Below are 55676 nucleotides of genomic sequence, written 5' to 3' on the forward strand. Positions count from 1 at the left end.
GCCCTGGACCCGCCCGCCGATTATCAGCAGCCCGCCCCCTTTGCCGACCATCTCCTCCAGCCCGGCCACCTGCTGCACGCTCAGCCCGTTGGGGTCCACGTCCATCAGCACCGCCACGTCGTATCGCCGCCAGTCCGCCTCGGTCTGCGGGGGCTTCTCGATATTCGTGTTGCCCTGGTGGATGTAGTCGATGTCGGCCGACTGAAGGTAGCACGACAGGTTGATCACCGGGTCGCGCAGCAGGGCCGGCACCAGGTAGAGGTATTCGCGGTTCGGCTCGCAGGCGATCAGCAATCTCGTCGCCGGCGGCGTCACGGAGGCGGTGTTCGACTGGACCACGCTGGGCCTCGCCGCGGGCGACCACGGCCTGCTGGCCTACACGGTGGTCGGCGGCGTCACGAACATGGCCGGCGCTCTCTCCTCTTCCACCTATTTCAGCGGGACGGGGTTCGGGCTGAACGCCGTCAATGCCACCGGCTCGATCGGCGGGCGCTGCACGGCCGTCGCGGCCTCGGGCGGCCTGCTGCTCGTCGGCGCGGGGGCCACCCTCGAGGTCTGGGACCGCTCCGCGCCGCTCGAGCCGGCGCGCCTCGGCGCCGTGCGGCTGCCGGGCCTCGTGCGCTCGCTCGCGGTGAACGGGACGACGGCCTACGCCGCCTGCGGGCCGGCCGGCGTGCAGTTCGTGGACGTTTCCGTCCCCGCGCATCCTGTCCACGTGAACACGTTCGACACCTCCGGCGAGGCGCATGCCGTGGCGGCGGCGGGAAGCTACCTGTACGTCGCCGACGGCATTGCGGGCGTGCGGATCATCAACGCGGCCGACCCGCTGTCCCCGACGCTGGCCGGCGCGTGGCACACGACGGGCCCGGCCCGCGCGATCGCGGTCAGCGCAGGACGGGCGTACGTCCTGGACGAATACGAGGGCCTGGTCATCCTCGACGTCTCCGCGCCCGCCGCGCCGGCGCGGCTGGGCGGATACGCGGACGTCACCTCGGCCCGCGGCCTGGCGGTGGCCGGCACGACGGTCCTGGTGTCCGACGACAACGGCGTGTTCTCCGTGATCAACGCGGCCGTCCCGAACTCGCCGGCGAGGACCGGGAGCGTGCGCCTGAACGCCTTCGGCGAGGCCATGGCGGCCGCGGGCTCGATCGCCTATGTCGCCGCCGGCCCGGCCGGCGTGCTCACCATCAACACCGCCGGGCCCTCCGTGGTCTTCACCAATCCCACACCGGACGCCGCCGCGTCGGTCAGCCTGGACGGGTCCGCGCTCTCGGCGGCCTCGGGCTACGGCGGCGTCCAGACGTTCGATTGCTCGACGCCGCAGGCGCCCGCTCTCCACGGCACCTATCCGGCGGGCGCCCGCGCGTCGGAGGCCGTGTCCGACGGCCTGCACGCCTACGTCGCCGCCGGCGAGCGCGGGCTGGAAATCTTCAGCCTGGCGAATCCCGCCTCGCCGGTGCGCGTCGGCGCGGAGACGAACATCGGCAACGCCCGCTGCGTGGCGCTGGCGGGCCCCCTCGCGGTGGTCGGGGACGGCACGACCGGCGCGCGCGTGGTGGACGTGTCCAGCCCGGCCGCGCCCGTTCTCCTCGGGACCTTCGGCAGCACGAACCTGTCCTTCGTCCGCGCCGCGGCCGCCGCGGGTTCGATGGCCGCCGTGACGGACGGGCGGCGCGTGCTCCTGCTCGACCTCGGCGCGCCCGCATCGCCAGCGCAGTCGGCCGTGTACACGTCCGACGGGTTCGTGTTCGACCTGGCCATGGATACCGGCCACGTCTACGCGGCGGCCGGCGGCGACGGCCTCAAGATCCTCTCTCTTCCCGGTTTCGCCGAAGTCGGGTCGTATGACACGCCCGGCATGGCCGTGGCCGTGACCCTGGACGGCGACCGGGCCTACGTGGCGGACGGGGCCGGCGGCTGGATGCTCCTGGATGTCAGCAATCCCGCCGCGCCGTCCGTGGTCCACGCCTCAATGGACGAGGGCGCGGCGGAAGACGTCGCCGTGGCCGGCTTACTGGCCGCCGTCGGCGGGCCTTCCAATAGGGTATCCGTCCTCGACATGTCGAATCCCCTGACACCCGTTCCGCAGGCTTCGCTGGGGCGCGTGGTCCGGGCGCTGCGGTTGTCCGCCGCGGGCGGCGCGTATGTGCTGACGGCGGAGGACGAGGCCGGGCTGGGCGTCTTCGCCGTGGCGTCCGACGACGCGGACGGCGACGGCCTGCCCGATGCGTGGGAACAGCAGATCGCCGACGCCGATCCGGACGACGGGATCCACGGGCCGGCCGACGTGCAGCCCGGCGACGATTTCGACGGCGATCGGCACACGAACCTGGAGGAACTCGTCGCGGGAACCGACGCCCGGGACGAGCGGTCCGTCTTCGCCCTGTCCGCCTCGGCTTCCGGCGGCGGGCAGCAGGTCATCCACTGGTACAGCGAGCCCGGGAAGCGGTACGACGTGCACCGTTCCACGAACCTGCTCTCGGGTTTCAGCGTGATCCGGTCCGGCGTGGCGGCCGTGCCGCCCGTCAACGCGTACACGGACTCGGTTGTCGGTGTGCACTCTCCGCTGTTCTACATGATCAGCGTTCAGAAATAGCCCGACTCTGGCGCGAGCGTTATGCGCTGTATGCCATAAACCTGCCGCCGCGCCGGATGCGGCAGGGGCGGGCGAGGCTGGAGGGCTTGAAGAAGGCCCGCGGTCGGTTACGTTAAGGTTACAAGATGCGACATCGGTGCCCCAGAACCGGGAGGCGTGTTTCCGCCCGGAAACGGTCTCGAGCCTGGCTGCCATTCTATTTCGTGACCGGAGTGGCGGCGGTGGTGTGGTATCTCGTCCGCGTGTTGCCCCGCCCCAGCCGGGCGAACTATCCCTGCCAGCGTGTCGCGGCGCCGATCGCGTGGGGTTTCGTGGCCTCGCTGCTGGCCTGGCCCGCCGCCCTGTTGGCCTCGCGTCGCGCGCGGAGTTTTCTGCGCGAGCGGCGATTCATCCTGGCCGCGGGGGCCGTGATCCTGGCGGCCGGCGCGGGCCTGGCCGGGCTCGTGGCCTCCGCCGCGAAGTCATCGGCGCTCGCCGCGGCGGAGGCGAAGAACAGTCCGATCGGCTCCGCGCGCGGCACGTTTCCCGGACGCGTGGTCTGGAGCTACGATCCGGCCGCCGCGCAGTGGGACGGCAGCACGGGCTACTGGTGGGAGGACCGGTGGAACAGCCAGGCCGCCGCGGACGCCATGCTGTCGCGCGGCCTGCTCGACCTGACCGGCGCGGCGGACGAGGCCGCGGCGTGGGACACGCTTTTCCGCTACTCGAACAGCTCCCGCGGGCGCGGCGATCGAGGCTACCAGGCCGGCGAAACGATCGCCGTGAAGATCAACCTGAACAACCAGTACTCGGGGTACACGACCACCGACAACCAGCTCGACGCGTCTCCGCACATGGTGCTGGCCCTGCTGCGCCAGCTCGTAAACGAGGCGGGCGTGCCCCAGTCGGCGATCACGGTCTATGACGCCGTAAGGTATATTCCCGACAAGATTTACAACAAGTGTCACGCCGAGTTTCCGCAGGTGGTCTTCATGGACGCCGGCGGAACGGGCGGACGGACGCTGGTGCAGTGGAGTTCGGCCGTCATCCGCTACGCCGTCACGGACTGGCCGGACGGCAGCCCGTGCGGCCAGCGGATTCCCAAGGCCGTCTACCAGGCCGCGTACTCGATCAACATGGCGCTCTTGAAATGCCACGGCACGGCCGGCGTCACGCTGACCGCCAAGAATCACTACGGCACGATTGACGGCCGCGAGCACTGGTACATCAAGGCCCGCTCGCGCACCCTGCCGCTGTACAATCCGCTCGTGGACCTGATGGGCCAGAAGAACGTCGGCGGCAAAACGATGCTGTTTCTCGTCGACGCGCTCTACGGGACCAGCGGCGTGGACCAGCCTCCCCAGCGCTTTCAGCTCGCGCCGTTCAACAACCGGTGGTCGTCGAGCCTCTTCCTGTCACAGGACCCGGTGGCCATCGACTCTGTCGGGCTGGAGTTCCTCAACGCGGAGTTTCCGTCCTCGTACATGCTCAACGCCGATAATTACCTGCACGAGGCCGCCTTGGCGAACAACCCGCCGTCCGGCACGGTGTACGATCCCGAGGGCGACGGCATCCGCCTCGCAAGCCAGGGCGCCCACGAGCACTGGAACGACAACGTGAAGCGGCAGTACTCGCGCAACCTGGGGACCGGCTCCGGGATCGAACTGCGGTTCCTCGCGCCGGCGGACCTGTCCACCGACAGCGACGGCGACGGGCTGACCGACGGCTGGGAATCGCAGTACTTCCGGACGCTGACGGGGGCCGCGGCCGATGGGGATCCGGACGGCGATTCGTATTCCAATCTGGACGAAGCCACGGCGGGAACCGATGCCGCCAGCGCGGACTCGTATTGGAAGGCGGCAGGTATTGTCGATTCAGGCCGCGAAATTGTTCTAAAATGGAACAGTCATACGGGGCGGTCCTATCGCGTCAGCCGCTCGGGGTCCGTGTTGGGGCCTTTTGAGGACTTGCCCGATGAATTGCAGGCCACGCCACCGCTGAATGTCTGGACCGATTCCGCGCCGGCCGCCAGCGGATTCTACCGGGTCAGCGTGCGCTGACCGCCGGAACTTAAAGGTTTTACCTGCGGCGTGCTTCCGGGTATCTCTAGTCCAAGCAAGGGGGATACCATGACCGGCAAAGCGATGCGGCCAATCTGCCTGCTCTGTGCATGGGCGATCTTTCCGCGCGGCGCCGAATCAAAGCCCAAGGTCGATGACCAAGTCGCGCCCCCGCGCGTCACGGAAATCAGCGCGACCGGATTCCGCGTGCAATTCGAAACCGCGGAGCCGACCGCAACCAGTCTTTTGATGCGGGAATCGCCCTTTCCTCTCAAAACACCCGAAGTCCATGCCAAGGGCCGGTGGGGCAAGCCGCGCGAAGTGAAAGGGCCTCCCGAGCCCCGCCTGCGGCACGAGTTGCGGGTCGGCGGACTGCACCCGGCCACCCGCTACTACTATCGCGTGCCGCAACCCGGCGCGACAAACGAGCCGCCGGGCTGGAGCGAGGAGTATGCCGTCAACACGCGGGCCCCGGCGGGGAAGACCGAGTTCATCCGCGTCCCCGTGAGGGTGCTGCTCGTGCCCAACCTCTTCGGCGCGGAGTCGTTGGAGCGCACCCTGGCGTGGCCCGAGCCCATGCCGCCGGAGGACCTGCGCCTGTACGCGGACGCCTTCCAGGAGGTGTCGCTCTTTTTCTGGGCGAATTCCCGGATGAAATACTGGGTGGATTTCGACCTGTACGCCGACCCCCGGTTTTTCCGGCGCGAGGAGGTCCCGTCCAACGCCCCGTCGTGGTACGCCGTGCTGCCGGTGTTCGACGAGGAGGAATCCTGGCGCGCGGCGCTGTCGAAGCAGAAGGCCACGAACCGCCTGTACTACGGCGCGGTCGTCTGCGAGGCCGAACGCCGCTGGGATGCCCGCGACAGGAACTGGGTCTACATCGGCAGCGGGGGCTATGCCTACGGCATGGACCTCTGGCCGAAACCCGGATGCAGTTACTTCAAGGGCGGCGACGACACATGCTGGATGGCCTCCCACGAGTTCAAGCACCAGATCGAGAGCCAGTACCACCTGTCCGGCTTGACCCGCGAGGACGACCGCATGTGGTTCTGCCACTACGCGACGAAACACAACGACCCCTCCGGCGAACGCTGGGAATGGGACACGGCGGCGGACCATGGGCGGGACTACGACGGGCTGGCCTGGCAGCTGCGGCACATGACCGACGAGCAGTACCTGCGCAATCGCTTCGGCGAGCTCGTGACGGCCGTGGACCGCGATGGCGACGGCATCCCGGACGACGCCCCGCGGCTGCCGCTGGATGAAAAACGCCTCGGATCGAACCCCGCGCAGAAGGACTCCGACGGGGACGGGCTCGCCGACCTCGACGAGGTGCTGGCGTCGTTGTGGATGTCTGCTCCGCGCCTTAGCCCTCTGCGGCGGCGCGCCCGGGTGCCCTATATCCGCCCCGGGCTCAACAACCCGGACAGCGACGGCGACGGCCTGACCGACGATCGGGACCCGTACCCGCTCTATCCCTTCACGAACCGGATTCCCCGGGCGACGATTCGCGTGGACGGGAGTCTCGACGACTGGGCCCGCTTCCAGCGCATCGCGTTCCGCCACGACCGGCTTGGTCCGAAGAAGGCATCCGCGAACCTCGAGATCCGCGCCTGCTACGACGACGAGTGGCTGTACTACGCCTTCATCAGCCGCGTCCCGCACGGGGGCCTGTACATGGTGACGGATCAGGACGCCGACGGGTACTACGTCGGGAACGACAATGTCATCGTGGAGCTGGACGCCGACGGCGAACTGTCCGGGGTCCGCGTTCACCTGGGCGCGGCGAACCGCTGGCCGTACGAGGCGGACGATGTCCTCTTTCGGACCAACCTGCAGCACGCCGTGTCGTCCGGGCCCGACGCGGAACAGATCGTCGAGCTGGCCATCCCGAAGCGGCCGGACCTGGGGCTGGACCTCGAGCCCGGCGAGGAAGTCGGGCTGTCGTTCAAGCTGCGGCTGGGCGGGGCCGAGTCCTGGGTCTCGGTGTTCGAGCCGGGCGACATCTTCGACTCCGTCCTGGACCCGGGCTCCGCCGCGCCGGCGAAGCAGCAGGAACGGGCGCGGGCCTCGTCGCCGGCCGTGCCGGGCAGTCTCCTGACGCTCGTCGATTGGGATTCCATGGCCGTGTTTCCTCCGGGCCGACGGGCCGGGATGTTCTCCAGCACCGATCCCAAGGGAGAGGGAAGGGACTGCGGCAACTTCCTGCGCATCGAGGGAACCCGGTACGTGCTGGCGGAAATGGAGGGGCCCGGCGTGATCACGCGCCTGTGGTCCGCGAATCCGCAGGGGCAACTGCGCATCGAGCTCGACGGCCGGCCCGAGCCGGCCGTGGATGGCCTGTTCAAGGATATGTTCGAAGACCGATGCCCGCCGTTCCGGTCGCCCATCGCGGCGCCGTCCAGCGGCGGCTTCTATTCCTACTGGCCGATCGGCTTCGAGCGTTCGTGCCGGATCACGGTCGGCGAGGCGCCCGGGATCGCGGAGCGGCGCGCGGGGCTCCGGGCCCCGCGCCCCGTCCGGGTGCCGCTGCGCGGCGTCAGGGAACTCAAGCTCGTGGTCACCGACGGCGGCGACGGCTTCGGCTGCGATCACGCGGACTGGGGCGACGCCCGGCTCGTTTCCGCCAACGGGAAGGCCCTGTTCTTGAGCGACGTGACCGAGCGCGGCGAGCCGGCCGTGCTGGTTTCCTCCGGGCAGGGCTGGGGCCTCCTGCCCGGCGGCAAGCCGGGCCCGAATGGCGCAGTAGGCCTCGACACGAGCTGCGAAGGCCGCCCGCTCTCGATCAACGGCAAACGCTACGGAAAGGGCCTGGGCAGCCACGCCCCGGCCGAGCATACCTTCGCGCTGCGCGCGCCCTTTGAATGGTTCGAGGCCGAGGTCGGCGTGGACGATGAGACGCTCATGGACCCCGCCCGGAGCTGGAGCCCGTCCGTGACCTTCGAGGTCTACGCCGACGGCCGGAAGGTCTACGACAGCGGCCTCGTGGGCGATCCCAAGCTGGAAGGCTCCTTCGATCCCAGGATGTTCTTCTATCAAATCAATTACGTGAAACTGCCGCCGGGCTCACCGGTCGAAACGTTCCGCCGGGACCTGACGCTCGGGCAGCAGAAGGAGCTGAATGAAGTGCTCCGCGCGTGGCGCGAACCCGGCAAGCCGCCGGCCGGCGCCGCGGACGCGCACGTCGTGAAACGATCCCTGGTCATTCCGCCCTACGGCACGAATATCTTCCTGCAATTACCCGGCGCCGGGACGGTGCGCGTCCTGAAGATGAGTGTTCGCTCCCTCGACCGGCATGCCCTCCGTCGCGCGGTCCTGTCCGTCCAGTACGACGGCGACCGGCGGCCCGCGGTGTGGTGTCCGCTCGGCGATTTCTTCGGCTGCGGGTTCGGGACCGGCGACTACCGGACCCTCCTGATGGGCGCCACGGACGACGGGGGCTTCTACTCGTATTTTCCCATGCCCTTCGCGCGCGGGCTGCGAATGACCCTCGAAAACGGAAGCCCCGCGCCGCTGGAAATCGAAGGGGAGGCCGGCTGGCAGCCCGACAAGCCGGAGCGGATTCCCGAGGGCCGCTTCTGCGCCGCCTGGCGCGAGGAACCCGGCACGCCCGACTGGCACCGGGTGGCCGACCTGTCGGGCCGCGGGAATTTCGTCGGGCTCGGTCTCGCCGCCGTTTCCTACGGGGGCACGCTCGGCTACCTCGAGGGAAATGACCGGTTCATCGTGGATGGCGCGGCGGGCCGGGCCCTGACGGGCACCGGCATGGAGGACTGTTTCAACAGCGGCTGGTACTACGAGCAGGGGCTCGTCAGCCGGCCGCTGCATGCGTTGTCCCTGAAGTCGGAGAAAAGCGAATTCGGCTCGGCCGCCGGGATCACCAGCCAGATTCGCTTCCTGCTGCCGGACCGCCTCCCGTTCGAGTCGAGCCTGGCGGCGGCGTTGCAGCACGGGGTCAACAACAACTTCCCGGCGGTCCGCTACGCGACGGTGGCCTACTGGTACCAGGCCCTGCCGCTGGGCCGGGAACTGGAGCGGCGGCCGGCGCGCGCGTTGACTTTGCCGCGCAAGATGCTCGTGCGCCCGGCCGAGCCTCCGGACCGCGGCGGGGACGGCAACGAGATTGCCGGCATCAAATCCCTCGAGGGCGCCGTGTTCGCGGACCAGTTGAAGGCGAAGGTCGCGGGCGCCGAGGCCTCGCTGGTTTACTGGAAGGACATTTCCACGGATTTCGAGGGCACGCCCAGCGCCCTGTTCTACGGGTGGCCGCAGTCCAGGCTGCTGGATGACGGGGCAAAAAGCCGGGGCGACGTGCTGTCCTGCCGCGCCGCCGTGCCGGGCGCGCAGGTCAGCGTGCCCCTCTCGCCGGCGCTGGATCGGGGCGCGGAGATGGCGATCACGCTGGTCCTGCTGGAAGGGCCCGATTGCGGCGTGGTGGAGGTCGCGTTGGGGGCCACGGTGCTGGGCCGGCATGACGCATACCATGAAACGGTCCGCCCCAGCCCCATCCTGACCTTCCGCGCGCGCGCGCCGATCACGCGGCCGCCCTGGCCGCTGGTCCTGCGCGTCGTAGGCAGGAACGCCTCGGCCCGCCGCAGCGACCTGGGGATCTACTGCGTAAAGGCCGGAGTGGAATAGGCCCACGCAATCGGCGACTGAACAGCAGGCTCGTAGCGCCTGCTGTACAGCGGGGGCTACGAACCCGCTGCAACCCTGGCGTCGAAAGCGGAAAAAACCGAACTGCTTTACCGCCGCACCGCGATTCCTCGCCCGGCGAGGTATTCCTTCACCTGCTGAATTGTAAATGTTCCAAAATGGAACACCGATGCGGCGAGGACGGCGCTGGCCTTGCCCTGGGTGACGGCCTCATTGAAATGTTCGAGTTTTCCCGCGCCGCCGCTGGCGATGACCGGCCGGCCGGTAGCCTCGGCGACGGCCCGGGTCAGGACCAGGTCGTAGCCGTCTGTCGTCCCGTCCGCGCCCTTGCTCGTCGGCAGGAACCAGCCCGCCCCCAGGTCGGCCAGTTCCCGCGCGAACGCCGCGGCGTCGCGCCCGGTCTTCGTCCGGCCGCCGTCGATGTAGACCTCGCGCTTCGACGGCAGGGCCTCGTTGACGTCGGCGTCGAGCGCGATGACGATCCGGTCCGCGCCGAACAGCCGGACGGCTTCGCGCACCAGGCCCGGATCGCGGAACGCGGCGGACGAAATGCTCACGCGCGAGGCCCCGGACTCCAGCGCCTCCTCGATGTCCGCGCATCTCCTGATTCCGCCGCCCACGGTCAGCGGCACGTCCACCACGGCGGCCACCTTGCGGGCCACGTCGAACATCGTGCACCGGCCCTCGATCGTCGCGGTGATGTCGAGGAACGCGATCTCGTCCGCGCCGCCTTCGGAATACGCCCGCGCGGCCTCGACGGGATCCGCCGCGTCGCGGAGTTCGACGAAATGCACGCCCTTGACCACGCGGCCGTCCTTCATGTCCAGGCAGGGGATCACTCGTATAGGCTCCATGACGATTCCTTCCTTTGTCGCGGCCGGCACGCGACCGGCCCTCCCTTGTAACAAGACACCCCGGCGATGCCCGGCTTGAGGGCATCGCGTCTCCAGTATCCTCCGGGTTTCGTTAATTCTCAATAGACAAGGAGCAGGGGTCTCTTTTAAAATTTGCGCCATAAGGAGGATCGCTGCCAGGCTTTCATTGCGGCCGGCCTTCCCGATTTCATTCACGCCGAACACACAGTCCTGACGCGAAGGTGGAAATCGTTACGCCGTAAAGACATTCATGGCCGAAACGCGGGAGGCCGGTTATGAGAACGGGTCGCGCGCTGGTTATCCTGGTGTGCCTTTTTGCCGCTGACGGGCACGCCGGCGAAATCTACGGGTTCGGATCGGGGGTGGTTCCGGATACCGGGGCCGTCACCGGCGGCGAATTCGTGGTGATCAGCGGGACCGGGCTGTGCGCGGGCGGGGACGCCACGAACGTGACCCTGTGCGGCGTGCCCGCCGCGTCCATCGAGAGCGCAACGGACACCCAGGTGGTGGTCCGGGCCGGCGTGTCGGGCGCGCCGGGGCTGGGCGACGTGGCGGTCTGGTCGGAAAGCCTCGGCGTCACCGTCAGCTCCAACGCCTTCTGCTACCGGCTCGACGCGGCCATCCCCCGGGAGGACCTGGTCCTGTGGCTGCGCGCGGACGTGGGCGTGCTGGAGGAGGCCGGCGCGGTGAGCCGGTGGTACGACCAGTCCGGGAGCGGATTCCACGCCCTGCAGGCCAGCGGCAGCGCGCGCCCGACGGTGAGCACGAATACCGTGTCGCCCACGCTGCCGGCCGTGCAGTTCGACGGCAGCGACGATTACCTGTGGCGCGCGGACGGACTCGGCGTTGCCAACAGCAACGTCGGGTTCACCCTGTGCATCGTCTTCCGCTACCCCGCGTCCACGGTGAACAACACGGGCGTCTTCAGCCTGCGGTCCGCCTACGCCGCGGACTGGTCCAGCGCCGACGGCATGGCGCTGACGCAGAAGAACGACTGGTACCTGGGCTGGTACCGCGGGCTGGAATGGCTGCAGGGCGTGGCCTACGGCGGGAGCAATCCCGGGACCAACAGCCTGGGGCTCTCGGTGCCCTGGGCCGCGGTACCCAGCCCGCGCGCCGTGTTCCTGGCGGCCACCAAGAGCGGGACCGACGCGGAGATCTCGGTAAACGACGCTTCGATGGGTTCGGACCCCTACGACCTGCCCGGCGGGCCCGCCGACCCGACGTGGAATACCAACGGCTACGTGCTGGGCGCCCGGGGCGATCTGATGGGATGCGGCCGCGTGGATATCTGCGAACTCCTGGTCTATAACCGCCTCCTGTCCACCGGGGAAATGGCCGAGGTCAAGGCGTACATGACCGCCCCGGCCATGCAGGTGATCGGCATCAACGGCACGGCGATCGCCGACGGCCTGGCCCCCAACTGGGACAAGGGCACGCTCTTCCCGGCCACGGGGGCCGGCTCGTTCCGGGAGCACACCTTCAGCATCACGAACGGCGGCACGGCCGCGTTGCACATTCCCGGCTGGGCCACGAACGGCGCGGACGCGGCGGCGTTCCAGGTCGTGGACATGCCGTCGTCCGTTTCGACAACCAGCCGGTCGAACCTGGTCGTGCGGTTCGTCCCGGCCGCCGCGGGCGCGTTCACCGCGGCGCTGGTCATCAGCAACGACACCGTGGCCTCGCCCTACACGGTCAACCTGGAGGGTTCGGCCTTCGCGATCTCGACCAACAACGGGCCGTGCGCGGGCGGAAACGTCATCACGATCAGCAACGGCTACTTCGGCACGATCACCAACGTGCTGGTCGGCACTGCGGCGGCCGCCATCCAGGCGTCCGGCGAGAACTGGTGCACGATCGTTCTCCCGGCCGCCGGCTCGGCGGGCGTGAAGGACATCGTCATCCAGACGTCCGACAACGACGACACGATCCTGGAGGGCGCCTATACCTACAACCCGGCGGGACTCATCGGGGTGTACCACAACTTCTTGAGCGAGGGGTTCAACGCGGAATTCTACGGCGCGCCCGTCGGATGGAGCTACGAGTACGACACGGGCGCCGCCGACTGGCAGCACGGCTACGGCAACTACTCCATGCCGGACAGCCCGCATTCCGGCGACTGGAATGCGCTGTTCTGGGGCATGGAGGGGGACATCACCCGGCTGATCTCGCCGTCCATGGACTTGAGCGGGGCCGATGCGCCCCTCCTGACGTTTTGGCACGCCCAGGCGGAGTACGAGGAGGATGAAGTGGTCTACCAGGATACCCTTCGCGTGCTGTACCGGACCAATGCCTCCGCCGAATGGGTGCAACTGGCCTTCTACGATGGGAGCATCGAGGCCTGGACCGGGCGCGTCATCAGCCTGCCGAATCCGTCCAGCGACTACCAGGTCGCCTTCGAGGGAGAGAGCCATTACGGAGACGGCTTGACGCTGGACGATGTGTCCGTGGACAACACGCCGGGCCCGGGCGTCGTGCCCGACAGCGGGTCGTGGACCGGCGGCTACGCCATCGCCATCCGGGGCCTGAACCTCGGCGACGGAACGGACATCACCAACGTGACGCTGTGCGGGGTCGGCGCGGCCTCCATCACGAGCCAGTCCTCCACGCAGGTCGTCGTGACGGCGGGGTTCTCGCTCGTCACGGGCCCGGGCGACGTGCGCGTGTATTCCACCAGCTACGGGGAATCCGGCGCCGCGGATGCGTTCACCTACGCGGCGGGCTCGGGCGGCGCGATCGGCGCGCCGGCCTCGCTGGGCTTCCTCGCCACCTTCGGCGCGGATCCCGCGCCGCAAGCCTTCGTCCTGACCAACTCCGATTCGACGGCATACCTCTTCACCAATCAAATCACCTATGCGCCGGAGGCTTCCGGGTGGTTGGCCCTCTCGCCGCTTGCCGGGTTCGTGGCGGGCGACGGGTCGCGGGTCTGCACCGCCGCCGTATCCGTGGCGGGACTCGCGCCGGGCGCGTACTACGCCACCAACGCCGTGGTCTCCGCGAGCGCGACCAACAGCCCGCAACTCATGACGGTGCGCCTGGTCGTGCACCCGGCCGGCGCCGTCACGCTCTACGTCGCCACGGACGGCGGCGCCTCGCCGCCGTATACCAACTGGAGCCAGGCCGCGTCGGAGATCCAGTCCGCCGTGGACCTTGCGCGGGCCGGCGACGCAATTATCGTTACTAATGGAAGTTATGACTCCGGCGCCGTAGTCACGCCGGGGGCCGGCCTGGCCTGCCGGCTGGTGATCACGCAGGAACTGACCGTGAGCAGTGTCAACGGCCCGCAGGCCACGTTCATCGGGGGCGCGTCCGACGGAGGCACGAACGGCCCGGCCGCCGTGCGGTGCGCGTACGTGAGCGGGGGCGGTGTGCTCGAGGGATTCACGCTGACCAACGGGCACACGCGGGCCGACGGCGACTACGTGTACGACCGGAGCGGCGGCGGGGTGCTGATCGTCAGCAGCGGCACCGTGGCCAACTGCCGGATCGCGGCGTGCTCCGCGTCGGGCGACGGCGGCGGGATCTACTTCCAGCAGGGCGGCGTGGCCGACCGCGTGGTGCTGGACGGCGGCGACGCGCGGTACGGCGGCGGGGCCTGCTTCAATGCCGGCGGACAGTTGGTGAACTCGCTGGTGCTGCGCAACACCTCGGCCCTCGAGGGCGGCGGGCTGTTCCTGTGGTGGGCGGGCAGCGAGGCCCGCAACTGCACGGTGGTGTCGAACACGGCGGCCGGCGTCGGCGACGGCGTGTTCATCTACCAGGGCGGCGCCGTGTATAACTCGGTGGTATACGGGAACACCGAGGACGATTTCTACGTCAATCCGCCGGCCACGGTGCGCTACACGTGCAGCCGATCCTTCCCTGTCGCCGACGGCAACATCACCGACGATCCGCTCTTCGAAGACCCGGGCGCCGATGACTTCCGCCTGCAGCGGACCTCGCCGTGCATCAACGCGGGCGACAACGTCTACGCGCCGACCAACCAGTCGCCGTACGACCTGGCCGGCCACGCCCGCATCCATGCCGTCACGGTGGACATGGGCGCCTACGAGGCGTTGTATGACTGGCACACGCTGACGGTCAACTCCAGCTACGGCACGCCGAACCCGGGCCCGGGCATCCATACCAATGTCGAGCAATCCGTTCTGAATGCATGGGTGACGGGCCCCGCGGACGCGGGCGGAACCCAGTTCGCGTGCACGGGCTGGGCCCTGGCCGGGCACGATCCGGAGACCGGTTCGGGCACGGGCCTCGTCATGACCGTGACCAACGACGCCGTCCTGACGTGGCAATGGACGACCAACTACTGGCTGGACACGGAAGCCGGGGCACACGGCTCGGTGAACGTGGGCGACGGGTGGCAGGCGGCCGGCGCGATCACGCAGCTCACGGCCACGGCGGAGTCGTACTATCACTTCACGAACTGGACCGGCGACGTGTCCGCCTTCGTCAATCCCCTGGAGCTGCTGATGGCGGGCCCCCGGCAGGTTCAGGCCGTATTCGAGGAGAATCTCGCGGCCCACGACACACCGGAATGGTGGCTGGCCGCCCACGGGTGGACCAACAACTTCGACGACGCCGCGAACGGCGATCCGGACGGGGACCTGTTCCTGACATGGAAGGAATACGTGGCCGATACCGACCCGACCAACGGCGCCTCGTTCTTCCTTGCCGCGAGCGGCGAACGGGTCTACGGGACCAACTGCACGGAAACCATCTGGACCAACGGCGAGGAAGTCGTCACGACGCGGATCTGCGAGGTGGTCGGCCACGTGTACCAATGGCCGAGCGCCGCGGGCCGGGTCTACGACGTGTACGCGGCCTCCAACGTGTCCGGCCCCTACCTGCCGCTGACCGGCGCCACGAACATTCCGGCCACGCCGTCCGTGAACACCTACACCAACCTCCTGCCGGAGACCGTTTCAGGCTACTACCGGATCCGCGTGCGACAGGAGTAGGCTCGGATTCTGAAGCATGTTGGAGGGCGGCGGGCCTCCGCCGCCGTGCCGGTTCTCCCCTCCTCTGGAGGGGTCGGGGGTGGGTGCGAATCGTGCGCGTTCAGCCAGAAAACGGCGCTACTCCTGCTCGGCCGCGGCCCGGCCGAGGTCGAAGGCCATCAGGTTCTGCTCCACGATGGTCGCGCCCTTGTAGTCGAAGAATTGCGCCACGGCGTCCCGGATGACTTCCGCGGGAATCATCAGGAACGGCGAGGCGGCCCCGAGCAGCACGCTGTTGACCGCGCGCACGGTGCCCGCCTTTTTCGCCAGGGCCTCGGCGTCGAGGAGCCGCCGCTTCTGCAGCCGGTCGATGTGGGCGATCAGGGCCTCCGTGGCCGGGTAGGTCTTGAGATTGCGGACCGGCACGCGGTTGGCCACGAGCACGCCGCCGTCGTGTTTCAGCCACGGCAGGTGGCGCAGGCCCTCCATCGGTTCCATCGCCAGCAGCAGGTCCGCCTTGCCGCGCCCGATCAGGTCGGAGGCGATGGGTTTCTCCGAGAGCCGCAGGTGCGAGACCACGGCCCCGCCGCGCTGGGCCATGCCGTGCACCTCGGACTGCTTCACGTGCAGCCCGCGCTCGATGGCCGCGGTCCCGATGATCCCCGCGATGGTCAGGATGCCCTGGCCGCCGACGCCCGCGATGAGTATGTCCTGGTGGGTCATGGGAAAGGGTTCAGGGTTCGGGGTTCAGGGGTCAGTGGGGCCGTCGGCCCAAGGGGCCGGATGGAAGCAGAAAAGAGACCTCAACGTCCAACAACCAACATCCAACTTCCAACGTCCAATTGAAGCATTTCCGCGCCTTGGAAGTTGGGCGTTGGGCGTTGGGCGTTGGACGTTGAAACAAATCATGTTGAGAGCAAGTTCCATATCCAGTGCCTAAGATCAGGGGTCAGGTTTTTCGGGCCTTGGCGGTCACCACGCATTCGCGCCGGGAGATGATGACCGACGGGCCCTTGTAATCCATTTCCCGGCGCAGGGTTTCGACGTTGGCCTTGTGGTTGCCCGGCAGGGGCACGAGCACGTGGACATGGTCCGGGGCGACGCCGAGGCCCTTGACGATCTCCTCCAGCCGGCCCGCGGCGGGCACGGGCTGTCCGCCGGTCATGCCCGTGGTCAGGTTGTCCGCGATGATCAGGGTCATCGGCGTCTTGTCCTCCACGATGTCCAGCAGGCCGGTCAGCCCGGAGTGCATGAAGGTCGAGTCGCCGATCACCGCGACGGAGGGATGCACGCCGGCCTCGGCCGCGCCCTTGGCCATCGTCACCGAGGCGCCCATGTCCACGCACGAGTTGATCGCCTCGTACGGCGGCAGCGCGCCGAGCGTGTAGCAGCCGATATCCGAGAACACCCGGCCGCCCGGGTGGTCCGCCATGGCCTCGCGCAGGAAATCGTAGGTGTTCGCGTGCGGGCAGCCCGCGCAGAGGGAGGGCGGCCGCGGCACGACGTCGGCCGGGACCTCGTGCGTGTGCGGCGCGGCGTGTCCGAGCGCGTGCGCCACGATGTCCGGGTCCAACTCGCCCGCGCGCGGCAGGGTGCCGTCCAGCCGTCCGCGGATCGAGCCCTCCCGGGCGTTCACACCGCGCATCAGGTCTTCGACGAGGGGGTAACCATCCTCGAGAACCAGGACGGACTCGCAGCGCTCCAGCATGCGCGCCAGCGCTTTGCGCGGAGCCGGATACTGCGAGAGCTTCAGCACGGGATGGGGGCAGGCCTCGCCGCCGTAGGCCTCCCGGAGATAATTCACCGCGATGCCGCAGGCGACGATGCCGAGGGAGCGGTCGGAGCCTTCCTCCAGGGTGTTGTACGGCGACTTTTCCGCGGCGCCCTCGAAAGCGCCGATCTTCTTCAGCAGTTCATTGTAGTTGCGCCGCGCGATCGCGGGCAGCAGGACGAACCGGCGCGGGTCGTCGTGGAACGCCAGCGGGTTTTGCGCGCGGGGCTGCTCCACCCGGCGCTGCACGTTCGCGCGGGAGTGGGCCAGGCGCGTCGTGAGGCGGACCAGCACGGGCACGCCCCAGCGCTCGGAAAGGTCGAAGGCCTCGCGGACCTGGTCGTAGGCTTCCTGCTGGTTCGCGGGCTCGAAGAAGGGGATCTGCGCGAAGACGCCGAAGTAGCGGCTGTCCTGCTCGTTCTGGCTCGAGTGCATCGAGGGGTCGTCGGCGACGACCACGACCAGCCCGCCGTGCGCGCCGGTGATGGCCGCGTTCATGAACGGGTCGGCGGCGACGTTGAGCCCGACGTGTTTCATGCAGGCCATCGCGCGCTTGCCGGCGAACGACATGCCGAGCGCCTCCTCCATGGCCGTCTTCTCGTTGCAGCTCCAGGCGGAGCGGATGCCCAGCGCGCGGGCCTCGGCGGATTTCTGGATATACTCCGTGATCTCGGTTGAGGGCGTGCCGGGGTAGGCGTACACCCCGGAGATCCCGGCGTCGATCGCCGCCTGCGCCACCGCCTCGTCGCCTAACCAGAGGTGCATGCTGCCCTTGCGCGTACTCATGTCCGAAGACCGGGTATTAACGATGGATTACCCGCCGTGCGCAAGTTTTTTCCGTCGCACGGGCGCCTTGCCGCCGCCCGGGAAAGCTGGTAAACAGGATGCGTGGGACGGCGGGCCCTGGGGCATGGCTAAAGAAACAATACTGCTGGTGGACGATTCCGAGGCGACGCGGAAGGTGCTTGCCGCGAACCTGTCACGGCAGGGATACGAGATTCAGGCCGCGGCCTCGCTGGCGGAGGCGCGCGAGGCGGTGAGCCGGAGTGTTTTCGACGGGATCCTGCTCGACCTGGAACTGCCGGACGGCAACGGTTTGAATTGGCTGCCCGAACTCCGGGAGAGTCAGCCCCATGCGGCGATCGTTATCATCACGGGTACCGGCGACATCCCGTCCGCCGTTCAAGCCATGCAGCAGGGTGCGGACCATTTCCTGACCAAGCCGGCAAACCTGGATGAACTGATTGTATTTCTGCGCAAGGGACGTGAGTTCAGGGACTTGCGTCGCAGAAACCAGTACTTCAGCGGCGTGGCAAGTCGACAGTCAATGTGCTATTTTGGAGCAAATTCAATCGTCAGAAACATGCTTCGGTTGGCGGAAACGGCGGCACGGAACGGTTCGGTGGTCCTGCTTTTCGGGGAGACGGGCTCCGGCAAGGGGATCCTGGCGCGGTGGATTCACGCGCACAGCGCCCGCGCGGATAAGCCCTTCGTGGATATCAACTGCTCGAGCTTGAAAGGCGACCTGCTGGCCAGCGAGATGTTCGGCCACGCGCGCGGCGCCTTCACGTCCGCCGTCGACGCCAAGCAGGGCCTGCTGGAGGCGGCGGACGGCAGCACGCTGTTCCTCGATGAGATCGGCGACATGGACCCCGGCGTGCAGGCCTCGTTCCTGAAAGTGATCGAGGAGCGGCAATTCCGGCGGGTCGGCGAGGTCAAGGTGCGCCGGAGCGACTTCCGGTTGATCTGCGCGACCAATCACGACCTCCAGCGGCAGTGCGAACAGGGCCGCTTCCGCAAGGACCTGTATTTCCGGATCAACGTGTTTCCCATAGAAGTACCGCCGCTGCGCGAACTCCGGGACGACATACCCGGCCTGGTCCGCCACCTGGGGCGCGAGCTGGCCGGGCGGGATCTGGAGTTGGCGGCCGGGGTCATGCCTTTGCTGGCCGAATACGATTGGCCCGGGAACATCCGGGAACTTCGCAACGTGCTGGAGCGGGCCTGGCTCTTGTCCGGCGGCGGCGAGTTGAAACCCGAACATTTCCCCGGCCTGCGATATCCGGATGGAGGGCGGCCGGCCCTGGCCGCCGGGTCGCTGGATCTGAACCGGGCCGAGAAAGAAAAAATACGCGAAGCACTTCGCCGCTACGACGGCAACGTTGAGCGGGCCGCCGAAGCCCTCGGGCTTTCCCGGGCGACCCTCTACCGGCGACTGAAAAGCCTGTCCGATTGATCTGAAGCATCCGCCATGCCTTGGAATCCGGGACCCACCGGTCTGGCGGGAGATCCAGCCTCCAGAGACGTCCGGTGGAGGGCGGACCTCCCGCGATGCCATGCGATGTGCTTTCTTTCTCCTGCACCAACTCATCCATCCGGCCCTTTCCCGTCGGGACGCGCCATTCCAAGGCACGCGGTCGGGCGTTGCCGCCGGCATGCCGGGCCGTCCGTCTCGAAATAAGACGCGCGTCTCTTTTCAAGACAGTTCCGCCCCTTCTCCATAATTGCAACAAATTGCAAATTAGCGAGTTATGCGCTCCCTGCCCGGCTGGCACGATTGCTGCATAGAGGCAGGCGTACGTGCCAAGCGGTTTGCTCATGAGGAAGACTTGCACAACGCCCGATTTGTGTCGCGGATGCGGTTCCGGTGGCCTCGATACCGACCGAACTAGAAGAGCGGCCTCTATAGCAGGCTGTTCCCTCCACAACGGCGGACCCTTGGCACGGGACATCGAAACGCCGGGCCGCATCCGCATTTTCCGCATCCCACATCCAACGCCGCGATGGAGCGCGGTCGTGGCCCTTCACCGGGCAGCACCCTGGAGGTATTCGGCATCATGAACCTGGACATTCGCACCGTCTTCTTCAGCTATGTCATCAGCAACGCCCTGTGCGCGGCCGTGATGGCGCTGTTGTGGCGCCTCCATCGCCGGCGCTACGAAGGGATCGGTCACTGGCTGGCCGACTACTTCATGCAGTTCATCGCCCTGGGCCTGGTGGCCCTGCGCGGGCAGGTGCCCGACGGGGTCTCGGTGGTCCTCGCCAACGGCCTGGTCGTGGGCGGCACGATGATCCTGTACACGGGCCTGGAGCGCTTCCTTGGCCGGCGCTCGTCCCCGGACCGCCATTACCTGGTGCTGGCCGTGTTCCTGGCCGTGCACGCCTGGTTCACGTGGGGGCAACCCAACGTGCACGCGCGGAACATCAACGTGTCGCTGGCGCTGCTGGTGGTCTGCGGCCAGTGCGCCTGGCTGATGCTCGCGAGCCGGCATCCGGCCCGGCCGCCGGGCGCGCCGGTCGTCGGGATGGTATTCGCCGCCTACAGCCTGTTCAGCCTGGTCCGTCTCGCCGCGCTGGCGGGGGGGCTCCGCGGGAGCGGCGATTTCGGCGCCACGTCCTTTGACACGCTGACGATCCTGATCTACCAGATGCTGTTCATCGCGCTCACGCTGGCCCTGTTCCTCCTCGTGATCCGTCGCAAGGGCGACGAGCTGGAGGCGCAGGGGAAGGCCCTGCGGGAGCGGGCCTCCCTGGTGCACGGCCTGTTCGATCACATGGTCAGCGGCGCGATCGTCTTCGAGGTGCGCGCCGACGGGGCCGGGGGGGACGACTACGTGCTTCGGGAGATCAACGCCGCCGGCCAGGAGATGGAAGCCCGGCCGCGGGAGGAACTTGTCGGCCGGACGCTGCGCGAATTGCGGCCCAACATACGCCCCGACGGCTTGCTCTCCGCCCTTCGAAAAACCCGGCAAACCGGGCAGCCGTCCTTCCTGCCGGCGACGTTCTACGAGGACGAACGCTTCTCGAGCTGGTACGAGGCCCAGGTCTTCATGCTGCCGTCCGGGGAACTGGTGGTCCTCTACAACGACGTCACCGCGCGCCAGCGCGCGGAAACCATGTTGCGGCAGAACATGGAGGAGATCGCGCGCATGAACAAGGTGATGATGAACCGCGAGGAACGCGTGCTGGAATTGAAGAAGGAAATCAACCGCCTGCTGGCGGAGGCCGGCCGGCCCGCCCGCTTCGAGGCGGCATGAGCAACAACCGGCCGTGAGGTTTGGGGAAGGTGCGGGCGTGAACGCGGGACAAAAACAGGGGACGGCGGGACGGCGCCTCGCTGGGCTGGCCTGCGCGGGCCTGCTCCTGGCCGCCGGCGGCTGGGGGGCCGGAGTGGCGACCCGGGCGGCGGACGCGGACCTGCGCGGCGGGCTGTTGGAGCAGGCGGTGGCCATCGCGCACGCGTTGGACCCTGCGCTGGTCCGCGCGCTGTCCTTCACGGCCGCCGACCGGGACCTCCCCGCGTTTCAGCGAATCCGGCATTACCTGCGCACCTACGCGGAGGCCGCCGGCCTGCGCAGCGTGTACACCATGGCCCGGCGCGGAGACACCATCTTCTTCGGGCCGGAAAGCCTGTCCGCGAACGACCCGTTCGCGTCGCCGCCGGGAACCGTGTACGAGCAACCTTCCCCGGCGGACTGGACGGCCTTCGAGACCGCGCGGCCGGCCTCGACCGGCCCGCAGACGGATGAGTACGGCACGTTCGTGTCGGCCCTCGCCCCGGTCCTCGATCCGCTCACGGGCGAGGTGCTGCTGCTGGTGGGCGTGGATGTGGAGGCGAGCCAGTGGCGTGTCCGCCTGGCGCAGGCGCGGCGATTTCCCCTTGCCATGGCCGGGGGTCTGCTGGGCTTGCTGTTCCTGGGTCTGGCGCTGCTGGAGTGGCGCGACCGGGGCGCGGGGGCGCGTCACGCCTGGTTGCGGCACGCGGAGACCATCCTGATCGCGGCCTTGGGCCTGGCGCTGACGCTGGCCGTCGTCCGCCTGTTCCGGGACGAAGAGCGGCGCACCCGCGAGGCGCGTTTCAAGACCCTGGCCCGGGTGCAATCGTCGGGCATCCTGGACGAGCTGCGCGACCTTCAGAATCGCATCGAGGCGCTGGCCGGCTTTTTCGAGGCCAGCGAGCTCGTGACGCCGGCCGAGTTCCGCGCCTACGTCGAGCCGCAGATCCGTTCGAGCCTGGCGCAGCGCTGGCTCTGGCTGCGGTCCGTACCGGCGGGGGAGGCGGCGGACACGGAGGACGGTGCGCGCCGCGAGGGGATGGCCGACTTCCTCATCTGGCAGCCGGACGAGGCGGGAGGCCGCGCCGCGGCCGCGGGGCGCGACACATTCTACCCGGTTGTCTATATGGCGCCGGCCTCCAACCATCTGGCCGCGCTGGGCTATGACATGGGCTCGGACCCGATCTACCACGCGGCGATCGAGGAGGCCCGGCGGACGGGCCTGGCCGCGGCCTCGGATCCGCACCCGCTGATGGCGGCGCCCGGGCACCCGTCCGGCCTGGCGATATTCCGGTCGGCGAAGGCGGCCCCGCGGGAAGGCCTCGTGGTAGCGGCGGTGCGCCTGGACGCGCTGACCGCCTTCCCGCGCCGCCGCGTGACCGGCGTGGATTCCCCCGTCGTGAACGGCTTCTTCCAGTTGGAGCCGGGCCGGCCCCCTCTTTGCCTCTCCACGTCTTCCCCGGAGCATCATGCCGGGCTGCTCTGCTGGGAATCGGACTTCGCCCTGCGGCTGCCCGCCTTCATCTTCGGAAAGACCTGCGCCATCGTGGCGCACCCCGACCCGGCCTGGGCGGGGAGCGACAGGATTCCGGGGAGCGGGATCGTCGGCATTTCCGGCCTGCTGCTCACGGTGCTGCTCGCCGGTTTCGTCGGCTCCCGCGCCCGGCAACAGGCGCAACTGGAGAAGGAAGTCCGGGCCCGCACCGCGGCCCTCCTCGAAAAAACGGACGAACTGGAGAAGTTCTTCTCCAGCTCGCTGGACCTCCTCTGCATTGCGGACACGGACGGCGGCTTCCGCCGCCTCAACCGGGAGTGGGAAAAAACGCTGGGATACCCCCTGGCGGAGCTGGAGGGCCGGCGCTTCCTGGACCTGGTCCATCCCGACGACGTGAACGCCACGCAACAGGCCGTCGCCACCCTCGCCCAGGGCGAGGAGATCCTGAAATTCATCAACCGCTACCGGTGCCGGGACGGCTCGTACCGCTGGATCGAGTGGCGGTCGTTTCCGTCGGGCCGGTTGATTTATGCCGCGGCGCGTGATATCACCGAGTCGCGGCGGACCGAACAGCAGTTGAAGGAGCAGCTCAATGAGCTGCGCCGCTGGCAGCAGGCGATGCTGGGCCGGGAGGGGCGCATCGCGGAGCTCAAGGCCGAGGTGAACGAGCTGCTGGTACGGGCCGGCGGGCCGCCGCGGTACGCCGGTTCGGCGGGCGCGAAGCCCGGCGCCGGAGGAGAGAGGGGGGGCGCGTCGTGAACGCCAATCTGTTCGTGCTGATGGCCGAGGCGATGGCGGTCTACCTGCTGGTCCTCTGGACGCATTCCCTGCGCCGCCGCGCCGGGCTCGGGCCGTTCTACGCGCTGCTGGGCGGGATCACGGCGGTGATGTCGTGGGTGACCGACGCGGGCGTGGTGGTCCAGGCCGGCGGGATCACGTTCATGGTCGGCTCCACCGTGTTCTATACCGCGCTGCTGCTGGGCGTGTTTGTCGTGTATGTCTTCGACGGCCCGCCCGCGACGCGCGTCGCGATCCTGACCGTCGCCGGCGTCTCGGCCATGGTCCCGGTCATCGCGGCGGTGTTGCACGTGCAGATGAGGCTGCTGGACGCCGCCCCGCTCGGGTACGTGCCCCTCCCGAGCCTCCGCATCAACGCGGCGTCGGTGGCGACCACGGCGGCGGACCTGGTGTTCCTGGCCGTGGCCTGGGAGTTCCTGGGACATCCGAAGTTCCGGATGCCCGCCTGGACGCGCGCGTTCCTGACCCTGCTCGGGGTCATGTGGCTGGACGTGCTGCTCTTCGCCACCGGCGCGTTCGCGGGAACCCCGGGCTATCTCGGCATCATGGGCGGCACGCTGGTCAGCCGCTTGTTCATCGCCCTCTTCGCCTTCCCGTTCCTCTACGCCTACCTGGAGTGGCAGAGCCGCGAAACCGGGTTCGCGATGGAACCGCGCCCGATCCTGGCCATCCTGAAGCAGGTCGCCCGGGCGCGCGCGGAACCGGACCCGGCGCAACAGGAAGTCGCCGCGCGCCTGCGCATGGAGGAGACGTTGAGCGGGAGCGCGGAGCGCTACCGCGCCTTCCTTGACGCGACGGACGATCTCGTCTTCATCAAGGACGAGGACTCCCGCTATCTTTTTGCCAACCCGGCGGCCGCGCGGTTTTGCGGCCGCCCGCTTTCAGACCTCCTGGGGTGTCGCGACGAGGACCTGATGCCGGCCGAGGCGGCCGCCCGCTGCCGGGATACCGACCGGCAGGCCCTGGCCTCGGACGGCGTCGTGGTGTCGATCGAGACCGTCGCCGGCCGCGTGTACGAGACCCGCAAGTTCCCCCTGCCGCTCAAGAGCGGCGGCGCAGGGGTCGGCGCCATCATCCGCGATATCACCGAGAACCGGAAGACAGAGGAGAACCTTCGCTTTCAGGCGCAGTTGCTGGCCAGCGTCGGCGAATCGGTCGTCGCCACGGACCTGGAAGGCCGGATTCTCTACTGGGGGCCGGGCGCCGAGAGGCTGTACGGCTACGCGGCCGCGGAGGTCATGGGCCGGCCTTACCGGCAGTTCGCCGGCCCCCTCGAGCCGCCGGAGGAGGAGATCTTCCGCCGCGAACTGCTCGCGAAGGGCGCCTGGCGGGGCGAGTATGTACAGAAAAAGCGCGACGGCACGCTGTTCCGGTCCGCCACGGCGGTGTCGCTCGTGACCGACGGGAACGGGCGGCCCGCGGGATTCATCGGCATCGACCGGGACATCACGGAACCGAGGGCGTCGGAGCAGGCGCTGCGCACGAGCGAGGCCCAGTTGTCCAACGCGTTGCAGATCGCGCGCGCCGGCCACTGGGAGTACGACGTGGCCAGCGACACGTTCACCTTCAACGACCACTTCTACCGGATCTTCCGCACCACGGCCGCCGCGGTGGGCGGATATGCGATGCGGTCCGCGGACTACGCGCGCCGGTTCTGCCACCCGGACGATGCCGCGCTGGTGGCCCGGGAAATCGAGGCGGCCATCCGGACCGCCGACCCGAATTCCAGTCGCCAGATCGAGCACCGCATTCTCTATGCCGACGGACAGGTCGGGTACATCGCCGTGCGATTTTTCATCGTGAAGGACGACCAGGGACGGACGATCCGCACGTACGGCGTGAACCAGGATATCACGGAACGCAAACAGGCCGAGATCCTGCTCCGCGAGCAGATGGAGGAACTCCGGCACTGGAACAAGATCACGCTGGGCCGCGAGCAGCGGATCCTGGAGCTGAAGCACGAGGTCAACACCCTGCTGGCCCAGGCGAACCGGCCGGCGAAATACGACAGCGTGGAGGCAGGATGAAGACGGGGCGCCAGATGTACGCGGGAATGGCGTTGCTGCTGGCCGTCCATGCGGCGGCCGCCGCGGATGCGCCCATTCTCTCGGGCTGCGAGTACGACTATCCGCCCTACTGCGTGGTCGCCCCGGACGGCCAGGCCGGCGGGTTCTCCGTGGAGTTGCTCCGGGCCGCGCTCAAGACGATGGGCCGCGAGGTGACCTTCAAGGTCGGAGCGTGGTCCGAGATCAAGCAGGACCTTGCCGAGGGGCGGCTCCAGACCCTTCCGCTCGTGGGCCGGACGCCGGAGCGCGAGGCGCTCTACGATTTCACCATCCCGTACCTTCCCGTTCACGGGACGATCGTGGTGCGGGCCGACAACCAGGACATCCGGACGACCGCCGACCTGAAAGGCCGGCAGGTGGCCGTGCTGAAGGGCGACAACGCGGAGGAGTACCTGCGGCGCTCGGACTTCGGCGCAACGATCGTGCCGCGGCCCTCGTTTGAAACCGCCCTGCGCGAGCTGTCCGCCGGGCAGCACGACGCGGTGGTCATCCAGAAACTCGTCGCCGTTCAGCTCATGCGGCAGGCCGGGATTACGAACCTGCAGGCCGTCGGCCCGCCTCTGAAGGATTTCACGCAGAGCCTTTGCTTTGCCGTGCGCGAGGGGGACAAGGATCTGCTGGACATCCTGAACGAGGGGCTCTCCATCGTCATGGCGGACGGCACGTTCCGGCGGCTGCACACGAAGTGGTTCGCAGAGCTTGAGGCGGAGGGTCGGCTTCGCAGCCGAATCGTGGTCGGCGGCGACAACGCGTATCCCCCGTACGAGTTCCTGGACGAGCGCGGCCGGCCCGCGGGATTCAACGTGGACCTGACGCGGGCCATCGCCCGGCGCATGGGGCTGCACGTGGATATCCGGCTGGATACCTGGGCGGCCGTGCGGACAGGGCTGGAGCGCGGCGAGGTGGACGTGCTGCAGGGCATGTTCTACTCTGCCGAGCGGGACGAGACCATAAGCTTTTCCCCGCCGCACTCGATCGTTCAGTACGCGGTGGTCGTGCGCCGGGGTTCTCCGCTCCCGCAGGGGGCGACGGATTTGAAGGGGCTCACCCTTCTCGTGCAGAACCGCGACATCATGCACGACTGGGCCGCGGCCCGGGGTCTGGGCGCGCAGGTGGAACCCGTGGACTCCCAGAACACCGCGCTCGGCCGCCTGCGCGCGGGGGCCGGCGACGCCGCCCTTGTGTCGGTCGTCCAGGCCCACTACTGGATCCAGCACCACGGGTGGGCGGACCTCGACGTGTCCGAGGCCGCCCTGTTCTCGCCGGAGTATTGCTACGCCGTCCGCCGGGGGAACGAACGGTTGCTCGCCCTGTTTTCCGAGGGGCTGGCCGCGCTCAAGGCCTCGGGCGAGTACCGGCAGATCCAGGCCCGCTGGCTGGGCCCCTACGAGCCCTCCGGCGTGCCGGTGCGCCGGGTCATCGCCCTGTTGCTGGGCGCGCTGGCGCTGGCCGCGTTCTTCGCGGTCACGGGCGTGGTGCTGCGCCGGCAGGTTCACCGGCGCACGGCGGAGCTGCGCGCGAGCGAGGCCCTGTGGCGCAGCTACGTGGAGTATGCCCCCTACGCCATCTTCATCGGCGACAAGCAGGGCCGGCACGTGCAGGTCAATCCCGAGGCCTGCCGGATCACGGGCTACAGCCAGGAGGAGATGAGGGCCATGGGGCTGACCGATTTCCTGGCCCCCGAATCGCGCGAGGCCGGCCTGCGGGACTTCGCCCGGCTGAAGGAGACGGGTGAGGCGCGGGGCGAGTACGCCTTCGTGACGAAAAGCGGCGAAAGACGTTGGTGGACCATCGCCGCCGTCAAGCTGACGGAGGATCGCTACCTCGGCTACGTGAGCGACGTGACCGAGCGCCGGGCCGGCGAGAACAAGATCCGGGCCGCGCAGGAGGAGACGCAGGGCCTGCTGGAGGAGGCCCGGCTGGCCCGGCGCGCCCTGTTGAGCCTGGTCGAAGACCAGCGGCTGGCCCAGGAGCAGCTTCGCACCCTCACCGAGCGGCAGGACGCGCTGCTCTCCGCCGTCCCGGACATCATCATGGAAGTGGACGCGAACAAGGTGTACACGTGGGCCAATCCGGCCGGCCTCGAGTTCTTCGGGCCCGACGTGATCGGGCGCGAGGCGCGGTACTACTTCGAGGGCGAACAGGACACGTACCGGCGCGTCCAGCCGCTCTTCGACGGCCGGGGCGAGGTGATCTACCTGGAGAGCCTGCAGCGGCGCCATGACGGGCAGAAGCGCCTGCTGGCCTGGTGGTGCCGCGTGTTGAAGGACGAAAAAGGCCGGGTGACCGGCGCGCTCTCCACCGCCCGCGACATCACCGACCAGAAGAACCTGGAGGAGCAGTTCCGCCAGGCGCAGAAGATCGACGCCGTCGGCCGCCTGGCCGGCGGCGTGGCCCACGACTTCAACAACATGCTCGGCGTCATCCTCGGCCACGCGGAGATGGCCTTGGAGCAGGTCAAGCCCATGCAGCCGGTGTACGAGGATCTCCAGGAAATCCAGCGGGCGGCGCAGCGCTCCGCCGACCTCACCCGCCAGTTGCTCGCTTTCGCCCGCAAGCAGACCGTCGAGCCGCGCGTCCTGAATCTCAACGAGACCGTCTCCGGCATGCTCAAGATGCTCCGCCGGCTGATCGGCGAGGATATCGAGCTGGTCTGGCAGCCCGGCCCCGGCCTCTGGCCCGTGTGCATCGATCCCGTCCAGGTGGACCAGGTCCTCGCCAACCTCGCCGTCAACGCGCGGGACGCCATCCGCGGCGTCGGGCAGCTCACCATCCGCACCGAGAACGTGACCGTGAGGCCGGCGGATCTCGCCGCCCACGCCGACGCCTCGGCGGGCGAGTACATCCTGCTCAAGGTCAGCGACACCGGCGCCGGCATGGACCAGGCCACCATGGCGCATCTCTTCGAGCCGTTTTTCACCACCAAGGGGCTGGGCAAGGGCACGGGGCTGGGCCTGGCGACCCTCTACGGCGTGGTCAAGCAGAACCACGGTTTTATCGACGTGGACAGCCGGCCGGGCCGGGGCACCGCCTTCAACATCTACCTGCCGCGGGCCCTCGAGGAGGAGACGGGCGAGCCGGCGAAGGAAGGCCCATCCTCCGTCGCGGGCACGGAAACCATCCTGTTCGTCGAGGACTCCGAATCGCTGGTCAAGCTGGTGACGACGCTCCTGAAGAAGCGGGGCTATAACGTCCTGGCCGCCGGCCTGCCGACCGCCGCCTTGGAAATGGTCCGGAACTACCCGAACCCCATCCACCTGCTCATCGCCGACGTGATCATGCCCGGCATGAACGGCCGCGAAATGGCGGATCTTATCCGGGCGCAGCGGCCGGAGATCCGGGTCATTTACATGTCCGGTTACACGGCTGACGTCATCGCCCATCACGGCGTGCTGGAGCCCGGCGTGGACTTCCTGCAGAAACCGGTGTACGGGAAATCGTTGTTGGCGAAGATCCGGGAAGTGCTGGACCGCGAGTCCGGCGCCCCCGGCGCGGAATCGAAAGCGTGATCGAACCATGAGTGAGATCCTGGCCGGTCAGATGGACTATGCCCTGCTGATCAGCGGGATGGCGTGGCTGTTCGCGGCCGCGGCGGCCTGGGGCCTGGCCCGCGAGCCCGCGCCGGCCGGCGCCTGGCGCTGGTTGGCCTGGTTCGGCGTGGCCCAGGGCCTGGCCGACTGGACGGATATCCTCCTGTTGATCCGGCCGGCGGCGCCGGGCCTGCTGCTCGCCCGTCTCCTGCTCCTGCTCTTCGCGTCCCTTGCGCTGGTGGAATTTGCGGCCGCCCGTTTCCGACCGGCCGTCCGCGGCGCGCTCGTCCGGCACGCCGCCGTCTTTATCCTGGTCGGCATGGCCTTCCTGGGCGGCGCGGCCGGCGTGCCGGGATTCCTGGCGGCGCTGCGTCCGCTGCTGCTTCTCCCCGCCGGACTTTTCGCCGCGGCGGCGTTGTGGCGGCCGGGCGGGGCCGCCACGCCGGCATCGGATCGTTTGCCGGTGGCCGCCGGAGGCCTGGCCGGCTATGTTCTGGTCCAAGGGTTGGTTCTTCCCGCCGTTCCGCTGGGGATCGCCGGCTGGCTGCCGACGGAGCCGCTGTTTGCCGCTGTGCTGCGCGTCCCGCCTGAACTGGTCCGCATGGCGGGCGCCATCCTGGCCGGTTCGGCGCTGCTCGGCCACTACAACCGCATGGTTCGCGCCGCGTCGCCGGAAGGCATCGCGCGCCGCGGCCCTTCGCCGCTCCTGGGGCTGACGCTGGCCATGGCGGGCATCTTGTCCGTCGGGTGGCTGTTGACCCAGACCGCCGGGCGCACGCGCGCGGCGGCCATGCGGAATGAAATCCGGCTGCGCACACAGATCGCCGCCGCCGCCGTGCCGCGCGAACCGGTCCTTGCCCTGCGATGGGGCGATGCGGACCTCGAGTCCGCCGGCTACCAGGCGCTCAAGGCGCTCATGATGAGCCTGCGCGCGGCGAACGCCGATCTTCGCTTCGCCTCCCTGATGGGCGTGCGGGACGGGGAATCCTACGTGCTGGTGGATTCGGAGCCGCCCGATTCGCCGGACTACTCGCCGCCCGGCCAGCACTACGCCGAGGCGGACCCGGAGTACAATCGCCTCCTGGCCCGGGCCGAGGACTTCGTCATCGGCCCGCTCTATGATCGCTGGGGCGCCTGGATGACCGGCGCCGCGCCGGTCGCCCGGCCCGATCCCGGCACGGTCGTGGCCCTGGCGCTGGACCTGGACGCCGGAGGCTGGGCCGTCCAGGTCGCCCTGGCGCGTCTGCCGATGCTGCTCCTCGTGCTGCTGGTCAGCGGGCTGGTCGCGGTGTTCTTCGCGATCCAGGGCCGGACCCGGGAGGCCGCTCGCGTCAAGGCCGCCCTGGCGGACCGGATCCGATCCCAGCAGGAGGCCATCGTCAGCCTGGCCCGCTCCGGCGTCCCGGCCTCGGGTGATTTTGCCGCCGCCGCGCGGGAACTTACGGAACGGGCGTCGGCGGCCATGAGAGTCGAGCGGGTCAGCGCCTGGCTCGGTCAACCGGGAACGGGAAGCCTGCGCTGCGTGGATTTGTTCGAGCGCTCCACGGGCCGGCATTCGAGCGGTATGATCGTGCAGGCCGAGAACTGCCCGCGCTATTTCGAAGCCCTGGCGACGGACCGCGCCATCGATGCGTCCGACGCGCCGCGCGATCCGCGCACGGCGGAATTGCAGGCCGACTACCTTGCCCCGCTGCGCATCGCCTCGCTGCTGGATGCCCCCATCCGGGTTTCCGGCCAGGTCGAGGGCGTGGTGAGTTTCGAGCAGGTCGGAACGCCGCGAACCTGGCAGGCGGACGAGATCCGGTTCGCCGGCGAACTGGCCGACCATGCGGCCCAGGCGCTGCTGGCCGCCGATCGCGCCCGCTCGGCGGCGGAGCGCAAGGAACTGGATGACCGCATGCGGCAGGTACAGAAGCTGGAATCGCTGGGGATCCTGGCCGGAGGCATTGCCCACGATTTCAACAACCTGCTCATGCCGATCATGGGCCACGCGGACATGATGAGCGAGGAACTGCCCGCCGACTTCCCCTATCAGGCCAACCTCAAGGAAATCGTTGGCTTGACCGAGAAGGCCGCCGATCTTTGCCGCCAGATGCTGGCCTACGCGGGCCGCGGGCATCCGTCCGCCGAGCCGCAGGACCTGTCCCGGCTGATGCTGAAAATGCACGCCATGCTGGAAGTGGCCGTGGCCCGGCGGGCGGGGCTGGAGTACCGGATGGCCGGATCCCTGCCGCCGGTCAACGTGGATGCGGCGCAGTTCCGGCAGGTCGTGATGAACCTGGTGCTCAATGCCGCCGAGGCCGTGGAGGCGCGGAGCACCGGGGATGGGCGGATTGTTATCTCGATGGGCCTGGCGGACGTGGCGCGGGGCTACCTGGATGCATGCGCCCCCGGCACCTCCGCCCCGCCGGGGCGCTACGTGTTTCTAGACGTCCAAGATAACGGCGAGGGCATGAGTGCCGAGACGCTCGCGCGGGTGTTCGATCCGTTTTTCTCCACCCGCTTTGTCGGCCGCGGCCTCGGTCTTCCCGCGACACTTGGCATCGTGCACAGCCACGGCGGGGCGATTCACATGGAAAGCCAGCCCGGCGAAGGATCGACGTTCCGTCTCCTGCTGCCGCCGGCCGCCGCCCAACCGGCTATCCCCGCCCCGGCACGTCCCCCCGCGTGGCGCGGGCACGGCACGGTCCTGCTGGTGGACGATGAGGCGCCTGTTCGCCATGTGGCCCGGCTGATGCTGGAGAAAATAGGGTTCCGGGTCCGGACGGCGGCGGACGGGCGGGAGGCCCTCGAGCAGTTCCAGGCGCAAGGCGGCGATATCGACATCGTCCTGCTGGACCTGACCATGCCGGGCCTGAAGGGCAACCTGGTGCTCGACGAACTGCGGCGAATCCGGCCCGGGGTGCGCGTGGTTCTATCGAGCGGTTTCGAGGAAAGGGATGTGCGATCCCGGATTGCGGGTGCCGAGGATGTCGGCTTCATTCAAAAACCCTATACCCAGGCCAAGTTGGCCGAGCAACTCGGCCGCTGGATGGATTCCTCCCCGGGCCGCGAGGGCGAAGGAACATGACACCCGCCACGGAAACGCTACGGCCGGCCTTCGACACGTTGTTCGGAGCCCGGTGGAGCGTCGCGCTCGTCGAGCCGCCGGAGGTCGCGCCTGCGGTGGAGCCGTTTCACTCCCCCGACGCGCCGCCCCCGCTCTGGGCTCCTCCCTGGCCGTTCCTGTGCCTGCGCGCGTATCTGATCCAGCACGCGGGATGCGCGACGCAATTCGTCGACGCCCGCCTCTCCGGCGGAGACGGGGAATGGACCTCGTCGTTGCGCGAGGGATCCGGCCCGTGCGCCGTCGTGGTCCGCGCGGCGGGGCCGTGGCTGGAAAGTGTCGCGGCCACGTTGAAGGCCGTCCGGCGCGCCGTGCCGGCCGCCGTCACCGTCGTTTGCGGCGACGCTGTCACCAACTTCCCGGCCGCGGTCCGGAACCTCCCCGCGATGGACTATGCCATCCGCGGCGATCCGGAACCGGTGTTGAGAGCCCTGCTGTACCGCCTGGAGCATGGGCGCCCGTTCGAGAGCCTGCCGGGATTGTGGCGCGCCGGGCAACCGGAGCCCGCTCCCGCCAGGAACGCGGACCTCGACAGCCTGTTCCTGTGGGAGCCCGAAGGCATCGCCTGGTCCGCTTACCGGCGGGACGAAGGCCGTCGCGCCGCGATGCGTCTGACGCGCGGTGCGGAAAGCCATGAAAGCTCGCCGGCCGCGTGCCGTGCGGCCTCTCTCGATCAGGCGGCCGCTGTTCTCGAGCAGTTCGGTCCGCTTGGAATCGCCGAGGTGCAGCTCGATGACCCGCCCGGCTTCTGGACGCTCCCGCGGCTGGAACGCTGGTGCGCGAAGCTTCAGGCCCGGAACAACGGCCAAGCCTGGAGCCTTCGGCTTTTTCCCTATCCGCTCCCCGCGTCGGTCCGGGAAAACCTGGCGGCCTCGGGCTGCGTCCGAATCGAGTTCGAGTGCCCGGCGGCGGGACGGGACGCCCTGGCGCGGCACGATTTCCATCTTTCCCTGCCGGAGTTCCGCGAGACCATCCGGCCGTTGAATGCTCTCGGCATCGCCTGCCACTTTCGTTTCGAGTTCGAAAGCCCGGAGTCCGTGCTCGAAAGTGTGCCCGGACTCGATCGACAGCTTCTCGCGCTCGACGGCCCCTCGTTCACGCTCGCCGTGGCCGAGCCCGGCCCTCCGCCGGGTTCGGCCGGCGCACGGGATTTTTCGGCCGCGCTCGTTCTGGCCGGCCAGGGGCTCTGCAAGAGTCCGCGCCGCTGGTGGCGCGATGCGCGGCGCGGGGCCCGGCATGCCGCGCGCCGGCGGATCGATCGCCTGCTGGTCGTGCTCGCTCGCGGCACGCGGCTTTATGCTGATCCGCCTCTGGTGGAGAACGCCCCCGCGCGCCTCCCCTCGCCGCCGGTCGAGCGGCGGGGCTTCGCGGGAGGGCTGCTCTTGTTCTGCGTCCTCTACGGCGTGGCCTTTCCGCTCTGGTTCGGCCAGTGGGCCTGGCTGACCTGGAGCCAGTCCCGCGGAGGATGGTACGCCGACGGCACGATCAAGTTCATGGCCTTGCTGGAATACGGCTGGATCGCCTTCATCACGCTGGCCGGGATGCGAGCGGCCTGGTGGGTCTGGCGCGGGTATCCAGGGGGACGGTCGCGGGCCCGCTCCTATATCGCGCTGCGTGCCGCCGGCTTCGCAGCGTGCTATGCGCTGTTGAGGCTCCTCTTCCGGCATCGGGCCGCGCCCGAAACCTGGATCATCCTTCAGGCGGCCTGGACCGGGCAGTTGGCGCGAGAAGGACTGCTCTTCATCCTGTGGGGCCTTTACTTATGGCGGTCTGCGCGGGTCCGTGCGACGTACGGCGGACTGGTCTGCCGCGCTCGCGTCAGGAGCCCGGACGACGGGACGTTCGATCCCGGTTCCTGCGCTTCCACCATTGAATGAAGGCCCAGCCGAGCAGTGAACCTCCGGCGAGCACCAGGGTCGAGGGCTCGGGCGTCTGCGGCGGAGGCGGAGGCCCGTCGCCCGTGTAATCGTAGGTGACGCTCACCGTCCCCGAGACACTCAAGGGATCGATCTGCTGCTGCGCCCCGCCCAGGCTGCCGAGATTCAGATACTGGCTCGCGTTGAGTGTGAGCGTGTAGCTGCCCGTGCCGATGAATCCCGTCAGCGAGGACCAGAACATGCTGGCCACCTCTCCGGATGAAGAACGTGACACGGATTGGCCGAGGACTTGCCCGTAGTCGCTGCCCTGCGCGCTGAAGTTGGCCGTTCCCCCGACTTCCGCGTCGCCGTCATTGGCGGCGAGGCTCACGCTGTTGGAAGTCGAGGCGACCACCGTGCCTATCGGATTCTGGAAGCTGCCGTTCAGCAAGACGACGTCGGCCGAGGTCAGGGTCGCTTGCCCGCCGAAACCGACGGTGCTTGACGCGGCGCCCGTGCTGTCGTTGTCCACCCGCAGCGCGCCGCCGTTGGCATACAGTACGAGCGTGATGAGAATGGAATTGATCGTGCCCCACGCCGGCTGGTCGAACTGGTTGAATTCCAGGTCGGCCGTCAGGTTCGGGATGCCGGAAAAAACCTCGGTCTCCGTGATGGTGGCGGCCCGTCCGGAAAAAGTCAGTCCGGTTCCGAGAAGGATCGCCATGCCTGCCTGAATAATGCGCTTCTCGATCATGTAGCGACCGTCTCGTTGCTCAATGTTCCTAACCTGACTGCGGTGATGCCGGCACCGGACCGAAAAGCCAATTTACAGGAGCAAGTCTAATGAGCCCCCTTTTCTTCGTCTGTAGTCCATGCAGCGGATTTTTTTGTAGGAATCGCCCTACAGATGCTGTAGATTGAATGGTGTCGCATCTGTTGACGCACGCGATTGTTATTGGGTAATCGGATATGAAAAGAATGCCGGAGGCATCCGGGAAGAAGCGGATATTCATTGTTGATGACCATCCTTGCACCCGGCAAGGGCTCGCCTCCGCCATCGACGCGCGCGACGATCTCTGCGTGTGTGGCGAGGCCTCGGGATGGCACGAAGCGATGGAGAAGATCGAGCGACTTCACCCGGATGTCGTCATGCTCGACCTGGGCTTGCCCGATGGATACGGATGGACGCTGATCGAGCAGTTGAAGGCGAAGGATGCGCTGCCGCCTACGATTGTCCTTTCCATGTCGGACGAGGAGTACTTCGCGCCACGCTTGCTCCGGGCCGGGGCCCGTGGATACATGATGAAGACCGCGCCCCTTCCGCTATTGGTGGAAGCCATCCATAAGGTGCTGGCGGGTCATATCGCCGTCAGCGACAGGGTGGCGTCCCGCTTGATCTCCAAGGGTACACAACTGGCAGCGGACGCATCCGAGGGTGTCGGAAACTGGGACCGTTTGAGCGATCGGGAACTTCAGGTTCTCGAGCTCCTTCGGCAGGGACTGCGAGCCAGGGATATTGCCGGCCAGCTGGGCATCAGCCGGAAAACAGTGGATACCTACAAGGCGCGCTTGATGGAGAAACTGGGCATCCAGACGGATATCGAACTCCGTGGCCGTCCTGCGGGGAACTCCCCTCCATCGTGATCGTTGACCGCATACGCCCTCCCGGACTGCTTGCGAAACCTCCTGTCCCGAATTGCCGGGCTGTGCAGAGTTGATTACATTTTCCCGGTTAGCACCCGGGCCATACGCGTCAGCACCCGGTCCTTGCCCAGCACCTCCAGCATGTGGAACAAGCTAGGGCCCTCGGAAGTGCCCGAGACCGCGACGCGGACGGGATGGACCAGCGCGCCGGCGCCCTCGCCGCGTGAATCGGCCAAGGCCCGGAGCGTCTGCTCCGTGGTGGCCGCGGTGAAGACATCCAGCGCCGCGAAGCGCTCCGCCAGGGCGCGCAGACTCTCCATGGCGCCTTCCTTCTTCAGCCGCTTGTTGACCGCCTTCTCGTCGAAGGCATAGTCTTCGGTGAAGAAAAAGGCCGCCTGGTCGGCGATGTCGGTGAAGAAATGCAACCGTTCCCCCATCGCCTCCACCACGCGCGCGAGATACTCCACGCCACCCGTTACAGGCCACAGGCCTTTTTGTTCTAATACAGAACAACACCCCTTCTCCAACTCTGGCTTGGGCAGCGCGCGCATGTAGGCGCCGTTCATCCAGTCGAGCTTCTTCAGATCCATCTGCGACGGCGCCGAGCGGACCCGGTCGAGGGTAAACGCCGCGATCAGTTCGTCGCGGGTCATGATCTCCCGGTCGTCGCCCGGCGACCAGCCCAGCAGCGCCAGGTAGTTGAACAAGGCTCCGGGCAGATAGCCCTTGTCGCGGAAATCGCCGACATACGCCGCGCCGTCCCGCTTGGAGTACGGCTTGCCCTGCGCGTTGACGATCATCGGCAGGTGCGCGTATTTCGGCGGCTCGGCCCCGAGCGCCCGGAACAAGGCCAGGTGCCGGTAGGTGTTCTCCACGTGGTCGTCGCCGCGGATGACGTGCGTGATGCCCATGTGAATATCGTCCACGATGTTCGCCAAGTGGAACACCGGCGTCCCGCTAGAGCGGACGATCACGAAATCCTTCATGTCCTCGGCCCTTTTCCGAAGGACGCCCTTGACCTCGTCGCGGAACTCCATGTCGGTTCCGGGCATGCGGAAGACGATCGCTTCGCCCATGCCCGTGCCGCCCTTGTCCTCCTTGTACGCCAGGCCCTTCGAGAGCAACTGCTCCGCGGCGGCTAGGTGCGCGGGCGTCCGTGTGGACTGGTACAGCGGCTCCTCGTCGAACGTCAGCCCCAGCCAGTTCATCGCGTCCAGCACCGTGCGGACGGCCTCGGGCGTGGATCGCTCGCGGTCCGTGTCCTCGATGCGCAGCAGGAAATTCCCGCCCTCGTGCCGCGCAAAAAGCCAGCCGTAGATCGCCGCGCGGATATTGCCGATATGTACGTGCCCTGTGGGACTGGGCGCGAAACGGGTTCGAATGTTCATCGAGAAACCTTTCCGAGCGGAAGCTTGTACACTTTGCCGGCGCGGAGTGGCAACGGAAAACCGGCCCGTTGCATGCGATCCCGCATCGGTTATAATGCCGCGACCCTGGGGTTCCATGTATACCGACGACACCATTGCGGCCATCGCCACGGCACAGGGCGAGGGCAGTATTTCGATTGTCCGACTCTCCGGCCCGCAAAGCCTGACGATCGCAGAGGGAATCACGCGCTGCCCGATACCGACGCTGTCCGGGCGGCCGACCCACACGATCGTTCACGGTTTCGTAACCGACCAGGGCAGGGACATAGACGAAGTGCTGATCCTGGTCATGCGGGCGCCGCACACCTTCACCGGCGAGGACGTCGTCGAAATTCAGGGGCACGGCGGACCCGTATCCGCCCGGCGGGTCTTGAGTTGCGTATTGAAGGCCGGGGCGCGAGCGGCCGAACCGGGGGAATTCACCCGGCGCGCGTTCTTGAACGGGCGAATCGACCTTGTTCAGGCCGAAGCCGTCCTGGACCTGGTCCGCTCCAGCTCCGATCGCGCCGCGGAGGCCGCCCTCCAGCAACTCGAAGGACGGCTAAGCAATGAACTGGAAGCCATCTACGACGACCTGATCAGCGCCGCCGCGGATCTGGCCGCAGTGCTGGATTTTCCGGAAGAGGAGATCCATCCGCAAGTCCAGGAAAGCGCCGTCCAAGTCCTTTCACGCGTCCGGACCAAAATACAAGACCTCCTGAACACATGGAACGAAGGAAGGATTCTAAGAACTGGCGCGTTTGTAGTAATTGCAGGTATGACTAATGTGGGGAAATCCACCTTATTAAATACATTGCTTAACTATAATAGAGCAATAGTCAGCCCTATTCATGGAACAACAAGGGATTTTATAGAAGAGTCATATTGTCTCAATGGAATACCTGTCCGTCTTGTCGATACGGCTGGGATTCGTTCATCTTCATGCGAACTGGAGCAGGAAGGAATACGGCGCTCCGGCGAGCAGGTGGCAAAAGCGGATTTGCAGCTGTACATGGTCGATGCCTCGCAGCCGCTTTCCGATTCCGAGGCCTCCAGTTTGCGATCAAAGACCAGGGAGAACTGTATTGTCGTTTTGAACAAGGCTGATCTTGGACTACGGATCCATGCAAGGGATCTCCCGGGCTTGGATGTGGTCACGACATCTCTCGTGGATGGAACAGGGCTCGACGTGTTGAGGAGGTTGATGGGAAAGAAAGTTGAGTGCTGCATGGGTGGCAAAACGGAATCTTCCAGCCATGCGACGATTGCGGAGCGGCACCGCAAGTTGCTTCAGTCGGCTGCCAATGAAGTGGATGCCGCCATGGACAAACTCGCTTCTGGAGACGAAGAGGGTCAGTTTATAGCCTCCGAGGCCGTTCGAGTCGCCGCCGAGAGCGTTGCACAGATACTTGGAAGACAGTACTGCGAAAGCTTGCTTGACGGCATATTCTCAAGATTCTGCATTGGTAAATAATTGATATGCAATATATTACGGAGATATCGGATCGTATATTTGACGTGGCTGTGATTGGTGCAGGACATGCCGGTTGCGAGGCCGCTCTTGTGGCCGCTCGAATGGGTGCCTCTACCGCGCTCATCACCATGAAGCGCGAGGCCATTGCCAGGATGTCATGTAATCCATCGATCGGCGGTATGGCCAAATCGCATATCGTGGCCGATCTCGATGCCATGGGCGGAGAGATGGCCAGAAATGCAGACTTCACTGGAATTCAATTCAGGACTCTGAATACTAGGAAAGGACCGGCCGTTCGAGCAACCAGAATACAGTGCGACAAGCATGCCTACTCATTGAGAATGATACATGTCGTGCAGGCCACAAGTAATCTGGATGTCATTGAGGACACCGCAACAGAAGTCATTCTGGATGGGTTTCGAGTCCATGCTGTAAGGTGCAAAAGCGACATGATTATCCGGTGTCGCACCGCCATCTTGTCGCCAGGCACATTTCTCAATGGGCGTATATTCATTGGCAAGAATCAGTATACAGGCGGAAGGATTGGAGAGGATTCGTCAAGCGAGTTGGCAAAGGATCTTCTCCGTCTTGGATTCAAAGCAAGCCGGCTCAAGACGGGAACGCCTCCAAGGCTGCATAAGGATAGCATAGACTATTCGCTGCTCAAGGAACAGCCAGGCCAAATTCCTGCGCCATTCATGTCTCAAGATGCCAAGGCTGGATTGTTCCACGTGGAACAAGGACGTATTTTCGAGAATGACACACGATGTGGTGATGCGGTTGATATCGGCCAGTGTAGCGACCATATAAAAGAGTCACTATCTGATCTGTTCCACGTGGAACAATCCTTTAACCCGCTTGTTCCTTGGATTCCTGGCTCAAGCCAGATGTCTTGCTATCTGGCTCACACCACAATGGAAACGGCTGACATTGTTAACAATAATCTGTCGGAAAGCTCTTTATATGGAGGACTTATATCTGGTACCGGTGTGCGTTACTGTCCTTCAATAGAAGACAAGTACGTTAAATTTCCACAACATGAATCGCATCATGTCTTCATAGAGCCGGAAGGACGAAATACTGTCGAGGTATATCCGAATGGGACTTCAAACAGCCTTCCGGAATCGGTGCAGCTTAAAATGATCAGATCGATTCCAGGACTGCAACGCGCAGAAATGATTCGTCCTGGCTATGCCATTGAGTATGACTTCGTAGACCCGACGCAGCTCCAGGCCTCCTTGGAGACGAAAGAGATCGATGGCCTCTTCATGGCCGGCCAAATGAATGGGACAACCGGATACGAAGAGGCCGCCGGACAGGGTTTTGTTGCCGGAGTTAATTCTGTCTTTAAGGTGAGGGATGAAGCGCCGCTGATTCTATCTCGCAGCGACTCCTATATCGGCGTACTTGTGGACGACCTGATAACCAAGGGCACAAGCGAGCCGTATCGTATGTTCACGTCGCGTGCCGAGCATAGGCTTATCTTGCGTCAAGACAATGGTTTATATAGGCTGATACATTTTGCGGAACGAATCGGTTGCATTGCCAGTGAGCGGATCAAGGCGTGGCGACGCGATGCGATTCGTATAGCGGAAGAAATCGATCGGTTGAAAACCACGTTTTTTGAGGGAGCTTCGCTGGCCCAGATCCTGCGGCGTTCTGAAATGAACTATGCTCGATTGCCTGGCGGCCCCCCGAGATTGTCCGCCGAGTTGGCTGCGCAGGTCGAAACGGAAGTAAAATACGAAGGCTACATTGAACGCGAGAGAAGGCAGATCGATCAAAGACACAAGCAAGACGGGGTGAAGATACCGGCCGGAATTCAATATGACGAGATAAAGGCGCTCCGGTTCGAGGCGCGGGAGAAGCTGAAGAAGATTCGGCCCGCCAACCTTGGGCAGGCCGCCCGTATTTCGGGGGTGAATCCGTCCGATATCGCCATCCTGTCCATACACATCCATCGCGGCAGCCGGGCAGCAGCCGGGTAAGGTCCGGGTTTGGCCACGACGCGCGAGCCGGTGGGCCGGTGCGCTTTATTAAAGAAGTGGCGCAGGGCTGTAGCCTCCGGGGCGTAGTATGTTGCGGAGTCTCGATAGCATTCGCTGTCATGGTGCGGGCGGGTCTGGTATAAGTGGCGGCCTTTTAGAGCGGACACGGCGGTGCGGGCGATGTACCCGCGCCATGCGTTGAAACCACAATGACAGAGGCAACAACCAGCGAGCAGGCGAGCCCGGCAGCGTTGGCCGCCGAGGAGCGGGACCTGGTTCGGAAGGCGCAGCAGGGCGACGTGAACGCCTACGACGCGCTGGTCCGGCGCTACCAGGGCAAGATCTATGCCCTCGCCTACAATATGACCGGGAACAAGGAGGACGCGGAGGATCGCGTCCAGGACGTGTTCATCAAGGCTTTTCAGTCGCTGGGGCATTTCAAGGGCGAGTCGTCGTTCTACACCTGGCTGTATCGCATTGCCGTGAACCGCACGATCAATTTCCTGAAGACACGCAAGAACCGTTTCGCGTTGAGCCTGAACGATATGGACGCGGGCGCCGAGCGCGACCCCGCGTACGTGGAACTGCGGGCCCGGGAATCGCCCGTGCGCGACGTGTCGTTGCTGGAACTGCAGGAAAAATTGAACGCGGCGCTGCTGACGTTGTCAGAGAAACACAGAGTGGTTGTCATCATGCACGATATACAGGGCATACCGCACGAAGAGATCGCCAGCATGATGGGGTGCTCACAAGGGACGATACGATCGCGTCTTTTCTATGCCCGCCAGCAGCTGCAAAAAGAACTGAAGGACTTTGCGCCATGAACTGCCGACGTACACGAGACCTGGCGGGGCTTTGCGACGGACGGACTCTGCCGGAAGAGGCCGTGCAGCACCTGACCGCGTGCGCGGCCTGCAAGGCCTTTGTGGCCGACATGGAAAACGCCAGGAAATGGATGGCGTTCAAAGGCCACGAGGCGCCGGACGCCGGCTTCGAGAATCGCTGTGCGGCGAAAATTCAAATCCGTCTCCGGGAGCCGATCATCCAGCCGGCCCATGAGTCCGGCGTCTCTTTCTGGAACACCGGCCTGCTGTTCCGCGCGGCCGCCGCTGCGGCGCTGGTGGTCCTGGTTGGTTTTCATGTGAGATCCGCTCGCGTCGCAACTCTGGCAACAAGCATCCCGGCGCCCGCTCCGGCTCCGGTGATCGTGCCGCCGCAACCCCTCCTCGCGCCACGCGCACCGGTGCCGGTGATGATGCTGGCGCAATCAAACAGCGGGCCCGGCGCAGTTCAGTACGGTCCGATGCCTTCCCGCCCGGTCAACTGGGAACGCTGACCGTTGGCGGGGTCCCGTCGCCGAGGCTTGTACTGCAATCCCTTGGTACGCTTCCTGCATCTATATCCATCGGGATAGCGGGGGATCAAATATGGGCGAAGGAGATAAGGGCGCTCGGACTGTGAAAAAAGCGCCGGCATTGGGTGGGGTGACCACATCGCCTGTCTCATTCGTAGACACCGTGGTGGCCATGCGCGCGCCAAGAACAGGACGCGAGGAGTGGATGCATCCTGCTGATTTAGAAGATATTACAAATTGTATATTTGACGCGGTCCTGTTAGTCGATCGCCGGGGACGTCTTCTCAACTGTAATTCCAATGCCTGTAGCCTGTTCGGCCATTCAATGGAGCGGATGGCGCAAATGAAGCTGGGCGGCCTGGTTTCAGGCCTGAATGAGGCGGAACTGGGCGGACTTTTTCAAAATTTACAAAGCGATAAGCCGTATCTCCTGATGGAGGCTTCCTGTATTCGCGAGGATGGTGCGCGTTTCCCGGCGGAAATCGCGGTGCATATCATCCGGAAAAGCCATCCGAGACTATGCCTGTTTCTGCGGGATATGGCTCAACGGCAGTACGTGGAGGCGCGCCTTCGGACGGAGCACAATGCCCTGAAGAACGCCCGGGACGGCATTGTCATTACGAATGAAGAAGCGGTGATCGAGTACGCCAACCCGGCCTTTACGGCTATGTGGGGTTATGCTCGGCCCGATGAACTGGCCGGCAAGGATCTGCGGCCCATGCTGGCCCCTCTCTCGCCCGACGCGCCGCCGGAGCATCAACCGCTGCTGTGGTGGTCGCTGATAGTCGATCACGAATCGTGGTCGGAAGAACTGTTGGCGATCTGCAAGGACGGCTCGCATGTTCACGTCCTGGCCAACGCGGCCTGCAACCGCGATGCCGAGGGCCGCGTGATCGGCATGGTTCTCTCGTTCACCGACCTGACGGACCGTAATCGCGCCGAAGAAGCAATGCGCCAGTCCGAACGCCAGCGGGCGATGCTGGCCAGCGTGGGCGCCGCCTGCCACCATCTCGGTCAACCGGCCACGGTGCTGTCCACCAATCTGGAGCTGGTCCGGCGGCTGACCGAGGACCTGAAGAGCCCGGCCCTGAAACACCTCCTGGCGCAGTGCGGCGAGGCGGTGGAGCAAATGACGGACATTCTCTTCAAGCTCAACACGGTCTCGGAGTTCAAAACGGTGCCCTACCTCGAGCGCAAGGATTCGGGGGCCGCGGAGAATACCATCCTCGACATCTGATCCCGCCTTTTTCCTTCCGGCCCGCCGGGGGACCGCGTAGTATGCCCGCGAACGGGTTGAACCGATGAAGAAACTCTACTGGGCGACACGGGTGCTGGGCTACGTCGCCGGCGGGACCGGCATGGTCCTGTTCGTGCTGGGCCGCCAGAGCGCCGAGCCGCGCGGCGCCATGTTCACGACGGGCGCGATCCTGATCATCGTATCGTTCGCGGCGTTTTTCCTCTCCTACATGCTCTACATCTTCCGGCGCCTGTCGCGCCGCTGAAGCGTCGCCGCTCACGCCGCGGGAGGCTGAAGCCCCAGCCGGTATACAAACAGGCCGCCCAGACCGACCAGCACGAGCCCGCAAAGCGTGATCAGGATTCGGTAGACCCGCGGCGGACATAAGCGCCGCCCGGAGGCCACGGCGGCGGCGACGAGGCTGTACCAGGCCAGGTCGGAAAGAATGTGGCCCGAGTAGAAGGCCGCAAGACCGGGCAGCCCGTCCTGCAGCGCCAGGGACGCGAGGTTCAGCCCTATCGTCGCCCACCAGATGGCCCAGTAGGGGTTGGAGAGGGAGGTCAGGATACCGGCCAGCATCGGGCCACGCACCGCGGCCTTCGGGTCCGGCCGGGTGGCCAGCGCGACCCGCACCGCCGATTCTGCCGTCCAGGCCATGTGCGCTCCCATGGCGATCAGCAGCCCGCCGCCGACCAGCCCGAGAACCCGCGTGACCGCCGGGATCGTGATCCACCGGCCCAGGCCCAGCACGACGCCCGTCAGCACCAGCACCTCGAGCAACGCGTGGCCCGCCACGATGAGCGGGCCGGCGCGGAACCCGCGCTTGAGCGATTCGCTGATGGTCGCCGTGAGGACGGGCCCGGGCATCATCGCGCCGGACAGCGTGATGACGAAGGTGCTCCAGAAAAGAAAAAGATACGGGCTCATGTCAGGCGGACGCCGGGTGGAACCAGGCCAGCGGATCGGGCGAGGCCAGGTCCTCGAAAGAGCGGATCAGCCGATCCGCGCGCTTCAACGATTCGGAGGGATTGGTGGTGAGAATACCGATCGCGCGCATGCCCGCCGCCCGCGCGGCCTCGATGCCCGCGGGGGCGTCCTCGAACACCACGCAGGCCCCGGGCGCGCATCCGATCCGCCGCGCGGCCTCAAGGAAGATGTCCGGGGCGGGCTTCCCGTGTTGGACGTCGTCGCCGGTCACGATGGCCCGGAAGAACGGGCGGAAGCCCAGCGCGTCGATGCAGGCCTCGATGTTGCCGCGGAGCGCCGAAGAGCCGATCGCGCAGGGGATGCCCCGGCCGGCCAGGCCTTCGAGCAGCCGGCGCAGGCCGGGCTGCGGCGCCTGCCCCTTTTCGCGCACGAGGCGCAGGTATACGGCTTCCTTCTCCAGCGCCAGCCGCTTCACGTCCTGCGGGTCGGCCGCCCAGCGGAGCATGTCGGTGATCACAAACTCGGTCTTGACCCCGAGGCTGCCGATGCGCGCGCGCAGGCCGTCCGGCAGGACGGCGCCCCGCGCGTCGGCCATGCGCTCCCAGCTCAAGGCGTGGAGCCCCGCGGAATCCACCACCACGCCGTCCCAGTCGAAGATGACCCCCGATGGAGCCGGTCCGCTCAAATCTGCTCGCCCACCTGGTACCGGGCGAAGCGGCGGATCGTCAGCGTGTCGCCGATCTCCTTGCCCTTGGCGGCCAGCAATTCGGTGATGGAAATGTCGGGATCTTTCACGAAGCCCTGTTCCACCAGGCACACCTGGCCGTAGAACTTCTCCAGCTTGCCCGTCACGATCTTCTGCACGATCTGCGGCGGCTTGTTCTCCACCTGCTTGGCGTAGATGTCGGACTCCGCCTTGACCACCTCGGCCGGCACGTCCTGCCGCACCAGGTAGTGCGGCTGGCAGGCGGCGATGTGCAGCGTGACGTCCTTGACCATCTCGCGGAAGGCCTCGTTCTTCTCCGTCGCGTCGGTCCCGCAGCCGACCTCGACCAGCACGCCGACCTTGCCGCCCAGGTGGATATAGCTGGCCACGATGCCGGGCTGCTTCACCTCGAACCGGACGCTCCGGCGGACCAGCATGTTTTCGCCGATCTCCGTGATCTTGGCCGTCAGGACATCTTTCATGGCCTCGGCCAGATCGCCCTGCACCGTCAGCGCTTTCTCCGCTACCGAGCGGAGAAAGGCCTGGAACGACTCGTTGCGTGCGACGAAGTCCGTCTCGCAATTCACCTCGACCATCGCGCCGAGTTTCCCGCCCTGGCGGATCTCGGCGGCCACCTGCCCTTCCTTGGCGGTCCGCGAGGCTTTCTTGCCGGCGATCGCTAGACCCCGTTCGCGCAGGATGCGGACGGCCTCCTGCTTGTTGCCGCCGGCTTCGACGAGTGCCTTCTTGCACTCCATCATTCCGACATTGGTTTCCTCGCGCAGTTCCTTGACCAGCGCCGCACTGATTTCGACCATGGTAAGCTCCTTTTTTGTCGATTCCTGATTATGCCGAAGGCGCGGCGTCGTCGGCCGGCGGCTCGGGTGCCGGGGCGCTCTCCGGGGCCGCCGGGGCGGCGGCCCCGCCCGCGTCCGCTTCCGCCTTCGCCTTGGCGGCCGCGAGATCGGCCTTCGCCTTCTTCGCGAGGCGCTCGCGGGCCTTCCGCTCTTCCTCCGCGGCCTTGGCCCGCGCGGCCACCTCGGCCTCGGCGATGGCCTTCTTGCGGGCCTCCTCCGCGGCCAGCTTCGCGCCCTCGTTGATCGCGCGCTGGATGGTGCTGCCGACCAGGTCCACAACGAGCCGGATGGCCCGGATCGCGTCGTCGTTGCCCGGGATCGGGTAGCTGATCGGGTCCGGATCCACGTTGGTGTCCACCAGAGCGATGACCGGGATGTTCAGGCGCACGGCCTCGGCCACGGCGATGGCCTCGCGGCAGATGTCGACCACGAAAACGGCGCCGGGCAGCTCCTGCATGTCCCGGATGCCGTTCAGGTTGTAGTGCAGCTTCTCCAGCTCCCGCTTGATGCGCGCCACTTCCTTCTTCGGCATCTTGTCGAGCGTGCCGTCCTGCTCCATCTTCTCGATCTCGCTCATGCGGCCGACGCTCTTGCGGATGGTCAGTAGGTTGGTCAGCGTGCCACCGAGCCACCGGTTGACCACGAACGGCTGCTTGAACTTCTCCGCCATCTCCTTCAGCGGGTCCTGGGCCTGCTTCTTGGTGCCCACGAACAGCACCGAGCGGCCCCGGATGACCGTGTCGTAGATGAACTGCCGCGCCTCCATCAGCAGAGGCACGGTCTTCGCGAGATCGAGGATATAGATCCCGTTGCGCTCTCCGAAGATGAACCGCTTCATCTTGGGATTCCAGCGCTTGGTTTGATGACCGAAATGCAGACCCGCTTCGAGCAGATCCTGAACGTTGACGTCCGAACGGACTACACCTGTAGCTGCGACCACGACGGCCTCCGTCTGTTGCCCCGGCTAAGCCGGGGAATCCGCTTTGGCCCCGGGCGGAGAACCCGGGGCGCTCGCTTCCGTCCCGCACACGCAGGACTAGGGCGCGGACTATACCACGGCCGGCCGGCCGCGCAAGGGCTTTTTCAGAATTCCGCGACCGCGCCTGGATCTTGAGCGAGGGATAAGGTCAGGAGAGTGACACGGCCGTCCCGGCCGTGAACGGAACGGGCGAGACCTCCGCACCCGATCAGGTCGGCCCGGGCGCCGGGGGCCAAGCTAATCCGGCATGTCCGGACGGTCTTCTTCGGCGGACGATTCCTCGTCCGGCGAGTGGGAAGGTTCATCGGAACCCCCGGCCTCGTCCAGTCGGGCCTGGAGCGCGGCGGCGAGGCCGGTCAGACCGAGCCGCCTATAGATTTCGAGCAGTTCCCGGGCCTCGCCGGGCGTAGCCCCGCCGGCGATTTTCTTCTCCAGTTCTTTTCTCCGCTGGGTCAGCTGTTGAGTGTTGCGAATCTGGTTCAAGAACGAACGGGCGTGCTCGTTGGCGGGATCGTGCTCCGCGAGGCCTTGGATCAGGGAGGCCGCCTCGTCGAAACGTCCCGCCTGCATGAGGCTGTCGGCATGGCGGAAGCAGGCCTCCGGCGAGTACGGGTCGAGTGCGAGGGCCTGCCGGAAGGCGTAATCGGCCTCCGCGGCCAGGCGGCGCGCCTGGTAGAGCCCCGCGATGGCGGCGCGCAGCTTGGAAAACGTCCGCCGCGCCGTCGCGTTCCCGGGGAAGGCGGGATGATTCATCAGCCGGCTTGTCAGGTCATCCCAGTACGCCCGGTCCTTTGCGATGATCTCCGGCGTCAGTTCGGCCGGTTCGGCGTTGAGCTTCATGATCAGCCCCCGCGGCTCGAGGTGCGGGTACATCCAGGGGATGACGTAGCTCTCCTCGAGATAGAAATCGCGGGCGTCCTTGTTGCGGTCGAAAATCATCCGCGAGATGATCCCGTTGATCATCATGACGCCCTGGACCCCGACCACGGACACGCGCCCATCCTCGATGCTCACCTCCGCGCCGGCCGGGATGCGGCCGGCCTGGATATCCTCGACGTACTGTTGAAAGGCCCCGTTGCAGTCCTCCGGGGAGGGAATATCCAGTTCCGGGTCCGCCGTCTCGCGCAGGTAGGCCATGTACTGGGCGTCGGCGAGGGCGTTCTGGGTGATGACGTGGAACGGCCGTTCGCGGACGATGCGATAGGCCGTGATCACGAAGCGGCCCGGATCGGTGCCGCCGAAATACACGGCCCCCTCCGGGATCGCGCGCATCATTTCCTCCGCGTACAGGTCGAGCAGGTCCGGGTCCCAGAGGGCCGCCTGCTCGAACGCGCCGGCCGCCTCCTGGGCGTACGGCCAGAGGGCGTTGTCCAGCGCGGGATCGGACCGGGAATGCTCATACTGGCCGATCCGGGCCTTGATCCGCTCGAAGCGGTTCGAGGCCGACGGCCAGTCGCCCGCCTCCATGGCCGCCAGGAGCTCTTCGTATTCGCTCGGCACGGCGAGCCCCTGTTGTTCCGCCACGCGGAGCATGGCCGCCCTGCGCTCGCGAGCGAACTCCGCGATGACGCCGGTGACGGGACCCTTGCCCCGCCCCGGGACGTCCGCTCCCGCCGCCGGAGCCCACAGGGCCGCGGCCGCACCGAATCCGATCGCGACAAGAGCCATACGCCACATGCTGGCCTCCTTCCGTTGTGTTCCCCCGGCGCTGTCACGCGCCGGCCCGCTCCCCCCAGATCCGCGTGTTGAGATTCAGATCCTCGACGATCCCGATGACGAGTTGCAGGTCCTCGAAGTAGCCGCGGATCTCGTCGTAGTCGATCAGCGACCGCCAGACGCGCGGCTCAAAGAGGTCGTGGTCGAACGAAAGGGCCGCGTACAGGTTGGAGTCCACGAAGGCGAGCCGGAGTTCGCGCCGGGATTTTTCCTGGAACGCCTTCAAGCGCTCCATGAGGCTTGTCGAAAGGACATAGCGGGCCGTGACCTGGTCCGAACCGTACACGGCGAACTGCCTCTCGAATTCCGGGTCCTCGAGCTTGACCAGTTCTCCGTACCGGCTGCTTCCGAACTGCAAGGCCGCGCCGAAATCGCCGAACAGCCGTTCCAGCGTGTCCGGCAACACGTAGGTGCGCCCCTGGAACGTCTTGTTGAACTCGCATACGAAAAACAGGCCGCGGAAGATCGTGTGCCATGTTTCGCGCGTTCCGCCCTTGGACGTGCGGTCCCGGGTCTTGTATTGCGTGTGGAGCTCGGAGAAGAACATCGGCGTCCGGCCCAGTTGGCCCTGCACAAAATCGTCGCCCCGGTACCGGTCCCACTTTCGCGGAAACAGGCCGCTCTCCGCGTACACGGGCTCGGTCACGCGGGACGCCGGCTCGTACTTCAACCCGGGCTCGATGAATTCGATGATCTTCCCGACAACCGTGTTCTTGTAGCGGGCGATGTACTCCCGGGATTTCCGCTCCGTCCACGCATAGACGGCAAACCAGCCGCCGAACAGCGCGATGGCGCAGAGTCCGATAAGGATGACAGGGAGAAGATCGGGTTTCATGGCGGGATTATTCCAGCAGTCCGCCGACGGCCAGGACCAGGACGATCAGCCCGGCCGTCACCAGCCAGAAGATCATTACGCGGTTCCGAACGGCCTTGCGTTCCTCGTCGATCTTCTCCAGGTCGGGCAGGATCGTGCTCTGGTAAAACGCCTTGAATTCCTCGATGGATTTCATGATGGGCCCGCCGGGATGCAGACGACCGGAATGCCTGTAATCCAACCCATACGTTCCTCCCCGCGCAAAAATCGCCGTCGGCCGGCGATGGAACGAAGGATAGGGCGGCGCCGGGGCCCGGGCAACCGAAATGTTCAGAACGCGTGCTTCCAGTTGAAATACAACCGCGCCCGCCCGTCCGGGTAGCCCCCGAGCGAGATGTCCAGCGGGTCGAGCAGGCTGATCCAGAACCGGGGGGCGGCCACGCGGGAGGGGTCGCGCCGGATCCATTCCTTCAGCCGGTACCGCGCCTCGCCGAGCAGCGCCCCGCCCAGCGGCGTGACCAGCAGGTCCACGGCGGACGGCTGCTGGACCATGTTCTCGGGGATGTACTCGTAGAACGCCGACAGCGCCGCGCTGTAGGCCAACGAGCCCCACAGGTCCCAGCCGCGGTTCCGCGCCACGAGGTAGTACTCCGCCCCGGCCAGCGGGTGAAGCACGTAGTCGAACACCGGGTCGTCCTTGTCCCACACCGGCGGCTGCGTGAACCCGTCCTCGAAATCGTGATCGGGATCCCGCCAATCCGGATTGTGCCGGTGAGCGGCAATGATGGGAAAGGAGACCAGCATGAATCCCGCGGTCATCCAGCCCAGGCTGGTCCGCCGGGCCGGTTCGGCGTGGATGGCCTGCCCGGACGCGGCCTTGCCGCGGGCCGGCCACGAAAGCGCGATCAGCAGCAGCACGGCAGGCGCGTGCCGGGAAAGAAACCGGGTCAGGACGGGGAGGATCTGGCAGAAGCGGCGCACGCGAAAAACGTAGGCCAAAAGAAAGCCGGCGTCAATGTGGCGGCCGTAAACCGACTCGACGCCGTCGCATTCTGTTGCTATGAGGAAACAGCAATGAACGAACGGAAAAGCCAGTCGGCGGCCCGGCCGGCGCGGGAGCGCCCGGCATGAAATATCCCCGTCGCCTGGCTATTGCTCATTTTCACCTGCGTCCCGGCGGCGTCACCCGCGTGATCGGGCATGCCTTGGCCGCCCTTTCGAAATCGGGGGCGCGGGTGGTCGTGCTGGCCGGGCCGTCCGAGCATCGCGACGTGCCGGAGGGGTCATGCGTCCGCGAGGTGGACGGGCTCGGATACGCCGAGGATCTCGCCGGCTCGGACTTGGCGGCCGAAGGGCTGGCCGACCGTTTGAAGGATGCCGCACGCAAGGCCTTGGGCGGGCCGCCCGATCTCTGGCATTTCCATAATCATTCCCTGGGAAAAAGCGGCGCAGTGCCGCTGGTCATCGAGCGGCTCGCTGCTGAAGGCCAGCGCTTGCTCCTGCAAATCCATGATTTTCCGGAAGACGGGCGCCCCGCCAACTACCGTAGCCTGCTGGAGCACGTGGGCGAAAGGCGCGCGTCCCTGCTGGGGCGGCGCCTTTATCCGCAGGCCCTCCATATACATTATGCCACGCTGAATACGCGCGATCTGGCGTTTCTTCGCGCGGCGGGCGTGGCCCCGGAGCGTCTGCACTTCCTGCCTAACCCGGTGGATTTGCGGGACGGCGTCGCCGGGAACATGTGCCCGCTCGCGTCCCCCGCGAAGGCAGGGCTGTTTCTCTATCCCACGCGCGCAATTCGGCGGAAGAACATCGGAGAATTTCTCCTTTGGGCGGCCGTGGGCCGCAAGAACGATCGCTTTGCCATTACCCTCGCGCCCACAAGTGCAGGCGATCGCCTCATCTACGACCGGTGGATCGCTTTCGCGCGCGAGTTGATGTTGCCCATGGAGTTCGAAGTAGGCCGTGACGGGACCGCCTCTTTCCCTCAATTGCTGGCCCGGGCAACCGCCGTGGTCACCACCAGCGTGGCCGAGGGCTTTGGCCTGGCCTTTCTCGAACCGTGGCTGGCGGGCCGCCCCCTGCTGGGTCGTGATTTGCCGGAAATGACCAGCGACTTCAAGAACGAGGGGCTGGATCTGTCCGGCCTCTATGCCCGCTTGCTTGTTCCCCTGGAGTGGGTCGATCCTGTGGCCTTGCGGAACTCCATCGAGGAGGCTTGGCCGGCCCTCCTGGCTGCCTACGGCCGGTCGCCTCGCCGCGGCGACGTGGACAAGGCCTTTGCCGCCGCTTGTGAAAGGGACCGGGTGGATTTCGGCCGGCTGGATGAAGCATTGCAGGAAAAAGTCATCCGTCGCGTCAGGATGGGGAAGAAAACGATAAGGGAGCTTTCCCCTTCCCTCCTTTCATCCGGCCGGGAGCCTGCGCCCGTGGTCGAAAAGAACCGGCGCCTGACGGAACAACTCTTCAATTTGGATCAATACGGGCAACGCCTGCTCGAAATATACAACCATGTCCTTGAAAGTGAACCGGGCCCGACGGAGCCCATGAATCCCGACAAGCTTCTCGATATGTTCCTGGCGCCGGATCGGTTCTATCTGCTCCGGACGTGAGGCGGGGGCCATCCCGGTTTATGGCGTGTGTCGCGCACATGGCTTCCCCTCCAGAATATCGTGCCGCAGGCCGGGCATCGCAGAAGGTGTTCATGCCGAAGCCAGACACTCGGACGCATTCGGCCCCGGGAAGGCGAAGGAACTTTCCCAACTTGGTCGCCATGTGATCGAGCATAAAGCGCGGCCGGTTCTCTATAACGGAGTTCATGAGGTGCCCGGCAATCCGGGGGGGCGGCCTCTCCTCTTGAAGTATACCGCAAGCTTGTCATACAAGTGAAGGTCGGGAAAGGCGACGCTATGAACCTTGAGGTGTGGAGGAGAATAGAGATTGTTCAGGGCGACATCACCCGGCAGTCCGTGGATGCCATTGTCAACGCGGCCAACCCCAGCTTGCTGGGTGGCGGAGGGGTGGACGGCGCAATTCATCGCGCGGCAGGACCCGAATTGCTGGAGGAGTGCCGGCGGTTGGGCGGATGCCCGACCGGTGAGGCCCGCCTCACCCGGGGCTACGGATTGCCGGCCCGCTTCGTCATTCACACTCCGGGGCCGGTCTGGTCGGGCGGACATCACGGGGAACCGGAACTGTTGGCCGCTTGTTATACAAACTCCTTGGCCCTGGCGTCGCGCCACGGCTTGCGCACCGTGGCCTTCCCGTGCATAAGCACCGGAATGTACGGTTATCCCATTCGAAGCGCGGCCGAAGTCGCTCTTTCCACGGTGACCGATTACCTGCGCGACCATGCGGAAATAGAGAGGGTCGTGCACGTATGCTTTTCAGCAGGCGACCTTGAGCTGTACCGGCAGGCGCGCGATCACCTCGCCTGATCTCCCGTCTCGGCACCGCGGCGCGCCGGGTTGTCGTTGTCCATCAGGGCGTCCAGCGGGCTTTGGGCGGGGGCGCGGAAATCCTTTACCACATGGGTGTAAATCATGGTCGTTTCGACATTCGTGTGCCCGAGGTATTCCTGGATTTGTCGCAGGTCTACGCCGGCCAGCAGAAGATGAGTGGCGAAACTGTGTCGCAGCGTATGGACGGACAAAGGCTTTGGGATCCCGGTCCGGAGGGCCGCTTCCCTGACGGCCTTCTGAATGGCCACGTCGCTGATATGATGCCTTCGCACCACGCCGGCCCGCGGATCCGTCGACAGCGTCGGACTGGGGAAAACCCAGAACCAACTCCATTCGCGGCCGGCATTGGGATACTTGGTGGCCAGCGCGTCCGGCATGTATACCGGGCCGATCTGGGACAGGCGGTCGCTGTCGAATAGTTGGCGGGCATGGGCCAGGTGCGCGCGCAGGGCCGCCTTGACCGAATCGGCCATCAGCGTTGAACGATCCTTGTCCCCCTTTCCGGCTCGAACAAAAACGAGCGAATTCTCGAAATCGAGGTCCTTGATGCGCAGCCGGCAGCATTCCATGACTCGCAGGCCTCCCCCGTATATCACCTCCGCCATCAAGCGCGCTGTGCCTTGCATGGCCTGGAGCAGGCATCGCATTTCCTTTACGGAAAGCACCACCGGCAGCCTGCGACCGCGCTTGGCGCGCACGCCTTCTTCCATGGACGAGAGCTCTATGTTCAGGACTTCGCGGCACATGAACAAGAGCGCGCTGAACGCCTGGTTCTGGGTGGATGCCGAAACGTTTCTTCGTAGCGCCAGCCATGCCAGGAAGTCCTTTACGGCTTGCGGTGTCACCATCCCCAGCCCCGGCACGTATTTCTCCACGTCGGACAAGTACTCGAAAAAGCGCTCCACCCAGTCGATGTAGGTTTGTTCCGTGCGAAAGGAGTAATGCTTGATGCGCAACTGTGTACGCAAGGCCTGCCGTACGTCGGCGAGGGCCGCGCGGCCATCCTTGCCGATCGCGACCAACCCGGCGCTTCGGACAGTCCAATCCTTTTCTTCTTTGAAGTTGTGAAGAAAAAGGCGAAGCGCGCGTTCTGCCTGATCGCATTGCCAGTCGGGGCGTTCCTGCTTTCGTAATTGCTGGATAAACAGCCCGTGGCGCTCGCGAAGTGTCATCTTCGTGTTTTGGACCGGAAAGTTGAGAAACTTCCTGGCCCACCCCACCATGAAAGGCGCCGTGCGTGTGGACACAAGCCCCTTTCGCAGCAGATACTCGCCGAATCGGGCCAATTCATCCTCGATATCCCGTGCCGCGACGGGACCTGCGGCAAGGCCTGCCGCCTGCTTCGTTTCGGGTCGGCCGGGGAGGGCTTCGCCTGTGCTTGTTGCTACCGCTGCAGGCGACGCTCTCCCTTGCCGAAAGTAATTGAGCCAGCGTAACGGGCTAAAACCTCGACTTCTGTTTTCCGTCCACATAGAGGGCCTCCATTCACTAGAAAGGATCCAGCCCTCCATCTTTCCACAACTTTTCTTGCTTAGAACAACCTTGCCCTATCATCGGCCCTCCCTTGCCCCCAATCGGACCCTCCGCCCCGTCCGCAGGCATTCAAAGGAACACCCTCGGAATCAAGACGTAACGCACTTTTCCCTTGCCAGCAACCCCTCCCCCCAAGTACACTTCCTCCCGAGGTAAGTGGTGCATCCTGTTTGAGGCGCAAACAATTAACTAATACCGCGTAAAAATGTAAACGTTGTCCCATATTACGTTCGGAAAAGTGCCAGCAACAATGGATCGACGATGGCTCCAAGACTGGGAAGAGCAAAAGGGCGCGATGCATTGGGCTAAGCGCCAGCTTTGGAAAAGGTGGCGGGGTTGGTTCACGTGAAAGAGGACGCTGAAGATTTCCCGAACAAGGGCGTTTCAGGCTAACCTTTTTCGCGGGGGCCGCTCAAAAGGTTCGCCTGAACGCTGACGTTGGGGCGCGAAAATGAACACACTTCAGTCAAAACGGTTAACAAGAGATGTTCTTGTTCTGTTGCTTGTGGGAGGAATGCTCAACTATCTCGTAAAAAAGGCATTATTCTATTTATCCATTCAGAGCAATTATCTTTCGTTCGGTCTGGAATTGGTCGCAGGAATCATAACGTTTACGCTGATCGGTTCATTGGATAGGCGACCAAGGCGCAATCGTTTAATTGCAATGTTGCTCGCCGGGGTAGTACTATGGCCCATATGGCTGATAAACTTCTTTTTATTTCCTTGGAGGCAAGTGATACTAGTCATCTTCAAGGGAACGGTATTGCTGTTTCTGTCTGCATTCATAGGATGGAGGATTTCGCTTTTGGTTGCACCATGCATGTCGGAGGTTGAAAAAGCATTAAAGCCCCAACAAGGGCGTTCTGACTAACCTGTGTCCGCGGGGCGCGGCCACAGGTCGTCAAACGCCTAGCGTTGGCTGGTGATGAAATGACAACATTCATGCTCATAGCGCTGGGAGTCGGATCGACAATCGGATTTATCTGGGCATATAACGAGTATGAACTATATTCTAATAAGTCGGTGATTCTACTATTCGCAGGCGGCCTACTGATTCTGAGCCTTACCATCTTAATACAGTGGAGCAGCACATTTCTTTATACACGAGAAGAGCGCATTCGCAAATTGATAGAGTATCTTTCTTTTCAATATATATATGCAGGAAGGAGCTTAGTTCTGTTGCCTATAGGATACTTGATGATAATATGGTCCTGTATAGCAATGATTCTTAACTGGATATTCAAAACCAACAAAATCAGCCAACAAGGCCATGGTGCCTAACTGTTTTCGCGGGGCGCGAAAACAGTCGGCACATGGCTAGCGTTGGATGGAAGAATGATTTGTGGAGAGGAATGAAATCATGAAGGAAGGGCGCGCCAAAGGCGGAACAAGCGAATACCGAGAATAAACTGTTCCCGCCAAGGGCGCGCCCTGACAGATTCCGGAAGATGATTGCCATAGAAAAGCCGAATAGAAGAGATTTCCTATGGTCAAAGATGAATGCCTCTTCCTGTTAAGCGAAATCGAGGAAGGAGCCTGTAGAGGTTGGTTTCAGAGCCGTGGAACAGGTTTTAATAATTGCATCCAACAAGGCCATGGTGCCTAACCTTTTCCGCGGCGGGAACAAATGGCACTAATGGAATCAGTGAACGCGGAAAAGGTTCGGCACATGGCTAGCGTTGGATTGTCGGATGATTTGTGAAAAGGATTGAAATCGTGAAGGAAGGGCGCGCCAAAGGCGGTACAAGCGAATACCAAGAACGAAGCGGTTGCCGCCAAGGGCGCGCCCTGATTGATTTA

The 55676-nt window shown here is 65.7% G+C and carries 35 protein-coding genes and 1 pseudogene; 20 read left to right on the forward strand and 16 right to left on the reverse strand.

From position 1 onward, the window contains the following. A partial coding sequence (locus KA248_10305) for a hypothetical protein (protein ID MBP7830297.1) occupies window positions 1-339 on the reverse strand: 339 nt, incomplete at its 3' end. Between KA248_10305 and KA248_10310 the strand changes: the two genes are divergently transcribed. From KA248_10310 to KA248_10320, 3 genes are all read left to right on the forward strand, one after another. Beyond that, on the forward strand, window positions 323-2596 hold the full coding sequence (locus KA248_10310; protein ID MBP7830298.1) for a hypothetical protein: 2274 nt from the start codon (window positions 323-325) through the stop codon (window positions 2594-2596). The two genes, KA248_10305 and KA248_10310, sit on opposite strands and share 17 nt — an antisense overlap. Before the next feature lie 203 nt (window positions 2597-2799). Next, a complete protein-coding gene (locus KA248_10315) occupies window positions 2800-4635 on the forward strand; it encodes a DUF362 domain-containing protein (protein MBP7830299.1) in 1836 nt (611 codons plus the stop codon). Window positions 4636-4704: 69 nt separating this feature from the next. Then, complete coding sequence (locus KA248_10320; GenBank protein MBP7830300.1) at window positions 4705-9273, forward strand: DUF2961 domain-containing protein; 4569 nt, start codon at window positions 4705-4707, stop codon at window positions 9271-9273. Window positions 9274-9380: 107 nt separating this feature from the next. On the opposite strand, the gene hisF is transcribed toward KA248_10320, so the two are convergent. Beyond that, entirely contained in the window at window positions 9381-10145 is a 765-nt protein-coding gene (gene hisF, locus KA248_10325) for an imidazole glycerol phosphate synthase subunit HisF (protein ID MBP7830301.1), read from the reverse strand. 296 nt (window positions 10146-10441) lie between these two features. Here hisF and KA248_10330 point away from each other — a divergent pair, with 296 nt between their 5' ends. Continuing rightward, window positions 10442-15124 (forward strand): IPT/TIG domain-containing protein, encoded by a 4683-nt coding sequence (locus tag KA248_10330; protein MBP7830302.1) that lies wholly within the window; start codon window positions 10442-10444, stop codon window positions 15122-15124. A gap of 117 nt (window positions 15125-15241) precedes the next feature. Here KA248_10330 and KA248_10335 read toward each other — a convergent pair whose 3' ends face one another. Together KA248_10335 and KA248_10340 are read right to left on the reverse strand one after the other, a co-directional pair. Continuing rightward, complete coding sequence (locus KA248_10335; protein ID MBP7830303.1) at window positions 15242-15826, reverse strand: indolepyruvate oxidoreductase subunit beta; 585 nt, start codon at window positions 15824-15826, stop codon at window positions 15242-15244. A gap of 226 nt (window positions 15827-16052) precedes the next feature. Continuing rightward, on the reverse strand, window positions 16053-17639 hold the full coding sequence (locus KA248_10340; GenBank protein MBP7830304.1) for an indolepyruvate ferredoxin oxidoreductase: 1587 nt from the start codon (window positions 17637-17639) through the stop codon (window positions 16053-16055). Between the two features lie 145 nt (window positions 17640-17784). Between KA248_10340 and KA248_10345 the strand changes: the two genes are divergently transcribed. From KA248_10345 to KA248_10375, 7 genes and pseudogenes are all read left to right on the forward strand, one after another. Next, window positions 17785-19110 (forward strand): sigma-54-dependent Fis family transcriptional regulator, encoded by a 1326-nt coding sequence (locus KA248_10345; protein MBP7830305.1) that lies wholly within the window; start codon window positions 17785-17787, stop codon window positions 19108-19110. 601 nt (window positions 19111-19711) lie between these two features. Then, the gene (locus tag KA248_10350) at window positions 19712-20911 is read left to right on the forward strand and encodes a PAS domain-containing protein (protein MBP7830306.1); all 1200 of its coding nucleotides are present in this window, start codon (window positions 19712-19714) and stop codon (window positions 20909-20911) included. A gap of 1270 nt (window positions 20912-22181) precedes the next feature. Further along, window positions 22182-23021 (forward strand): annotated as a pseudogene (locus tag KA248_10355) (PAS domain S-box protein). 158 nt (window positions 23022-23179) lie between these two features. Beyond that, the gene (locus tag KA248_10360) at window positions 23180-25249 is read left to right on the forward strand and encodes a PAS domain S-box protein (GenBank protein MBP7830307.1); all 2070 of its coding nucleotides are present in this window, start codon (window positions 23180-23182) and stop codon (window positions 25247-25249) included. After that, window positions 25246-28797 carry a transporter substrate-binding domain-containing protein gene (locus tag KA248_10365; protein ID MBP7830308.1) on the forward strand — a complete coding sequence of 1184 codons (3552 nt, stop codon included), beginning with the start codon at window positions 25246-25248 and terminating at the stop codon, window positions 28795-28797. Before KA248_10360 ends, KA248_10365 begins: the two co-directional genes overlap by 4 nt. A gap of 7 nt (window positions 28798-28804) precedes the next feature. Then, a complete protein-coding gene (locus KA248_10370) occupies window positions 28805-31888 on the forward strand; it encodes a response regulator (protein MBP7830309.1) in 3084 nt (1027 codons plus the stop codon). Then, window positions 31885-33801, forward strand: coding sequence for a hypothetical protein (locus tag KA248_10375; protein ID MBP7830310.1), 1917 nt, complete (start codon window positions 31885-31887; stop codon window positions 33799-33801). Before KA248_10370 ends, KA248_10375 begins: the two co-directional genes overlap by 4 nt. Here the strand turns inward: KA248_10375 and KA248_10380 are convergent. Continuing rightward, window positions 33743-34504 (reverse strand): choice-of-anchor E domain-containing protein, encoded by a 762-nt coding sequence (locus KA248_10380; GenBank protein MBP7830311.1) that lies wholly within the window; start codon window positions 34502-34504, stop codon window positions 33743-33745. The genes KA248_10375 and KA248_10380 overlap by 59 nt on opposite strands. Window positions 34505-34749: 245 nt before the next feature. Here KA248_10380 and KA248_10385 point away from each other — a divergent pair, with 245 nt between their 5' ends. Continuing rightward, window positions 34750-35424: a response regulator transcription factor gene (locus tag KA248_10385; GenBank protein ID MBP7830312.1), complete on the forward strand. Its 675-nt coding sequence runs from the start codon at window positions 34750-34752 to the stop codon at window positions 35422-35424. 74 nt (window positions 35425-35498) lie between these two features. On the opposite strand, the gene KA248_10390 is transcribed toward KA248_10385, so the two are convergent. Next, window positions 35499-36812: a glutamate--tRNA ligase gene (locus tag KA248_10390; GenBank protein MBP7830313.1), complete on the reverse strand. Its 1314-nt coding sequence runs from the start codon at window positions 36810-36812 to the stop codon at window positions 35499-35501. Between the two features lie 115 nt (window positions 36813-36927). On the opposite strand from KA248_10390, the gene mnmE reads away from it, so the two are divergent. The 6 genes from mnmE (at window position 36928) to KA248_10420 (ending at window position 43148) form a co-directional block, all read left to right on the forward strand. Then, complete coding sequence (mnmE, locus tag KA248_10395) at window positions 36928-38304, forward strand: tRNA uridine-5-carboxymethylaminomethyl(34) synthesis GTPase MnmE (protein ID MBP7830314.1); 1377 nt, start codon at window positions 36928-36930, stop codon at window positions 38302-38304. 5 nt (window positions 38305-38309) lie between these two features. Continuing rightward, window positions 38310-40292: a tRNA uridine-5-carboxymethylaminomethyl(34) synthesis enzyme MnmG gene (mnmG, locus tag KA248_10400; GenBank protein ID MBP7830315.1), complete on the forward strand. Its 1983-nt coding sequence runs from the start codon at window positions 38310-38312 to the stop codon at window positions 40290-40292. Between the two features lie 209 nt (window positions 40293-40501). Beyond that, the gene (locus tag KA248_10405; GenBank protein MBP7830316.1) at window positions 40502-41116 is read left to right on the forward strand and encodes a sigma-70 family RNA polymerase sigma factor; all 615 of its coding nucleotides are present in this window, start codon (window positions 40502-40504) and stop codon (window positions 41114-41116) included. A 62-nt stretch (window positions 41117-41178) separates the two neighbouring features. Next, window positions 41179-41628 (forward strand): hypothetical protein, encoded by a 450-nt coding sequence (locus KA248_10410; GenBank protein MBP7830317.1) that lies wholly within the window; start codon window positions 41179-41181, stop codon window positions 41626-41628. A 121-nt stretch (window positions 41629-41749) separates the two neighbouring features. Further along, complete coding sequence (locus KA248_10415; protein ID MBP7830318.1) at window positions 41750-42883, forward strand: PAS domain-containing protein; 1134 nt, start codon at window positions 41750-41752, stop codon at window positions 42881-42883. A 64-nt stretch (window positions 42884-42947) separates the two neighbouring features. Further along, a complete protein-coding gene (locus KA248_10420; protein ID MBP7830319.1) occupies window positions 42948-43148 on the forward strand; it encodes a hypothetical protein in 201 nt (66 codons plus the stop codon). 11 nt (window positions 43149-43159) lie between these two features. Here the strand turns inward: KA248_10420 and KA248_10425 are convergent, their stop codons facing one another. The 8 genes from KA248_10425 to KA248_10460 all read right to left on the reverse strand — a co-directional run bounded on the left by KA248_10425 (window position 43160) and on the right by KA248_10460 (window position 49881). Continuing rightward, a complete protein-coding gene (locus KA248_10425) occupies window positions 43160-43810 on the reverse strand; it encodes a LysE family transporter (protein MBP7830320.1) in 651 nt (216 codons plus the stop codon). A gap of 1 nt (window position 43811) precedes the next feature. Further along, window positions 43812-44495: a beta-phosphoglucomutase family hydrolase gene (locus KA248_10430; GenBank protein MBP7830321.1), complete on the reverse strand. Its 684-nt coding sequence runs from the start codon at window positions 44493-44495 to the stop codon at window positions 43812-43814. Further along, entirely contained in the window at window positions 44492-45334 is an 843-nt protein-coding gene (tsf, locus tag KA248_10435) for a translation elongation factor Ts (GenBank protein MBP7830322.1), read from the reverse strand. The genes KA248_10430 and tsf overlap by 4 nt, the downstream gene beginning before the upstream one ends. 28 nt (window positions 45335-45362) lie before the next feature. Continuing rightward, window positions 45363-46313 carry a 30S ribosomal protein S2 gene (gene rpsB, locus KA248_10440; GenBank protein MBP7830323.1) on the reverse strand — a complete coding sequence of 317 codons (951 nt, stop codon included), beginning with the start codon at window positions 46311-46313 and terminating at the stop codon, window positions 45363-45365. Window positions 46314-46589: 276 nt separating this feature from the next. Further along, on the reverse strand, window positions 46590-48029 hold the full coding sequence (locus KA248_10445) for a tetratricopeptide repeat protein (protein ID MBP7830324.1): 1440 nt from the start codon (window positions 48027-48029) through the stop codon (window positions 46590-46592). A 34-nt stretch (window positions 48030-48063) separates the two neighbouring features. Then, window positions 48064-48903 carry a DUF3137 domain-containing protein gene (locus tag KA248_10450; GenBank protein MBP7830325.1) on the reverse strand — a complete coding sequence of 280 codons (840 nt, stop codon included), beginning with the start codon at window positions 48901-48903 and terminating at the stop codon, window positions 48064-48066. A 7-nt stretch (window positions 48904-48910) separates the two neighbouring features. Then, entirely contained in the window at window positions 48911-49078 is a 168-nt protein-coding gene (locus KA248_10455) for a hypothetical protein (protein ID MBP7830326.1), read from the reverse strand. A gap of 134 nt (window positions 49079-49212) precedes the next feature. After that, window positions 49213-49881, reverse strand: coding sequence for a DUF3943 domain-containing protein (locus tag KA248_10460; protein ID MBP7830327.1), 669 nt, complete (start codon window positions 49879-49881; stop codon window positions 49213-49215). Between the two features lie 191 nt (window positions 49882-50072). Here KA248_10460 and KA248_10465 point away from each other — a divergent pair, with 191 nt between their 5' ends. Next, the gene (locus KA248_10465; GenBank protein ID MBP7830328.1) at window positions 50073-51494 is read left to right on the forward strand and encodes a glycosyltransferase family 4 protein; all 1422 of its coding nucleotides are present in this window, start codon (window positions 50073-50075) and stop codon (window positions 51492-51494) included. Here KA248_10465 and KA248_10470 read toward each other — a convergent pair. Beyond that, a complete protein-coding gene (locus tag KA248_10470) occupies window positions 51476-51613 on the reverse strand; it encodes a hypothetical protein (protein ID MBP7830329.1) in 138 nt (45 codons plus the stop codon). The two genes, KA248_10465 and KA248_10470, sit on opposite strands and share 19 nt — an antisense overlap. A 178-nt stretch (window positions 51614-51791) precedes the next feature. Here KA248_10470 and KA248_10475 point away from each other — a divergent pair, with 178 nt between their 5' ends. After that, window positions 51792-52319 carry an O-acetyl-ADP-ribose deacetylase gene (locus KA248_10475; protein MBP7830330.1) on the forward strand — a complete coding sequence of 176 codons (528 nt, stop codon included), beginning with the start codon at window positions 51792-51794 and terminating at the stop codon, window positions 52317-52319. Here KA248_10475 and KA248_10480 read toward each other — a convergent pair. Beyond that, window positions 52307-53515, reverse strand: coding sequence for an integron integrase (locus KA248_10480; GenBank protein MBP7830331.1), 1209 nt, complete (start codon window positions 53513-53515; stop codon window positions 52307-52309). The genes KA248_10475 and KA248_10480 overlap by 13 nt on opposite strands. Window positions 53516-55676 lie beyond the last annotated feature (2161 nt).

Source organism: Kiritimatiellia bacterium, assembly GCA_018001225.1.
GTDB lineage: Bacteria > Verrucomicrobiota > Kiritimatiellia > CAIQIC01 > JAGNIJ01 > JAGNIJ01.

What these genes read in the sequence shown, in the direction of transcription:
- KA248_10320 (MBP7830300.1), top strand. Translation starts at nt 4,705, where the DNA reads ATGACCGGCAAAGCGATGCGGCCAATCTGCCTGCTCTGTGCATGGGCG.
- hisF (MBP7830301.1), bottom strand. Translation starts at nt 10,145, where the DNA reads ATGGAGCCTATACGAGTGATCCCCTGCCTGGACATGAAGGACGGCCGC.
- KA248_10330 (MBP7830302.1), top strand. Translation starts at nt 10,442, where the DNA reads ATGAGAACGGGTCGCGCGCTGGTTATCCTGGTGTGCCTTTTTGCCGCT.
- KA248_10335 (MBP7830303.1), bottom strand. Translation starts at nt 15,826, where the DNA reads ATGACCCACCAGGACATACTCATCGCGGGCGTCGGCGGCCAGGGCATC.
- KA248_10340 (MBP7830304.1), bottom strand. Translation starts at nt 17,639, where the DNA reads ATGCACCTCTGGTTAGGCGACGAGGCGGTGGCGCAGGCGGCGATCGAC.
- KA248_10345 (MBP7830305.1), top strand. Translation starts at nt 17,785, where the DNA reads ATGGCTAAAGAAACAATACTGCTGGTGGACGATTCCGAGGCGACGCGG.
- KA248_10350 (MBP7830306.1), top strand. Translation starts at nt 19,712, where the DNA reads ATGAACCTGGACATTCGCACCGTCTTCTTCAGCTATGTCATCAGCAAC.
- KA248_10365 (MBP7830308.1), top strand. Translation starts at nt 25,246, where the DNA reads ATGAAGACGGGGCGCCAGATGTACGCGGGAATGGCGTTGCTGCTGGCC.
- KA248_10370 (MBP7830309.1), top strand. Translation starts at nt 28,805, where the DNA reads ATGAGTGAGATCCTGGCCGGTCAGATGGACTATGCCCTGCTGATCAGC.
- KA248_10375 (MBP7830310.1), top strand. Translation starts at nt 31,885, where the DNA reads ATGACACCCGCCACGGAAACGCTACGGCCGGCCTTCGACACGTTGTTC.
- KA248_10380 (MBP7830311.1), bottom strand. Translation starts at nt 34,504, where the DNA reads ATGGCGATCCTTCTCGGAACCGGACTGACTTTTTCCGGACGGGCCGCC.
- KA248_10385 (MBP7830312.1), top strand. Translation starts at nt 34,750, where the DNA reads ATGAAAAGAATGCCGGAGGCATCCGGGAAGAAGCGGATATTCATTGTT.
- KA248_10390 (MBP7830313.1), bottom strand. Translation starts at nt 36,812, where the DNA reads ATGAACATTCGAACCCGTTTCGCGCCCAGTCCCACAGGGCACGTACAT.
- mnmE (MBP7830314.1), top strand. Translation starts at nt 36,928, where the DNA reads ATGTATACCGACGACACCATTGCGGCCATCGCCACGGCACAGGGCGAG.
- mnmG (MBP7830315.1), top strand. Translation starts at nt 38,310, where the DNA reads ATGCAATATATTACGGAGATATCGGATCGTATATTTGACGTGGCTGTG.
- KA248_10405 (MBP7830316.1), top strand. Translation starts at nt 40,502, where the DNA reads ATGACAGAGGCAACAACCAGCGAGCAGGCGAGCCCGGCAGCGTTGGCC.
- KA248_10420 (MBP7830319.1), top strand. Translation starts at nt 42,948, where the DNA reads ATGAAGAAACTCTACTGGGCGACACGGGTGCTGGGCTACGTCGCCGGC.
- KA248_10425 (MBP7830320.1), bottom strand. Translation starts at nt 43,810, where the DNA reads ATGAGCCCGTATCTTTTTCTTTTCTGGAGCACCTTCGTCATCACGCTG.
- tsf (MBP7830322.1), bottom strand. Translation starts at nt 45,334, where the DNA reads ATGGTCGAAATCAGTGCGGCGCTGGTCAAGGAACTGCGCGAGGAAACC.
- KA248_10445 (MBP7830324.1), bottom strand. Translation starts at nt 48,029, where the DNA reads ATGTGGCGTATGGCTCTTGTCGCGATCGGATTCGGTGCGGCCGCGGCC.
- KA248_10450 (MBP7830325.1), bottom strand. Translation starts at nt 48,903, where the DNA reads ATGAAACCCGATCTTCTCCCTGTCATCCTTATCGGACTCTGCGCCATC.
- KA248_10455 (MBP7830326.1), bottom strand. Translation starts at nt 49,078, where the DNA reads ATGAAATCCATCGAGGAATTCAAGGCGTTTTACCAGAGCACGATCCTG.
- KA248_10470 (MBP7830329.1), bottom strand. Translation starts at nt 51,613, where the DNA reads ATGCGTCCGAGTGTCTGGCTTCGGCATGAACACCTTCTGCGATGCCCG.
- KA248_10475 (MBP7830330.1), top strand. Translation starts at nt 51,792, where the DNA reads ATGAACCTTGAGGTGTGGAGGAGAATAGAGATTGTTCAGGGCGACATC.
- KA248_10480 (MBP7830331.1), bottom strand. Translation starts at nt 53,515, where the DNA reads ATGACACTTCGCGAGCGCCACGGGCTGTTTATCCAGCAATTACGAAAG.